This is a genomic window from Thauera sp. WB-2 (assembly GCF_027594845.1).
GTDB classification, from domain to species: Bacteria; Pseudomonadota; Gammaproteobacteria; order Burkholderiales; family Rhodocyclaceae; genus Thauera; species Thauera mechernichensis.
The window spans coordinates 3,699,506-3,755,973 of record NZ_CP088935.1 but is presented as its reverse complement, the minus strand read 5'-3'; the positions used below and the strand labels follow the sequence as shown (position 1 = coordinate 3,755,973).

General features: G+C 66.2%; 50 protein-coding genes and 1 tRNA gene (2 of these 51 running past the window's edge). 24 read left to right on the top strand and 27 right to left on the bottom strand.

The annotated features are described in order from the left end of the window. The 14 genes from LQF09_RS17140 to ybgC all read right to left on the bottom strand — a co-directional run. Positions 1 to 685 carry the 5' portion of a dienelactone hydrolase family protein gene (locus LQF09_RS17140; RefSeq protein ID WP_270068540.1) on the bottom strand. 206 nt of this gene lie to the left of the window's left edge, so only the first 685 of its 891 coding nucleotides appear in the window; it begins with the start codon at positions 683 to 685; its stop codon lies off the left edge, out of view. A gap of 196 nt (positions 686 to 881) precedes the next feature. Further along, complete coding sequence (gene infA, locus LQF09_RS17135) at positions 882 to 1,148, bottom strand: translation initiation factor IF-1 (RefSeq protein WP_002925671.1); 267 nt, start codon at positions 1,146 to 1,148, stop codon at positions 882 to 884. A 397-nt stretch (positions 1,149 to 1,545) separates the two neighbouring features. Continuing rightward, positions 1,546 to 1,992 carry a YaiI/YqxD family protein gene (locus LQF09_RS17130; RefSeq protein WP_002925673.1) on the bottom strand — a complete coding sequence of 149 codons (447 nt, stop codon included), beginning with the start codon at positions 1,990 to 1,992 and terminating at the stop codon, positions 1,546 to 1,548. A 62-nt stretch (positions 1,993 to 2,054) separates the two neighbouring features. Continuing rightward, positions 2,055 to 2,130 (bottom strand) — tRNA-Lys (locus LQF09_RS17125). An 88-nt stretch (positions 2,131 to 2,218) separates the two neighbouring features. After that, entirely contained in the window at positions 2,219 to 3,328 is a 1,110-nt protein-coding gene (locus LQF09_RS17120) for a YeeE/YedE family protein (RefSeq protein WP_002925675.1), read from the bottom strand. A 79-nt stretch (positions 3,329 to 3,407) separates the two neighbouring features. Next, positions 3,408 to 4,100, bottom strand: a complete 693-nt coding sequence (gene queC / locus LQF09_RS17115) for a 7-cyano-7-deazaguanine synthase QueC (RefSeq protein ID WP_002925677.1) — start codon at positions 4,098 to 4,100, stop codon at positions 3,408 to 3,410. Positions 4,101 to 4,144: 44 nt separating this feature from the next. Next, positions 4,145 to 4,816 (bottom strand): 7-carboxy-7-deazaguanine synthase QueE, encoded by a 672-nt coding sequence (gene queE, locus LQF09_RS17110; RefSeq protein WP_270068539.1) that lies wholly within the window; start codon positions 4,814 to 4,816, stop codon positions 4,145 to 4,147. A gap of 5 nt (positions 4,817 to 4,821) precedes the next feature. After that, on the bottom strand, positions 4,822 to 5,541 hold the full coding sequence (gene ybgF, locus LQF09_RS17105; RefSeq protein ID WP_002925682.1) for a tol-pal system protein YbgF: 720 nt from the start codon (positions 5,539 to 5,541) through the stop codon (positions 4,822 to 4,824). A 12-nt stretch (positions 5,542 to 5,553) separates the two neighbouring features. After that, positions 5,554 to 6,066, bottom strand: a complete 513-nt coding sequence (gene pal, locus LQF09_RS17100) for a peptidoglycan-associated lipoprotein Pal (protein WP_002925683.1) — start codon at positions 6,064 to 6,066, stop codon at positions 5,554 to 5,556. Positions 6,067 to 6,132: 66 nt separating this feature from the next. Then, positions 6,133 to 7,410: a Tol-Pal system beta propeller repeat protein TolB gene (tolB, locus tag LQF09_RS17095; RefSeq protein ID WP_002925684.1), complete on the bottom strand. Its 1,278-nt coding sequence runs from the start codon at positions 7,408 to 7,410 to the stop codon at positions 6,133 to 6,135. Positions 7,411 to 7,450: 40 nt separating this feature from the next. After that, positions 7,451 to 8,344, bottom strand: coding sequence for an energy transducer TonB (locus tag LQF09_RS17090; RefSeq protein WP_270068538.1), 894 nt, complete (start codon positions 8,342 to 8,344; stop codon positions 7,451 to 7,453). Then, positions 8,341 to 8,754 carry an ExbD/TolR family protein gene (locus LQF09_RS17085; protein ID WP_002940407.1) on the bottom strand — a complete coding sequence of 138 codons (414 nt, stop codon included), beginning with the start codon at positions 8,752 to 8,754 and terminating at the stop codon, positions 8,341 to 8,343. Before LQF09_RS17085 ends, LQF09_RS17090 begins: the two co-directional genes overlap by 4 nt. Positions 8,755 to 8,774: 20 nt before the next feature. Continuing rightward, on the bottom strand, positions 8,775 to 9,443 hold the full coding sequence (gene tolQ, locus LQF09_RS17080; protein WP_002925687.1) for a protein TolQ: 669 nt from the start codon (positions 9,441 to 9,443) through the stop codon (positions 8,775 to 8,777). Then, positions 9,440 to 9,898, bottom strand: coding sequence for a tol-pal system-associated acyl-CoA thioesterase (ybgC, locus tag LQF09_RS17075; RefSeq protein ID WP_232433219.1), 459 nt, complete (start codon positions 9,896 to 9,898; stop codon positions 9,440 to 9,442). Before ybgC ends, tolQ begins: the two co-directional genes overlap by 4 nt. A gap of 188 nt (positions 9,899 to 10,086) precedes the next feature. Between ybgC and LQF09_RS17070 the strand changes: the two genes are divergently transcribed. Genes LQF09_RS17070 through LQF09_RS17055 form a run of 4 tightly spaced genes read left to right on the top strand, consistent with a single transcriptional unit; the run spans position 10,087 to position 14,071 of the window. Next, complete coding sequence (locus LQF09_RS17070; protein ID WP_002925690.1) at positions 10,087 to 11,256, top strand: STAS domain-containing protein; 1,170 nt, start codon at positions 10,087 to 10,089, stop codon at positions 11,254 to 11,256. Between the two features lie 39 nt (positions 11,257 to 11,295). After that, positions 11,296 to 11,832, top strand: coding sequence for an ATP-dependent protease subunit HslV (gene hslV, locus LQF09_RS17065; RefSeq protein ID WP_002925693.1), 537 nt, complete (start codon positions 11,296 to 11,298; stop codon positions 11,830 to 11,832). Positions 11,833 to 11,842: 10 nt separating this feature from the next. Further along, positions 11,843 to 13,171, top strand: a complete 1,329-nt coding sequence (gene hslU / locus LQF09_RS17060; RefSeq protein ID WP_002925694.1) for an ATP-dependent protease ATPase subunit HslU — start codon at positions 11,843 to 11,845, stop codon at positions 13,169 to 13,171. A gap of 18 nt (positions 13,172 to 13,189) precedes the next feature. After that, entirely contained in the window at positions 13,190 to 14,071 is an 882-nt protein-coding gene (locus LQF09_RS17055) for an AEC family transporter (protein ID WP_002925696.1), read from the top strand. A 205-nt stretch (positions 14,072 to 14,276) separates the two neighbouring features. Here the strand turns inward: LQF09_RS17055 and LQF09_RS17050 are convergent, their stop codons facing one another. From LQF09_RS17050 to LQF09_RS17005, 10 genes are all read right to left on the bottom strand, one after another. Continuing rightward, a complete protein-coding gene (locus tag LQF09_RS17050; RefSeq protein ID WP_270068537.1) occupies positions 14,277 to 15,053 on the bottom strand; it encodes a slipin family protein in 777 nt (258 codons plus the stop codon). Next, entirely contained in the window at positions 15,050 to 16,594 is a 1,545-nt protein-coding gene (locus tag LQF09_RS17045; RefSeq protein WP_270068536.1) for an NfeD family protein, read from the bottom strand. Before LQF09_RS17045 ends, LQF09_RS17050 begins: the two co-directional genes overlap by 4 nt. A 172-nt stretch (positions 16,595 to 16,766) precedes the next feature. Then, complete coding sequence (locus tag LQF09_RS17040; RefSeq protein ID WP_270068535.1) at positions 16,767 to 17,171, bottom strand: RNA-binding S4 domain-containing protein; 405 nt, start codon at positions 17,169 to 17,171, stop codon at positions 16,767 to 16,769. A 155-nt stretch (positions 17,172 to 17,326) separates the two neighbouring features. Next, positions 17,327 to 18,262, bottom strand: a complete 936-nt coding sequence (locus LQF09_RS17035; protein ID WP_270068534.1) for a PEP-CTERM sorting domain-containing protein — start codon at positions 18,260 to 18,262, stop codon at positions 17,327 to 17,329. A 244-nt stretch (positions 18,263 to 18,506) separates the two neighbouring features. Beyond that, positions 18,507 to 19,787 (bottom strand): sulfate adenylyltransferase subunit CysN, encoded by a 1,281-nt coding sequence (cysN, locus tag LQF09_RS17030; protein WP_002925703.1) that lies wholly within the window; start codon positions 19,785 to 19,787, stop codon positions 18,507 to 18,509. Positions 19,788 to 19,825: 38 nt separating this feature from the next. Beyond that, positions 19,826 to 20,740, bottom strand: a complete 915-nt coding sequence (gene cysD / locus LQF09_RS17025) for a sulfate adenylyltransferase subunit CysD (RefSeq protein ID WP_270068533.1) — start codon at positions 20,738 to 20,740, stop codon at positions 19,826 to 19,828. 7 nt (positions 20,741 to 20,747) lie between these two features. Further along, positions 20,748 to 20,900 (bottom strand): hypothetical protein, encoded by a 153-nt coding sequence (locus tag LQF09_RS17020; RefSeq protein WP_002925707.1) that lies wholly within the window; start codon positions 20,898 to 20,900, stop codon positions 20,748 to 20,750. Positions 20,901 to 20,904: 4 nt separating this feature from the next. Beyond that, a complete protein-coding gene (locus LQF09_RS17015; RefSeq protein WP_002925716.1) occupies positions 20,905 to 21,675 on the bottom strand; it encodes a phosphoadenylyl-sulfate reductase in 771 nt (256 codons plus the stop codon). Then, positions 21,675 to 22,226 (bottom strand): DUF934 domain-containing protein, encoded by a 552-nt coding sequence (locus LQF09_RS17010; RefSeq protein WP_270068532.1) that lies wholly within the window; start codon positions 22,224 to 22,226, stop codon positions 21,675 to 21,677. The genes LQF09_RS17015 and LQF09_RS17010 overlap by 1 nt, the downstream gene beginning before the upstream one ends. Continuing rightward, entirely contained in the window at positions 22,219 to 23,907 is a 1,689-nt protein-coding gene (locus tag LQF09_RS17005; protein ID WP_270068531.1) for a nitrite/sulfite reductase, read from the bottom strand. The genes LQF09_RS17010 and LQF09_RS17005 overlap by 8 nt, the downstream gene beginning before the upstream one ends. A 127-nt stretch (positions 23,908 to 24,034) precedes the next feature. Between LQF09_RS17005 and cysB the strand changes: the two genes are divergently transcribed. Continuing rightward, a complete protein-coding gene (gene cysB, locus LQF09_RS17000) occupies positions 24,035 to 24,976 on the top strand; it encodes an HTH-type transcriptional regulator CysB (protein WP_002940427.1) in 942 nt (313 codons plus the stop codon). 20 nt (positions 24,977 to 24,996) lie between these two features. Here cysB and LQF09_RS16995 read toward each other — a convergent pair whose 3' ends face one another. After that, positions 24,997 to 26,007, bottom strand: a complete 1,011-nt coding sequence (locus LQF09_RS16995; protein ID WP_002925725.1) for an asparaginase — start codon at positions 26,005 to 26,007, stop codon at positions 24,997 to 24,999. Between the two features lie 189 nt (positions 26,008 to 26,196). Between LQF09_RS16995 and prsT the strand changes: the two genes are divergently transcribed. Beyond that, entirely contained in the window at positions 26,197 to 29,010 is a 2,814-nt protein-coding gene (prsT, locus tag LQF09_RS16990; RefSeq protein WP_270068530.1) for an XrtA/PEP-CTERM system TPR-repeat protein PrsT, read from the top strand. A 143-nt stretch (positions 29,011 to 29,153) separates the two neighbouring features. Further along, positions 29,154 to 29,897, top strand: coding sequence for an exosortase-dependent surface protein XDP1 (xdp1, locus tag LQF09_RS16985; protein WP_270068529.1), 744 nt, complete (start codon positions 29,154 to 29,156; stop codon positions 29,895 to 29,897). A 67-nt stretch (positions 29,898 to 29,964) separates the two neighbouring features. Here xdp1 and LQF09_RS16980 read toward each other — a convergent pair whose 3' ends face one another. Continuing rightward, positions 29,965 to 31,770: an ABCB family ABC transporter ATP-binding protein/permease gene (locus LQF09_RS16980; RefSeq protein WP_270068528.1), complete on the bottom strand. Its 1,806-nt coding sequence runs from the start codon at positions 31,768 to 31,770 to the stop codon at positions 29,965 to 29,967. Positions 31,771 to 32,179: 409 nt separating this feature from the next. Here LQF09_RS16980 and LQF09_RS16975 point away from each other — a divergent pair, with 409 nt between their 5' ends. The 17 genes from LQF09_RS16975 to nqrF all read left to right on the top strand — a co-directional run bounded on the left by LQF09_RS16975 (position 32,180) and on the right by nqrF (position 55,691). Beyond that, complete coding sequence (locus LQF09_RS16975) at positions 32,180 to 34,117, top strand: DUF1302 domain-containing protein (protein WP_270068527.1); 1,938 nt, start codon at positions 32,180 to 32,182, stop codon at positions 34,115 to 34,117. A 29-nt stretch (positions 34,118 to 34,146) separates the two neighbouring features. Further along, positions 34,147 to 35,478 carry a DUF1329 domain-containing protein gene (locus LQF09_RS16970; protein WP_270068526.1) on the top strand — a complete coding sequence of 444 codons (1,332 nt, stop codon included), beginning with the start codon at positions 34,147 to 34,149 and terminating at the stop codon, positions 35,476 to 35,478. A gap of 84 nt (positions 35,479 to 35,562) precedes the next feature. Then, positions 35,563 to 36,540: a WD40/YVTN/BNR-like repeat-containing protein gene (locus tag LQF09_RS16965; protein ID WP_270068525.1), complete on the top strand. Its 978-nt coding sequence runs from the start codon at positions 35,563 to 35,565 to the stop codon at positions 36,538 to 36,540. Continuing rightward, positions 36,540 to 38,879 carry an efflux RND transporter permease subunit gene (locus tag LQF09_RS16960; RefSeq protein ID WP_002925742.1) on the top strand — a complete coding sequence of 780 codons (2,340 nt, stop codon included), beginning with the start codon at positions 36,540 to 36,542 and terminating at the stop codon, positions 38,877 to 38,879. Before LQF09_RS16965 ends, LQF09_RS16960 begins: the two co-directional genes overlap by 1 nt. Positions 38,880 to 38,986: 107 nt before the next feature. After that, complete coding sequence (locus LQF09_RS16955; RefSeq protein WP_270068524.1) at positions 38,987 to 39,685, top strand: TetR/AcrR family transcriptional regulator; 699 nt, start codon at positions 38,987 to 38,989, stop codon at positions 39,683 to 39,685. A gap of 60 nt (positions 39,686 to 39,745) precedes the next feature. Then, positions 39,746 to 42,232 carry an acyl-CoA dehydrogenase gene (locus tag LQF09_RS16950; protein ID WP_270068523.1) on the top strand — a complete coding sequence of 829 codons (2,487 nt, stop codon included), beginning with the start codon at positions 39,746 to 39,748 and terminating at the stop codon, positions 42,230 to 42,232. Further along, entirely contained in the window at positions 42,229 to 43,509 is a 1,281-nt protein-coding gene (locus LQF09_RS16945) for an acetyl-CoA C-acetyltransferase (protein WP_002925746.1), read from the top strand. The genes LQF09_RS16950 and LQF09_RS16945 overlap by 4 nt, the downstream gene beginning before the upstream one ends. Further along, complete coding sequence (locus LQF09_RS16940) at positions 43,509 to 45,515, top strand: 3-hydroxyacyl-CoA dehydrogenase NAD-binding domain-containing protein (RefSeq protein WP_270068522.1); 2,007 nt, start codon at positions 43,509 to 43,511, stop codon at positions 45,513 to 45,515. The genes LQF09_RS16945 and LQF09_RS16940 overlap by 1 nt, the downstream gene beginning before the upstream one ends. A gap of 17 nt (positions 45,516 to 45,532) precedes the next feature. Beyond that, positions 45,533 to 45,940 (top strand): acyl-CoA thioesterase, encoded by a 408-nt coding sequence (locus tag LQF09_RS16935; RefSeq protein WP_002943131.1) that lies wholly within the window; start codon positions 45,533 to 45,535, stop codon positions 45,938 to 45,940. A gap of 85 nt (positions 45,941 to 46,025) precedes the next feature. Then, positions 46,026 to 48,407 (top strand): 3-hydroxyacyl-CoA dehydrogenase/enoyl-CoA hydratase family protein, encoded by a 2,382-nt coding sequence (locus LQF09_RS16930; RefSeq protein WP_270068521.1) that lies wholly within the window; start codon positions 46,026 to 46,028, stop codon positions 48,405 to 48,407. Between the two features lie 14 nt (positions 48,408 to 48,421). Further along, positions 48,422 to 49,621, top strand: coding sequence for an acetyl-CoA C-acyltransferase (locus LQF09_RS16925; protein WP_270068520.1), 1,200 nt, complete (start codon positions 48,422 to 48,424; stop codon positions 49,619 to 49,621). A gap of 207 nt (positions 49,622 to 49,828) precedes the next feature. Beyond that, positions 49,829 to 51,181, top strand: a complete 1,353-nt coding sequence (locus LQF09_RS16920) for a Na(+)-translocating NADH-quinone reductase subunit A (RefSeq protein WP_002943124.1) — start codon at positions 49,829 to 49,831, stop codon at positions 51,179 to 51,181. Positions 51,182 to 51,183: 2 nt separating this feature from the next. Then, the gene (locus tag LQF09_RS16915) at positions 51,184 to 52,398 is read left to right on the top strand and encodes an NADH:ubiquinone reductase (Na(+)-transporting) subunit B (protein ID WP_270068519.1); all 1,215 of its coding nucleotides are present in this window, start codon (positions 51,184 to 51,186) and stop codon (positions 52,396 to 52,398) included. Then, a complete protein-coding gene (locus tag LQF09_RS16910) occupies positions 52,388 to 53,176 on the top strand; it encodes a Na(+)-translocating NADH-quinone reductase subunit C (protein ID WP_002925760.1) in 789 nt (262 codons plus the stop codon). The genes LQF09_RS16915 and LQF09_RS16910 overlap by 11 nt, the downstream gene beginning before the upstream one ends. Before the next feature lie 2 nt (positions 53,177 to 53,178). Next, positions 53,179 to 53,844, top strand: coding sequence for an NADH:ubiquinone reductase (Na(+)-transporting) subunit D (locus LQF09_RS16905; RefSeq protein ID WP_002925763.1), 666 nt, complete (start codon positions 53,179 to 53,181; stop codon positions 53,842 to 53,844). Beyond that, positions 53,844 to 54,452 (top strand): NADH:ubiquinone reductase (Na(+)-transporting) subunit E, encoded by a 609-nt coding sequence (gene nqrE / locus LQF09_RS16900; RefSeq protein WP_002925764.1) that lies wholly within the window; start codon positions 53,844 to 53,846, stop codon positions 54,450 to 54,452. The genes LQF09_RS16905 and nqrE overlap by 1 nt, the downstream gene beginning before the upstream one ends. A gap of 15 nt (positions 54,453 to 54,467) precedes the next feature. Then, the gene (gene nqrF, locus LQF09_RS16895; protein ID WP_002925765.1) at positions 54,468 to 55,691 is read left to right on the top strand and encodes an NADH:ubiquinone reductase (Na(+)-transporting) subunit F; all 1,224 of its coding nucleotides are present in this window, start codon (positions 54,468 to 54,470) and stop codon (positions 55,689 to 55,691) included. Between the two features lie 74 nt (positions 55,692 to 55,765). On the opposite strand, the gene LQF09_RS16890 is transcribed toward nqrF, so the two are convergent. Further along, on the bottom strand, positions 55,766 to 56,468 hold the 3' portion of the coding sequence (locus tag LQF09_RS16890) for a YdcF family protein (protein ID WP_270068518.1). The gene runs 80 nt beyond the window's last position; 703 of the gene's 783 nt are visible here — the last part of the coding sequence; the start codon falls outside the window, past its right edge; the stop codon is at positions 55,766 to 55,768.

The window sequence follows — 56,468 nt, the reverse complement described above, 5'->3', positions numbered from 1 at the left end:
AGAGGCCCAGTACCGGTGCGTTCAACCTGTCGGCGACGTCGATCGGTTGCAGGGGAGTATTTGACGACGGGGTGCCGACCAGGCGGCCGTACCAGGCAATGCCCGCGCGAACGCGGGCGGTATGCGCCGCGTATAGCCAGGTGATGCGGCCGCCCCAGCAGAAGCCGGTGATCGCGATCTTTTCAGGGTCTCCGCCCTGAGCTGCAACAGCCCAGTCAGCGCAAGCGTCGAGGTCGGCCATGACCTGGGCGTCAGGGACCTTTGCGACGATCTCCTGGAGAATCTCGGCCACGCTCTCGAGCTTGCTCGGATCGCCCTGGCGGAAGAAGAGTTCGGGAGCGATGGCGAGGTAGCCCTGATGTGCAAGCCGGCGGCAGACGTCGCGGATGTGTTCGTGGACGCCGAAGATCTCCTGCACCACGAGCACGATCGGGAGCCTGCCTGTGGCCTCCGCCGGGCGGGCGAAGTAGATTGGAAGGCGGTCACCGTTGACGTCGATGGTTTGGTCGCCGGTCGTGAGCTTGCTGTCATCGGTGGTGATCAGCGTGCTTGCGTGCACTGGCTGTACCGCGAGCGCAAAGCCTGCCGCGGCAAGTGTGGTGACGAAGCCGCGGCGGTCGAGGCGGGCGGCTGGAAGCAGGCTGTCGAACTGCGGGTTGTCGTGTCGGGTGTCGGGCGTCGTCATGCTCTCGTCTCCTGAGTCCGGGGGGCGCTGTCAGGTGGGCGGCGGGGCAGGAGGCTCCGCGCTACGCAGCCTGGTGAAAGCAGACAACGCATCGGGCTGGCATGTTCCGCACGGTGGAGGGCATCTGCAGATGCAACAACGCCCGCTGCGGCCTTAAGGCGCGGAGCGGGCGTGTCGTGCGATGCGCTGTCGCGCTTCAGCGGCGACGGGGAGGCGGCGCAGCCGCTGCGCCGGCCGGCCGGCCGGGCAGGTGGCGGAAGGTGATGCGGCCCTTGGACAGGTCGTAGGGCGACATCTCGAGCGAGACGTTGTCGCCGGCGATGATGCGGATGTGGTGCTTGCGCATCTTGCCGCCGGAGTAGGCAATGAGGTTGTGGCCGTTGTCGAGGGTTACGCGGTAGCGGCCGTCGGGCAGCACCTCGGTAACGGATCCGTGCATTTCGATGAGTTCTTCTTTGGCCATGTTCGGGCTCCTTGTCGTTGTTCCGGCGCTGCACGGTGAGCAGGGTCGGGCTGTTTCGCCTCCGCCGGGAGCGAATCGGGGACCAGGGCGTAGCGCGCAGCGTGCGCAAGGGCCTGGAGAAATCGGCGCGATGTTCGGCGGACCGGTGGGTGGAACTCGCAGTGACGATCCTGCGCGCAGGGCGAAGTGATCTGGGCGAGTACGTGGCGTGGGGGCGGAGGCGTGTCGGCGGTGACGGGGGAAAGCCCCTGTCCGGACGCAAGCGTGCTGCTCCTGACCCATGAGTGCCGAATCAGGACCGCGAACTAAAGGACCGTGAGCGCAAATTCGGCGAAACGTCAATCGGAGACTATACGCGATTCGATGGGGGGCGTCCATCGTTCAGACGTCTGCTCCGTCAACGCCGTACTTGCAGCAGGCGATCGAGGCGGTTTGCGAATGCTTTGCTGTCGGCGCTGCTGAATGCTGCAGGCCCGCCGGTGTCGATGCCTGTGCTGCGCAGCGTATCCATGAAATTGCGCAGGTCCAGCAGCTCGCGGATGTTCTCGCGGCTGTAGCGCTCGCCGCGTGGCGAGAGCGCCTCGGCGTTTCGTTCCACCACGGCAGCGGCAAGTGGAATGTCGGCCGTGATCACGAGGTCGCCGGGTTCGACGTGCGCAGCGATGTACTTGTCCGCCTCGTCGAAGCCGCCCGGCACCTGCACCATGCGGATCAGCGGCGATGGGGGCGTGCGCAGGAACTGGTTGGCCACCAGGATCAGCGGTAGCCGGGTGCGTTCGGCGGCACGGAACAGGATGTCCTTGATGACGACAGGACAGGCGTCGGCATCGACCCAGATCTGCATGGAAACGCATCCTGTAGAAAAGGAAATGCCCCAGCCGTGGCTGAGGCATTTCCCCGTTTTCTTGGTAGGCCGTGCTGGATTCGAACCAGCGACCAACGGATTAAAAGTCCGCTGCTCTACCAGCTGAGCTAACGACCCGAAAAGCGAGGCGAAATTTTAGTTCGGCTGGCCTGTCGCGTCAATAGGGGCTCGCAGTTGTGGCGTTTGTCCCGGGGCGGCATGTGACTCAGGCTTCGCGCATCAGCAGCCAGTACTGGATCTTCAATGTGACGGCCGAGCCGGCGATGATGGCGATTGTGGTGAGCACCGAGCCCAGGGCGAGGGTGGACAGCCCGGTGATGCCCTGGCCGATCGTGCAGCCCATGGCCGTGACCCCTCCGAAACCCATGAGCAAGCCACCAGTCATGTGACGTACCAGGTCGCCGCTGTCGCGGAAGCTCTCGATGCGAAAGTCGCGACTCGCCAGTGCGTGGGCCGCCGAGCCGACGATTACGCCGAGTGCGCTGGCGATGCCGAAAGTCACCACGCGGCTGGTGTCGCTCCACAGCATCAGGAGCTCGAGCGTGTAAGCGAGGGGGGCTACGAAGGTCAACGATTCGGCACGCCCGCTGTTGGTGGCTATGAAGGCCTCCTCCAGCGTCTCCGGGTGTTCGGCGACATAGCCGAGATGGGCGGAGACATACCAGCCGGCCACCACCGTTGCGCCGACGACCACGCCGCCGACCAGGACGTCGCTGCGCCAGGCCTCCCGGTCGGCCAGCGCCCAAAGCAGCAGGCCGCCGCCTACCACCAGCGCGCCCACGAGCAAGGCTGAAGCGGGCGCCATGCCGGAAGCCGCGCTCAGGAATGCGGGGATATCCTGAGTGTGGGGCAGTACGGTGGACACGGTGTCGATGTGGCGTACCCGCCAGACGCCGAACAGGCCCCGCATTGTCATGTAGGCCCCGATGGCGAGGAATACGAAGACCACGATCGATTTGAGGTTGCCGCCACCGATGCGGATCAGCGTCTTGCTGCCGCAGCCCGACGCGAGGGTCATGCCGATGCCGAAAGCCAGGCCACCGACCAGATTCGACAGCCAGATCAGGCGATTGCCGGTGTAGAAGGACTTGCTGGCATCGAACAGGCCAAGGGCCTGCAGGGCCGTCGTGCCGAGGATGGCGATGGCGATGGCAAGTGCCCACATCCGCATTCGGCCCCAATCGCCCATATTGACGACATCCGATACCGCGCCCATGGTGCAGAAGTTCGTGCGGTTGGCGACGAAGCCGAACACCGCGCCGATGGCGAAGGCGAGCCAGACGATGGTCGAGGCGGAGACCAGGGGTTCTTCCATGATTTTGGCCAGGGGGCGAGGGGGAGGCCGAATTCTAACTGCAAAGCGCGATGTGGCCGGGTTGTCGCTGCGGGAGGCGTCAGTGCGCGTGTGCCTGATAGGGCGTGGGATCGGGTACGCCTGCAGCCTCGAAGCCTGCGGCACGCAGGCGGCAGGCTTCGCAGCGGCCGCAGGCCCGGCCACCGTCGTCGGCCTGATAGCAGGTTACGGTAAGGCCGTAATCAACCCCCAGTGCGATGCCGCGGCGGATGATGTCGGCCTTGGTGAGTTCGATCAGCGGGGCGTGGATGCGCAGTCGTGCGCCTTCGACGCCGACCTTGGTCGCCAGGTTGGCCATCGTCTCGAAGGCCTGGATGAATTCGGGGCGGCAATCGGGGTAGCCCGAGTAGTCCACTGCGTTGACGCCGACGAAGATGTCATTGGCGCCGAGTACCTCCGCCCAGGCGAGTGCGATGGACAGCATCACCGTGTTGCGGGCGGGGACATAGGTGACCGGGATGCCTGTGTTCTCCTCATCGACCGGCACGGCAATGCCCGGGTCGGTGAGCGCCGAGCCCCCGAACTGGCCCAGGTTGACCCGTGCCAGGCGGTGCTCGCGTGCGCCAAGCGCTTCGGCGACCCGTTTCGATGCGGTCAGCTCGGCCGCGTGGCGCTGGCCGTAGGCGACCGAGAGTGCGTAAGTCTCGAAGCCCATGTCACGGGCGATGGCAAGGCAGGTGGCCGAGTCGAGGCCACCTGAAAGCAGTACGACGGCGCGGGCGGTGGAGGTCATGGGCAATCCGGTTCGAGACGGGGTGGTCTGCGGGCGAGCAGTGCTCAGCGCCCGCGGGCGTCGTTCCACAGCACCTTATGGAGCTGGAGTTGGAAGCGCACGGGCAGGCGGTCGCGGACGATCCATTCGGCGAGCTCGGCCGGGTCGAGCTCACCCGCCACCGGGGACAGCAGCACGTTGCAGCGTTGGTCGAGTCGATGGCGTGCGATCTGCTCGCGCGCCCAGTCGTAGTCGCCTGTGTTGGCGAGCACGATCTTGAGCTCATCGTGTGCGGTGAGCTCGGCGAGGTTCTCGTAGCGGTTCTTGTCGACCTCGCCGGATCCGGGCGCCTTGAGATCCATGATGCGCGACACGCGCCGATCTACGCCGGCAATGTCGAGCGCGCCACTGGTCTCGAGCGAGACCTCGTGGCCGGCGTCACACAACGCTTCCAGCAGTGCCAGACAGCCCTTCTGGACGAGCGGTTCGCCGCCGGTCACACAGACATGGCGCAGGCCATGGCTAGCCACCTCGGCGAGGATGTCATCGAGCGCACGCGTGTGGCCACCGGTGAAGGCATAGGCGGTGTCGCACCAGGTGCAGCGCAGCGGACAGCCGGTGAGGCGGACGAACACGGTGGGCAGGCCCACTCGGCTCGATTCGCCTTGAACGGAGGCAAAGATTTCGGTGATGCGAAGGCGGACGGTCGCGGCCGTCCGCGTGGCTTGCTGCGACATTGCGCTCAGCGCGCGTTCAGGCGCTGGCGTGCGACCTGTGCGGCGTTGCTTTGCGGGTACCGTTCGACGAGCCCCTGCAGGGTGCGGCGGGTGGCGGCTGCATCGCCCAGTGCCTGTTGGCTATTGGCCAGGCCGAGCATGGCGTCGGGGGCGACGTCGTCGTTGGGCCACTTCTGCAGCACGGCATTGAAGTGCTTGGTCGCGGCGGCGACATCGCGCGCCTGGAGCGCAGCGTTGCCGGCCCAGAAATGGGCGCCTGCAGTGAAGCCGCCCGCGGGGTAGCGGGTCACGAAGGTTTCGAAGGCGGCGAGGGCGTCCTTCTGCTTGCCGTCCTTGAGCAGGCCGAGTGCGGCCTGGTAGTCGGCCGACTCTGCGGCAGGATCGCCGGAGGCGGCCACCCCGGGGGCGCCGCCGCCAGTCTCGATCTGGCGCAGACGTGCGTCCAGGTCGACGTAGAAATCCCTCTGCCGCTGCTTGAGCGTCTCGACCTCGTTCATCAGCAGTTCGATCTGGCCACGCAGGCGCGCCACTTCGGCGCGCAGTTGCTCGTTCTGCATGGCCAGTTCGAGCTGGCCGCGACCGGCGGTCTCGAGCTGGCCCTGAACATCCTGCCTGAGCTGGATGATCTGGTTGCGTGCCTCGGTGTCACCCCCGAAGAGTTGGGCGTGCGCCGGTGCTGCGGCGACGAGGGCAAGCGATGCTGCGAGCGGCAGAAGGCGTTTCATGACGTCTCTCTCTTAGAACTCGCCCGAGTAGAGCATGTCGCCGCGACGGTTCTCGGCGTAGCAGGTCTCGGTGCGGTCGTCGCAGCGCGGCTTCTCTTCACCCAGGCTGACCGATTCGATCTGCGCTTCGCGCGCGCCCAGCAGCATCAGCGCCTGCTTGACGACGTCGGCACGCTTCTGGCCCAGGGCGAGGTTGTACTCGCGGCTGCCGCGCTCGTCGGTGTTGCCCTGGACGAGCATGCGCATCTCGGGGTTCTGCACCAGGAAACGGGCGTGGGCTTCGATCAGCGGGCGACCTTCGGGCTTGATCACGTAGCTGTCGAAGTCGAAGAACACGCTGCGCTTGGACAGGATGTTGTTCGGATCGGTCAGCGCGGCGATGCCGCTGCCGCTCATGCCGGGGGCAGTGACGGTGGCCACGCCGGCGCCACGATCTTCAACCGATGCGCCGGCGGTGTCGGTGCCGGTGCTTGAGCACGCGGCAAGCGTCAGGGCGATGAGGGCGGGGAGGACGAGTTTCTTCATGGGTATAGCTCCAGTACTTGTGTTGAAGACAGCAGAGAGGATTGCGGCGTTTGCGCCGCGTTGTGTTTACCGGATCTGCGGGCCCCAGGCGGGCTCGCGGACATCCGCAGCCTGCACCGTCAGCCGCTGTCGGATGCGCCCGTCCGTCGACACCGCGGACAGCACGCCCCTGCCGCCGCTGTCGGTGGCGTAGAGGATCATGCGGCCGCTGGGTGCGAAGCTGGGCGATTCGTCGCGTGCCGAATCGGTGAGGATCGTGGTCTGCCGCGTGGCGAGGTCCTGCACGGCGACCTGGAAACGGCCGGCATTGCGGGTGATGAACGCGAGCAGCTTGCCGTCGAACGAGAGTCGCGGCGAGACGTTGTAGTTGCCGTCGAACGTGACGCGCTGTGCGCTGCCTCCGGCGGCCGGAATACGGTAGATCTGCGGGCTGCCGCCACGGTCGGACGTGAAGTAGATATGGCCGTCGCTGCCCCAGAAGGGCTCGGTGTCGATGCCCGAGGATTGCGCCAGGCGGCGTACGCCGGAGCCATCCGCATTGATCACATAGAGCTGGGACTGGCCATCCTTGGTCAGTACCACGGCAAGCTGGTTACCGTCGGGAGACCATGTCGGCGCCGAGTTCGAGCCCTTGAAGTTGGCGATGACCCGACGCTGGCCGGTGGCCAGCGTGTGCACATAGACGATCGGCTTCTTCTGCTCGAACGACACGTAGGCCAGGCTCTGGCCGTCGGGTGACCATGCCGGCGAGATGATCGGCTCGCGCGAGCGCAGCGCGGTTGCGGCGTTCATGCCGTCGGCGTCGGCGACCTGGAGTTCGAAGTTGGGGCCGGACTTGATGACGTAGGCCACGCGGGTGGCGAAATAGCCCGGCAGGCCGGTGAGTTTCTCGAACACGAAGTCGGCGATGCGATGGCCGACAATGCGGTTCTGGGCCGGGCTCATCGGTAGCGCCATGGCCCCCAGTTCGAGCTGCTTCTGGGCGTCGAAGAGGCGGAAGCGTACCTCGTAGCGGCCATCGGCCATCGGGATCAGGCTCCCGGTGAGGACGGCATCGGCGCCGCGCGCGCGCACTGCGGCGAGATCCGGCATCACCGACTCGGGCATCGGCAGCGGCCCCATGTCCACCAGGTTGAACAGGCCGCTGCGTTCGAGGTTGGCGCGCACGACGTCTGTGACGCTCTGCGGCAGCCGGCCTTCGTTCTCGAAGATCGGGATGATCACCGGAAAGCGCGTGGCGCCGGCTCCGGTGATCTCGATCGAGAGCTGGGCGTGCGCGCCCAGCGCGAGGCTGGACAGCGCGGCGGCGAGGAAGAGGCGGAAGGCGGTAAGCAGTTTCGTCATGGCGGGCGGACTCCAGCCGCGGATTATAGACAAGGCGGGCTCAATCGTCGGCCAGCGGGCGGAATTTCAGTTCGAGCGAGCGTTGGAACAGACTGCGGTTGTCGGGCAGAGGCAAGGGGCTCGAGCGCCGGATTGCGCGCTCGATGGCGTCGTCGAGCGCGGGTACGCCGGACGAGCGCTTCAGGCGCACGTTCAGCACCTCGCCGCTGGGCAGTTGGTCGACCTCGAATACCGCCTCGGGGTTTCCGATCAGGCCGGGCGGACGCAGGAGGTTGCCGCGCACCTTGGCCGCGATGGCTGCGCGGTAGCGATCCACATCGCCTGCTGCCGCCGCGCGTGCGCCTTCCTGGCGCAACAGGTTGTCCAGCTGCGCCTGCTCTGCACGCCGGGTTTCTTGCGCCAGGCGCTGGGCCATGTAGTCATCCTGCACCGGCTTGGGCTCCGGCTTGGGTTCCGGTTTTGGCTGAGGCTTCGGCTCGGGCTTGGGGGCGGGTTTCGGGGGCTCGGGCTTCGGTTGCGGCTTTGGCGGTTCAGGTTTGGGTTCCGGTTTTGGCTCGGGCTTCGGCGCGGGCTTGGGTTCCGGCTTGGGGGGCTCGGGCTTCTTCTCCGGCGCCTTGGTGGTGATCTCCGGCTTGGGGGCCGGTTGCGGCTTGGGCGGCTCAGGAGCCGGCTGAGGTTTGGGCGGCTCGGGAGCCGGCTGAGGCTTGGGAGGCTCAGGCTTCGGCGGCGCAGGCCGGGGCTGGGGAGCCGGCTGGGGCTTGGGCGCCGGCGCAGGAGCAGCGGCGAGTTGTACTTCAAGCGCGGCCGGCGGGCTGCTTTGCCAGCGCACGCCGAAGAACAGGAACAGCGCCAACCCGAGGTGGACGGCCACCGTCAGGGCCAGCGATGCCCACTTGCCCGGGAGCTCGCGAGTGCGGACGACGCGTTCGTTCATCGGCCGCTGGTGCCCGACTGGGTCTGCAGGCTGATCTTCTGCACGCCGGCGATGCGTGCGGTCTCGAGCACGTCGATCACCTGTTGGTAGTTCAGGCTGCGGTGAGCGGCAACGAGGAAGGTCTGCTCCGGGTTCTGGGCAAGCAGGTCGGCCAGTGTCGTTTGCAGACGTACTGCGGGTACGTCCTCAGGCTTGGCGCCGGCGGTGCGGATGATCGAGTAGGCGCCCTTGTCGTCCACCTGGATCACCACGGCCTCGCTCAGCGGTGCAGCCACCGGGGCTGCCGAGGGTACGTTGATGTTTCCGGTCTGGACCATGGGGGCGGTGACCATGAAGATCACCAGAAGGACCAGCATCACGTCGATGTAGGGCACGACGTTGATCTGGTTCATCAGGCGGCGTTGGCGCATGGCAGGTTGCTCCGGTCCGTTCAGCGCAGGTTGCGCTGCAGGATGTTGGAGAACTCTTCCATGAAGCTCTCGAAGCGGATGCCGAGGCGGTCGATGTCGTGCGCGAAGCGGTTGTAGGCGACGACCGCCGGGATCGCGGCGAACAGGCCGATCGCGGTGGCGACCAGAGCCTCAGCGATGCCGGGCGCCACCTGCGCGAGCGTGGCCGAGCCGACGCTGGCCAGGCCGCGGAAGGAGTTCATGATCCCCCAGACCGTACCGAGCAGGCCGATGTAGGGCGAAACCGAGCCCACCGAGGCGAGGAAGGCAAGGTGAGCTTCGAGGTCGTCCACCTCGCGCTGGTAGGTCGCGCGCATTGCACGGCGAGCGCCGTCGAGGGTGGCGCCGTGGTCGTGGCCCTTGGCGCGCAGCTTGGTAAACTCGCGGTATCCGGCCTCGAAGATGCGCTCCATGCCTTCGGCCTGGCCGCGGCTTGCCGAGTCGTAGAGCTTGTTGAGGTCGCCGCCGCTCCAGAAGTCGCGCTCGAAGTTGTCGGTGGCGATGCGTGCCTGGCGAATCTGGAAGCGCTTGCGGAAGATCCAGTACCACGACATGACCGACAGGCCGGCGAGCAGCGCCATGACGAGCTGCACCAGGATGCTGGCCTCGGCGATGAGGCTGATGATGGAAAGGTCTTGGGTGACGGTCATGCTTGGCTTTCGAGGAGAGCGTACAGGGGAGCCGGGATGGCGGTGGGTTTGTGGCGGTTTACGTCTACGCAGGCGACGATGACACTGCTCGAGAACAGAAGTTCACCGTCGCGCAGCGCTTGTTGCTCGAACTGGATGCTGGCACGGCGCAGTGTGCCGATGCGGCTGACGATCTGCAGCGTGTCGTCGAGCCTGGCCGAGCCGCGGTAGTCGGCCTGCAGCGAGCGCACCATGAAGGCAATGCCGCTCTCTTCGAGCAAGGCCTGTTGCCCGACGCCGAGCGCGCGCAGCCACTCCGTGCGGCCGCGCTCGCAGAATTTGAGATAGTTTGCGTAGTACACGACGCCCCCGGCGTCGGTGTCTTCGTAATAGACTCTGATGGGTAGGACATGGCTTGCCTGTGCCCGGGCTGGCGCGCTTGGGCTGCCGGGGCTGCAAGTGATATTCGGTTGCATTGCAGCATTCTAGCCGAGCCCGAGCGTACGGTGCGCGCCTGTTGCAAATGTTGGCGATTGTCGCCGCAGGTGCTGCTTAATAGTTGTTTGAAAAGCTTTTTTACCTAAATATTGTTTTTGCCGGTGACGCGTCGTTTGCACCCTTTCGGGCGTGGAGCGGGCGCTCCGGAAATGCAGGAAATCCGCACGTGGCTCTCTCCTTCTTCGGCAAGAAAGTGCCGTCCGTGACTCCTGTGCCAGAGGTCGAGCGGGCGCCGGCTGCGGTCGAGTTGCCGCCGCCGACGGAGCTGTCCGGCCTGGATTTTTCGGCAACAGATCACGGTCGCGCGCTCGGGCGCGCCGCAGGCCTGGTCGAAGTGCAGGAAGTGGGGGCGGGAATTGGTGCCGCCTACGAGGAGGCAGCGGTGCTCTACGCCAATGGCAGCGATGCCGAAGCGCTGGCTTTGCTCGAGGCCACCGTGGGCGATGAGCGCGCCAATGTCGGCGAGGGCATCTGGCTGATGCTGCTCGATCTCTATCGCCTGGGGGGGCACAAACAGCGCTTCGAGTCGAGTGTGCTCGACTACGCGACCCGCTTCGAGCGCTCGCCGCCTGCCTGGCTTGACCTGTCGGGTCGGCTGGTGCGTCCCGGGCAGCCTCTGCCGCCTCTGGTCAATCTCACGGGCCAGCTTGGCGCCCAGGCCGGCAAGCAGTTCGAGCAGGTGGCGGCGATCGCGCGCAGGGCGGGCGCCGTGCGTATCGACGTCGGCCGCGTCCGCGGTGTGGATGACGCGGGCTGTGGCGTGTGGCGGCGCCTGCTCGCCGAACTGGCCGCAGATCGGGTCAAGGTCACCCTGCTCAATGTGGCTGCGCTGGCAGACATCCTGGGGGGGCGTCTGGCGCCGGGCAAGGCCGAGGAGCGCGATACCTGGCTGATGATGCTCGAGTTGCTGCAGTACGCCGGGGACCAGGCACGCTTCGAGGACATCGCCGTCGACTACGCCGTGACCTTCGAGGAGTCGCCGCCGTCCTGGGAGTGCCGCGGCGCAGAGCCGCGTGCCGTATTGCCCCAGGCGGCCTCGGCGCCGGCGTCGGTCACCGATCCGGATGTGCTGGTGCTCGAAGGGGAGTTGAGCGGCGCGGCCAATGATGCGATCAAGCGGCTGGCAGCGTTTGCGACCGAGCGCCGGGTGCTCAAGGTCGATTGCGCGCGCCTGCGTCGAATCGACTTCGTCTGCGCCGGGACACTGTTCAACATTCTCGCCAACCTGCAGGCTCAGGGTACACTCGTCAGCCTGTTCGACGTCAACGCCATGGTCGGCGCGCTGCTGCGCGTCATGAGCGTGGATCAGGTTGCGCACGTCACCCTGCGTCAGTGATTACTTGAAACGCCGGCACTGCGCCGGCGAGGAATCGTCATGGAACAATATCGCGGCACTACCATCCTGTCGGTGCGGCGCGGCAATCGCGTCGCCCTCGGCGGGGACGGCCAGGTCACCCTGGGCAACATCGTCATCAAGGCCTCGGCGCGCAAGGTGCGTACGCTTTACAACGGCCAGATCCTCGCCGGTTTTGCAGGCGGCACGGCCGATGCCTTCACCCTGTTCGAACGCTTCGAGGCCAAGCTCGACAAGCACCAGGGCAACCTGCTGCGCAGCGCGGTCGAGCTCGCCAAGGACTGGCGTACGGACCGCATGCTGCGCCGTCTGGAGGCCATGCTGGCAGTGGCCGATCGCGATCATTCGCTGGTCATCACCGGCAACGGCGACGTGCTCGAGCCCGAGCAGGGCATCGTCGCCATCGGCAGCGGCGGCGCCTATGCGCAGTCGGCGGCGCGGGCCCTGATCGAGAACACCGAGCTCGACCCGAAGGAGGTCGTCTCCAAGGCGCTGTCGATTGCCGGCGACCTGTGCATCTACACCAATCACCACCACACCATCGAAGTGCTGGATTGAGAGCGAACGCATGACCCAGATGACCCCGCCGGAGATCGTCTCCGAACTCGACAAGCATATCGTCGGCCAGGACAAGGCCAAGAAGGCGGTCGCGATCGCGCTGCGCAACCGCTGGCGGCGCGCGCAGGTCGATGAGCCGCTGCGCAGCGAGATCACGCCCAAGAACATCCTCATGATCGGCCCCACGGGGGTCGGCAAGACCGAGATCGCCCGCCGCCTGGCGCGCCTGGCCAACGCGCCCTTCATCAAGATCGAGGCGACCAAGTTCACCGAGGTGGGCTATGTCGGGCGCGATGTCGACACCATCATCCGCGACCTCATGGAGATTGCCATCAAGGATGGCCGCGAGCGCGCGATGAAGCGTGTGCGCGACCGCGCCCTCGATGCCGCCGAGGATCGCGTGCTCGATGCCCTGCTGCCGCCGGCACGCCCGGTGGGCCTGGCCGAGGCCGAGCCGCAGGACTCCGCCACCCGGCAGAAATTCCGCAAGAAGCTGCGCGAGGGAGAACTCGACGACAAGGAGATCGAGATCGAGGTTGCCGCGCCCTCGATGCAGGCCGAGATCTTCGCCCCCCCTGGCATGGAGGAGCTTACCCAGCAGATCCAGGGCATGTTCCAGAACCTGGGCGGTGGCAAGAAGAAGCAGCGCAAGCTCAAGATCCGCGAGGCGCTGAAGCTGCTCGCCGACGAGGAGGCCGCGCGCATGGTCAATGACGAGGAGGTCAAGCTCGAGGCCGTGCGCGCTGTCGAGCAGAACGGCATCGTCTTCCTCGACGAGGTCGACAAGATCGCGGCGCGTACTGATGCGCATGGCGCCGACGTGTCCCGCCAGGGCGTGCAGCGCGACCTGCTGCCGTTGGTGGAGGGGACGACGATCTCGACCAAGTACGGCATGATCAAAACCGATCATGTCCTGTTCATCGCCAGCGGTGCGTTCCACCTGTCCAAGCCCAGCGACCTCATCCCCGAGCTGCAGGGCCGCTTCCCGATCCGCGTCGAGCTCGAGTCGCTGTCGGTGGAGGACTTCGAGCGCATCCTCACCAGCACCGACGCCTGCCTCACCCGCCAGTACGAAGCGCTGCTGGCCACCGATGGCGTGACGCTCAGCTTCACCGCCGATGGCATCCGCCGCCTCGCCGAGATCGCCTATCAGGTCAATGAGAAGACCGAGAACATCGGCGCCCGACGTTTGTACACCGTGATGGAGAAGCTGCTCGAGGAGGTCTCGTTCGAGGCCGGCAAGGGTACGCTCGATGCGGTCGTCGTCGATGCGCCGTATGTTGACGGCCGCCTCGACATGCTCGCACAGCGCGAGGATCTGGCGCGCTACGTGCTCTGATCCGCGTCCGTGCCCAGCATGCTGATCCGCATCGTCGAAATCCTCTTTCCGCTGTTCTCGATCACGGCGCTTGGCTACTTCGTCGGTCGCCGTGTCAAGCCCGACCTGTCGCAGGCCAACAAGCTCAACATGGACGTGTTCGTGCCCGCGCTGGTGTTCGCCGCGCTGGCCAACAAGGCCTTCGACATCAGCGCCTTCCTGCCGCTCATCGCCGCCTCGATCGTGATGGTGGTGGGCTCGGGGGTGGCGGCTTGGGTGCTGGCGCGCGTCACCGGCATGCAGCCCAAGACGCTGGTGCCGCCGATGATGTTCAACAACTGCGGCAACCTTGGCCTGCCGCTGGCCGTGCTCGCGTTCGGGGAGCTGGCGCTGGCGCCGATGGTGGTGATGTTCATGGTGTCGAACCTGCTTCACTTCTCCTTCGGTGCCTGGTTGCTGGATCACCGCGTGAGCGTGCTGACGGTGTGGCGTGTGCCGTCCGTGCTTGCCACTGCACTCGGCCTTGGTGTCAGCCTGACGCATTTCGAGGTCTGGCCGCCATTGCTGACCGCGATCCGGATGCTGGGCGAGATCGCAATCCCGCTCATGCTCTTTGGCCTTGGAGTGCGGCTTGCCAACGCACGCATCGGCGCGATCGGGGTGGGCGTGTTCGGTGCCGTGGCGCGGCCTCTGGTCGGGCTCGCGCTGTCGTGGATGGTGCTGCAGCTCATCGAACTGCCGCCTCGTGAGGCGGCGCTGGTGCTGGTGTTCGGTGCATTGCCGCCAGCGGTGCTCAACTTCATGTTTGCCGAGCGCTACAACCAGGAGCCGGACAAGGTCGCCTCGATGGTGCTGATCGGCAACGTGGCCGCGGTGGTTTTCCTGCCACTCGCGCTTGCGTTGGTGCTGGATTGGGCCTGAGCTCCGGGCCTGCAAAATCCATGGTGGCTGCTCTTTGAGTGCCTCCGGTGCAAGGGCGTACTCGCCCTCAATCCCGCGCGGCTGGTGCCGCTCCTGCAGCATCCTCTGTGCGCCATGCCCCCGCTGTAGGAGCGGCGCCAGCCGCGAGCATTGATCGCATGCCCGCCAAGCCTGATCGCCTTTAGCCCCTCGTGGCTGAGCTTGCTCAGCCCTGGGGCGGTCTTGCTGAGCCTGGCGCACCCATCAGCTTGCCCAGCAGGTCCACCGGCACCGGAAACACCAGCGTCGAGCTCTTGTCGCCTGCCACCTGGGTCAGCGTCTGCAGGTAGCGCAGCTGCATTGCGGCGGGGTCGCGGGACAGCATCTGCGCGGCCTCGAGCAGCGTTTCCGCGGCCTGCTTTTCACCCTCGGCGTGGATCACCTTGGCGCGCCGCTCGCGCTCGGCCTCGGCCTGGCGGGCGATGGCGCGCACCATGGTCTCGTTGAGATCCACATGCTTGATCTCGACGTTGGCCACCTTGATGCCCCATGCATCGGTCTGGGCGTCCAGGATCTGCTGTACATCGGTGTTGAGCTTCTCGCGCTCCGACAGCATCTCATCGAGCTCGTGCTTGCCGAGTACGGCGCGCAACGTGGTCTGGGCGAGCTGGCTGGTGGCGTTGAAGTAGTCCTCGACCTGGATGATGGCCTTCTGTGGGTCGACCACGCGGAAATACACCACCGCATTCACCTTGACCGAGACGTTGTCACGCGAGATGACGTCCTGCGAGGGTACGTCCATCGTCACCACGCGCAGATCCACCTTGACCATCTGCTGCAGGCCAGGAATCACGATCACCAGGCCCGGGCCCTTGACCCGCCAGAAGCGGCCGAGCATGAAAATGACGCCACGCTCGTACTCGCGCAGCACCTTGAGCGCGGCAATGACGAGGAAGAGCAGCAGCAGGATCAGCGGGCCGAGCCCGAGTTGAAGGTCGATCATGGCGGGAGGCTCCCTGGTTGGGGTTGGAACGGATCGGATTGGGCGGAGGCGGGGGTGACGTCGAGGATGAGCCCGTCCATCGCCACGACGCGGACGTGGCTGCCGGAGGCAAGTGGCTGCGCGCAGCGGGCCCGCCACGTCTCGCCGTGCACATGGATCCACCAGCCGCCACCTTCGGCCGCGGCGCCGACGGTGCCCAGTGCGCCGAGCATTTCCTCGCTGCCACTCACCACCGGGCGGCGGTGGCTGCGTGCGGCAAAGGTACCAATGGCGATGATGATGGCTGCGCTCGCCAGTGCCATGCCGATCACGAGCGCGAGGGGCAGGCCGAAGCCGGGCACGTCCGCATCCATCAGGAACACGCCGCCGACCACGAAAGCGATGATGCCGCCGACGCCGAGGACGCCGAAGCTGGGCAGGAAAGCCTCGGCCAGCATCAAGGCCGCGCCCACCGCCAGCAGCAACACGCCGGCCCAGTTCACCGGCAGGAGCTGGAATGCGTAGAGGGCGATCAGAAGCGAGATCGCACCCGCCACGCCGGGTACGCCGAAGCCGGGTGAGGTGAATTCGAAGAACAGTCCGTACATGCCGATCATCATCAGGATCAGCGCCACCTGCGGGTTGGCGAGCGCAGCCAGCACCCGGTTGCGCCAGTCGGGCTCCAGGCGTTCGAGCGCGATGCTGGCGGTGGCCAGCGTGCGTGTGCCGTCGAGAACGGCGACCTCGCGGCCGTCGAGCTGCTTGAGCAGTTCGGTGGTGTCGAAGGCGATGAGGTCGATCACACCCTGGGCGAGCGCTTCCTCCGCCGACAGGCTGGCCGCCTCGCGTACCGCGCGTTCGGCGAAATCCACATCACGCCCGCGTAGCTGTGCCAGGCTGCGGATGTAGGCGGTGGCGTCGGACATCGACTTGGCTGCCATGGCGTCGGTGGGCGTGGCGGCCTGCGGGCGTGTGGATGCCGCGGGCGGGGCTGGGGTGGGGGCGTCGGCGTCCCGGTCATCACCCGCCGTGCCCGCTTCCTTGCCGGAGGCTGGGGCCCGCTGCGCACGCTCCTCGGCTTCTGCTCCCGCCGCAGGCGAGTCCTCGCGCGGCGCGGTCCTGCCTGGTTGAGGGCCGCCCACGCCGATCGCCACCGGCGTGGCTGCCCCCAGGTTGGTGGCAGGCGCCATTGCCGCGATGTGGCTGGCGTAAAGGATGTAGGTGCCCGCGCTTGCTGCGCGTGCGCCCTCGGGGGCTACGAAGGTCGCCACCGGTACCGGTGAGGCGAGGATATCCTTGATGACCGTCCGCATCGAGCTGTCGAGCCCGCCCGGCGTATCGAGCTCGATCACCACCAGCTGCGCGCCAGTCGCGGCCGCACGCGCCAGACCCTTGTGGATGTAGTCCGCGCTCGCCGGGCCGATCGCGCCATCGACACGCAGTACCAGCGCAGCGCCGCCCTGCTGGGCGGTCAGCGTGCCTGCCAGTGTCATTGCCAGGGCAAGGACGACCAGCATAAGTCCGAACAGCCTGCGCGCATGTCCGCGTGCACTTGCACCCATCCTCGTGTCCTCCGTCGTCCAGTGCCGCGCGCTTGTGCGGTGGGCCGTGTCAGTCCGAGTGTAGATGGTCCGAACAAGTTCGCTCGATCAACGTCCTTGCACGGAGCATTTGCAGCGGGTGGCGACGCCGGCCTCGTTCGTGGCCAGCCGGCAGGGCAGGCTGCCGCAGGCTTCAGCGCGCGCCGAAACGGTCCATGCGCCGGCGGTCGCGCTTGGTGGGGCGGCCATGCAGGTCGGCTCCGGGGGCCGCTGCGACCGTGCGCAGCGCGCGGGCGCGCTCGCGGGCGGCGACGCTCTCGGCCGTCTCTTCGTAGAGCGTCTGCGCAACGGTGGCCGAGCCGCGTTTGTCCGCGATCGCCCGCACGATGACCGTGCGGATGTCCTCGCCGATGGTGATGTCGAGCCGGTCGCCAGCCTTCACGTCACGCGCGGGCTTCACCGCGATGCCGTTGAGCTTGACCTTGCCGCCCTCGACTGCCTCGGTCGCACCGGTACGATGCTTGAAGAAGCGAGCGGCCCACAGCCACTTGTCGAGGCGGGTCGTCGTAGGTGTGTCAGCCCGTTCGTCCAATGCCATGGGGGAGAGCATAAAGCACTTTGGGGGCAACGTCCGTTGCCCCCAAAGTGCAGAAACTGCGCTAATGCCCGTTATCACGAGATCGGGGCGGATGCTCCGTCGGGTCTTGGCCGCATGAAGGGGCAAGGGCCGCCGCCGCAGGCCTTGGACCCGAGTCAGGCCTTGCGACGCAGGCGAGCGAGCGCTGCGAGGCCTAGTCCGAGCAGGGCAAGCGAGCCAGGCTCGGGCACCGTGCCGCCGTTGTCTCCTCCGACTGTATCCTGCCGGTCGCCCATCACATAGGCGTACTCGATGATGGCCGAAGCGCCGCTGGCGAGATCACCGATGTTCCACGCCATCTGCAGGCCATAGTCGCCGATGTTGGTGGTCGGAGAGGTCGGGCCGTAGCCGGCAAGCACGTTATAGGGATTGTCGATATCGCAGCATCCCACGCTGATGCCCGTGTTCGAGGTGTAGCTGCTCAGGTTCAGCAGGCCGATCGTCAGCCCGGTGTTTGTACCTGCCGCAGACACTAGGTTCTCGGGCGCAAACAGCGAGTTGCCGCGGGTGTTGACTGTAGCGAAGGAGCCGAAACGATTGACGTCCGGATCCGGGTCGAGGTGGCGGCCGAAGACCAGGTTGGTCAGATCCTGCAGCGCGGTGATGACGGTCCTGATGAGGACGCGCTCGTCGCCGTTGTTGAAAAAGTAGCTGTTGGTGATGCTGAGCGAGCCTTCGAGGCCGCCCGTCCAACTGGCGGCATTGTCATAGCCGTTGGCCGCGGCGCCAGTGAGGAGCGTCGGCGAGGTGAAGCCGAAGTTGTCGATGCCGTAATTATTGTTGACGCGGAAGCCTGTCTCGAGGCTATTCACGGCGAAGGCTTCGCTCGGCGTACCCGGAGTGAGGTAGTCGTTGGCGACGCCATCCGGGGTGAAGTTGCCGGTGCCGCTTGGGTCGTGCCGGATTCCCGGTGGGGTGTTGCTGTTGCTACCGAGCGTACCGTAGTCGCTGATGCCGACCTGGACGTAGTTGCCGGTGAGGGTGATCGGTGCGGCTGTGGCTGCCGCGACGAGGCCAGCACTCAGGAGGCTGGCGAGCAGGAGTCGTTTCATTTCGTTGTCCCCGGGGCGTTGAGTAACGAGACTGTGAGTCTTGACGCAGTTTCCGACTTGCCGCTGGCAACGCGGAAACTGCGTACGCTCCCGATTAAGCACTTTTTGTGCCTGCTTGTAATGCAATGATTAAGTGAATGTTTTTATTTTGTGAAATCCGTTGTGTAAAAAAAATCGACGTTTTTCACCTTGCTGAGTGCGGCCACCGCTGGCCACCATGGTGGTTCAGAGCCACGCTCTCCGCTCAGCCGATCATCCCCGCGCCCACGGTGTTGTTGGTGCTTTCGTCGATGATGATGAAGGCGCCGGTTGCGCGGTTGTCGGCGTAGCGGTCGGCGACGATCGGCTGCGCGAGCTTGAGGCTGACGCGGGCGATGTCGTTCATGGCCAGGCCTGCGGTCTCCTCCTGCGCCAGGGTATTCACATCCAGCCGGTAGTCGATCCGGGCGACCTTGGCCTTCACCTCGCGCGTGGTGTGGCGAAGCAGGTAGGTGCGCGCGGGTGACAGCGGCGTCTCCGCCAGCCAGCACACGGTGGCGTCGATCTGCTTGACCGGCTCCGGCGCCTCGGCGGACTTGACGATGAGGTCGCCGCGCGAGATGTCGATCTCGTCCTCCAGCAGCAAGGTCACCGACTGCTCGTGGATCGCGCGCGGCAGGCGCTCGCCGCCAAGTTCGATCGCCTTCACCCGGCTGCTGGCGCCCGAGGGCAGTACCGTCACCGCATCGCCGACGGCGATCTCGCCCGACTCCACCCGGCCCATGAAGCCGCGGTAGTCGTGCAGCTCGGGGTTGGCGGAATCCTGCGGGCGGCACACGAACTGTACCGGGAAGCGGAAGTCCTCGGCCTGCTCGGTGTGGGCTGCGGGGGCGTTTTCGAGGACGTCGAGCAGGGTCGGGCCGTCGTACCAGGACAGGCGCTCGCCACGGTCGACGATCATGTCGCCCTCGAGTGCCGAGATCGGGATGAAGCGCAGGTCCTTGATGCCGAGCTTGGCTGCGAAGGCGAGGTATTCGGCCTTGATGCGCTCGAACACGGCCTGGTCGTAGTCGACCAGGTCCATCTTGTTGACCGCGACCACCAGGTGGGGGATGCCGACCAGGCTGGCGAGGTAGGAGTGGCGGCGGGTCTGGGTGAGCACACCCTTGCGGGCATCGATGAGGATGATGGCGAGGTTGGCGGTGGAGGCCGCGGTGACCATGTTGCGGGTGTACTGCTCGTGGCCGGGGGCGTCGGCGATGATGTACTTGCGCCGGCCGGTCGAGAAGTAGCGATAGGCGACGTCGATGGTGATGCCTTGCTCGCGCTCGGCCTGCAGCCCGTCGGTGAGCAGGGACAGGTCGACCGCGCTCATGCCACGCTTGGCCGAGGTCTTCTCGATGGCGTTCAGCGTGTCGGCGAGGATGGTCTTGGTGTCGAACAGCAGACGACCGATCAGGGTGCTCTTGCCGTCGTCGACGCTGCCGCAGGTGAGGAAGCGCAGCAGGCCGTTGTCGATCTCGGGCAGGTGTTCAAGGGCGGACATGGTCATGATTCCTTCAATTCTCTGTGTTCGGGCGCGGGTCAGAAGTAGCCTTCTTTCTTGCGCTGCTCCATCGACGCTTCCGAGGTCTGGTCGTCCATCCGCGTCGCGCCGCGCTCGGTGATCGTCGTCGTTGCCGTCTCGGCGAGGATCTTCTCGACCGTGTCGGCGTCGGACTCCACCGGCGCCGTGCAGGTGATGTCGCCGACGGTGCGGAAGCGCACCAGCACGTCCTCGACCACGTCGCCGTCCCTGGCCGGCGTCAGCTCGGTCACCGGCTGCAGCAGGCCGTTCTTGCGCACCACCGGGCGGGTGTGGGCGAAGTAGATCGACGGCAGCTCGAGCTGCTCGCGCTGGATGTACTGCCACACGTCGAGCTCGGTCCAGTTGCTGATCGGAAACGCCCGGATGTTCTCGCCCTTGTGCGAACGTGCGTTGTAGAGGTTCCACAGCTCGGGGCGCTGGTTCTTCGGGTCCCACTGACCGAACTCGTCGCGGAAGCTCATGATGCGCTCCTTGGCGCGCGCCTTCTCCTCGTCGCGGCGGGCGCCGCCGATGCAGGCGTCGAAGCCGAATTCCTCGATCGCCTCGAGCAGCGTCACCGACTGGTGCTTGTTGCGCGACTCGCCCGGGTGCTTGAGCACCACCGTGCCACGCGCCATCGAGTCCTCGACCGAGCGCACGATCAGGCGTTCGCCCAGCTGGGCGGCGCGCTTGTCGCGGAAGTCGGTCACTTCCTTGTAGTTGTGGCCGGTATCGATGTGCATCAGCGGGAAGGGGAAGCGACCGGGGCGGAACGCCTTCTCGGCCAGGCGCAGCAGGCAGATGGAGTCCTTGCCGCCGGAGAACAGCAGCACCGGGTTGGCGCACTGGCCTGCGACCTCGCGCAGGATGTGGATGGCTTCGGCCTCGAGCCAGTCGAGGTGGGACAGCGTCTGTTTGGTGAGCGTCGACATGATTTGGTTACCGTTGCGGATGCTTGATCGGGTGCGAGCGCAAGGCGCGCAGGGCGGCCTTGAGGCCGGCGCGCAGGGCGCCGAGGCGGTGTTGCAGGCTGCGGCGACCGGCGCCGACGACCGGCGCGTGCGGGGCCTGGGCGGGGTGCTTGCCGTTCATCGCTTCAGCCTTTCTTGACGTGGAGGCCGCACTCCTTGGAGGCGGGGTCTTCCCACCACCAGCGCCCGGCGCGCACGTCCTCGCCCACGGCGACGGCGCGCGTGCAGGGCGCACAGCCGATGCTGGGGTAGAACTGGTCGTGCAGCGCGTTGTAGGGCACCTCGTGAAGGCGAATGTAGGCCCAGACTTCCGTCTCGCTCCAGTCCGACAGCGGGTTGAGCTTGTCCAGGCCGTTGGCGCTGTCGAACTCGCGTACCGGCAGGCCCGTGCGGGTCACCGACTGGGCGGCGCGCAGGCCGGTGATCCAGGCCTTCTTGCCGGCGAGCGCGCGGCGCAGCGGCTCCATCTTGCGCACGCCGCAGCAGGCCTTGCGCAGCTCGACCGAGTCGTAGAAGGCGTTGATGCCCTGGCTGCGCACGAAGGTCTCGACTGCGCTCGCGTCCGGGAAATAGATCTTGAGCTTGGTGCCGTAGCGCTGCTCGACCTCGCCGATCAGGGTGTAGGTCTCGGCGGGCAGGCGGCCGGTGTCGAGCGAGAAGATCTCGATCGGCAGCGCGTTCGCCAGGATCAGGTCGGTCAGCACCATGTCCTCGGCGCCGAAGCTGTTGGCGAAGGCGAGCTCGCCGCCGGCACCGAACTCGGCCACCGCCTCGCGCAGAAAGGCCTGTGCTGCTGCGGCCTTGGCGCCTACGGTGGCGCGCAGCGCGTCGGTGAGCTCGGGGCGGGTCGCCGGGTTGGCGGCGGCCGGGCGCAACAGGGACACGCTGGCGTTCATCAGGCGGCTTCCTTGTGCAAAGGGGTGCGCGGCTGGCGGCGGAACAGCGGTTCCGGGCGATCGACCGCGCCCTGGTAGGGCTCGGAGAAGTCGCGCAGGCTGGTGAGCGCTGCCTCGAGCTGGGCGGCGCTGTACTTGCCTTCGCGCGGCTGCAGCACCGAGAAGCCGCAGCGCAGCAGGAAGAAGAACTGGTCGCGCAGCACGTCGCCGATCGCGCGCAATTCGCCGCCATAGCCATGGCGGGTGCGCAGCAGCGTGGCGATGGAGTAGCCGCGACCGTCGGCAAACTTGGGGAAGTCGACCGCAATCAGCGCCAGTGCGGACAGGTCGCCGGCGAGGACAGCCGGATCCTCGTTGCCGGCCAGCCATACGCCGAGCACGCCGGCTTCGGCCTGGGCGTGCAGTGCGTCGCGGCGCGCCAGCCACACCGCCAGCGGCACGATCACACGACCGGCGGGCAGGGCGACGGCAGCGGGGTCATCGCCCTCGGCCAGGCGCAGTACCGTCCATTCGTCGGCCTGAACGCGGCCACTCTTGATGATCTCAGACATGCGCGCTTTCTCCGGCTTGCTGGCGTGCGCTGCGTTCGGCATACACACGGATCTTGAAGGATTCCACCCCGATGCGGCGCACGGTGTCGATGAAGCGCTCGTCATCCTGGCGGTTGTCGATGTAGTTGTTGATCAGCGAGCTGATCACGTCGGGCATCTCGGCGGCGGCAAAGGAGGGGCCGATCACCTTGCCGAGCGCGGCCTGGTTGCCCTGTTCGCCGCCGACGGTCACCTGATAGAACTCGGCGCCGTTCTTGTCCACGCCGAGGATGCCGATGTGGCCGACGTGATGGTGGCCACAGGCGTTCATGCAGCCCGAAATGTTGATCTCCAGTTCGCCGATGTCGAACAGATGGTCGAGGTCGTCGAAACGGTCCTGGATGGCGTTGGCGATCGGGATCGACTTGGCGTTGGCGAGCGCACAGAAGTCACCCCCCGGGCAGGCGATGATGTCGGTGAGCAGGCCGATGTTGGGCGTTGCCAGGCCGATCGCACGGGCGTCCTGCCACAGTTGATGCAGGTCGGCCTCGCGCACGCTGGCGAGCACGATGTTCTGCTCGTGGGTGCTGCGCACCTCGCCGAAGGCGTAGCGGTCGGCGAGATCGGCAACGGCGTCGAACTGCTCGGCGGTGAGGTCGCCCGGTGCCACGCCATAGGGCTTGAGCGACAGCACCACGCTGGCGTAGCCCGCCACACGGTGTCCGCGCACGCTGCGCCGCGCCCAGGCGGCGAAGGCCTTGTCCGCGACGAGCTGTGCGCGGTAGCCGGCGTCCGCCTCCAGTGCGCTCAGCACCGGGTCGTTGAAGCGGCTGGCGACACGGTCGATCTCGGCCTGGGTCAGCGTCGACGGGCCGTCCTTGAGGTGGGCGAACTCTTCCTCGACCTGGCGTGCGAACTCGGTCACGCCGAGCGCCTTCACCAGGATCTTGATGCGTGCCTTGTAGGCGTTGTCGCGCCGGCCGTGCAGGTTGTAGACGCGCAGGACGGCCTCGCAGTAGTTGAGGATCTGCTGCCAGGGCACGAAGGCGGCGACTTCCTCGCCGATGATCGGCGTGCGTCCCAGGCCGCCTCCCACCAGCACGCGGAAGCCCAGCTCGCCGGCGGCGTTGCGTACGATGTCCAGCCCGATGTCGTGCACCTGGATCACGGCGCGGTCTTCACGTGCGCCGTTGACCGCGATCTTGAACTTGCGCGGCAGGAAGGCGAATTCGGGGTGGAAGGTGCTCCACTGGCGAAGGATCTCGCACCACGGCCGCGGGTCGACGTGTTCGTCGGGGGCGACACCGGCGAAGGGGTCGGAGGTGACGTTGCGGATGCAGTTGCCCGAGGTCTGGATGGCGTGCATCTGCACTTTTGCCAGCAGGTCGAGGATCTCGGGCACGTCTTCCAGGCGCGGCCAGTTGAACTGGATGTTCTGGCGCGTGGTGATGTGGCCGTAGCCGCGGTCGTAGGTGCGGGCGATATGGCCCAGGGTGCGCAGCTGCGTCGAGTTCAGGTTGCCATAGGGGACGGCGATGCGCAGCATCGGCGCGTGGCGCTGGATGTAGAGACCGTTCTGCAGGCGCAGGGGGCGGAACTCGTCCTCGCTGAGCTCCCCGGCCAGGTAGCGGCGGGTCTGGTCGGCGAACTGGGCGACGCGCTCATCGACGATGCGCTGGTCGTATTCGTCGTACTGGTACATGGCTGGACTCTCGATCTGGGGGTGCGGAGGGGCGTGTTCGTTGTGCGCTGCATCGTATCTTTGTCGTTTAGTTTCAAAAAGACATTTTGAGTTAGTATTCAAGAAGATTTGGTTATATAGGTGCGCGATGAACATCCAGCAGCTGCGCTATATCCAGGAAGTTGCCCGGCGCGGGCTCAACGTGTCCGATGCGGCCGACGCCTTGTTCACCTCGCAGCCCGGCGTGTCCAAGCAGATCCGCCTGCTCGAGTCCGAGCTGGGTATCGAGATCTTCGTGCGCCACGGCAAGCGCCTGGTCGATATCACCGAGCCGGGGCGGGCGGTGCTCGCCATTGCCGAGCGCGTGCTGCACGACCTCGGCAACCTTCAGCAGGTGGGCGAGGAGTTTGCCAACGAGGCCAGCGGTAGCCTGTCGATCGCCACCACCCACACGCAGGCGCGCTACGTGCTGCCCCGGGTGGTGCGCGACTTCATGCAGCGCTATCCGCAGGTCAGGCTGTCGCTGCACCAGGGCAATCCGCGCCAGGTGTGCGAGATGGTGCTCGACGGTACGGCCGACATCGCCATCGCCACTGAGGCCATCGCCGACTACGACGACCTCGTCATGCTGCCCTGCTACCAGTGGAACCGCTGCGTGGTGGCGACGCCGCGCCACCCGATCCTGCGCGAGTCGCCGCTCACCCTCGAGGCCATCGCGCGCTATCCGATCATCACCTATGACGACGCCTTCACCGGCCGCAGCCACATCAACAAGGCCTTCCTTGGGCGTGGGCTGAAGCCCAATGTGGTGCTCACGGCGATCGACTCGGATGTGATCAAGAAGTATGTCGAGCTCGACCTGGGTGTCGGCATCCTGGCGCGTATGGCCTATGACCCCGAAGAGGATCGCAAGCTCGGCATGGCGGACGCCTCGCATCTGTTCGAGTCGAGCACCACCCGCATTGGCCTGCGCAGGCGTGCGTGGCTGCGAGCGTACGTCTATGCCTTCATCGAAGGCTTCGCGCCGCACCTGACCCGACGCATGGTCGAGACCGCCGTGGCTGGCGGCGGGACCGATCCGGGGCTATGAACTGCGGCGCTGGCGCCGCATCAGCCGCGTTCGAACCAGCGCCGCAGGCGGGCGCCGCGCAGTCCTGCCGCCAGCCCCGCGATGAGGCGGACGCGCGCCTTGAGCGGATCGAGTCCGCCTGCGTTCAGCCAGTTGCCGGGCGTGCCGGCGCGCTGCGCGCTGACGCCGCCACCACAGCGGCTGGCCAGCACCACGGGCACTGCGCTGGGTAGTGCATCGAGCGCCGGTCTCCAGCTCTCGGGCAGGCTGGCATTGCCGGGCAGGCCCAGCACCAGACCGGCGCCGCCGGTGAGCAGGCTGGCGCGCGCCAGCGCGCGCGCGACGGCGGAGGCCAGCGCTGGCGAGCTCCCTGCACCTACGGTCAGGAGTTCGACCGGCGGCAGGGTGACGACCTCGGCGGGCAGGGCGACGCGGCTGTAGCGGTTGGGCGTGAGCGCCTGCAGCGCTGCGTCGCTGGCCAGTACGCTGAGCGACTCGGGCGTGCTGAAGGCATCCACCGCTGTCGGGTGGCGCTTGGCGAGACTGGCCGCGGGCAGGATGCGGTCGCCCAGCACGGCCAGCACGCCCGCGCGTGCCGCGGCCGGGCGACAGGCCAGTTCGACCGCCTGGTAGAGGTTGAGCGGCCCGTCCGCTGACAGCGCCGTCGCCGGCCGCATCGCGGCGGTCATCACCACCGGCTTGGCCGCATTCACCGTGATCTGGAGAAAGTAGGCGGTCTCTTCCAGGGTGTCGGTGCCGTGGGTGATCACGATCCCGTCCACCCCCGGGAGCGCAGCGAGCATCTGTACCCGGCGCGACAGCACCAGCCAGTGCTGCGGCGTCATGTCCTTGCTGTCGATATTGAACAGCTGCTCGAAGGTCAGCTCGGCCAGGCGTGCAAGCTGCGGCACCGCCGCCACCAGGGCCTCGGCGCCGAGCTGGCCGGCGGTGTAGCCATGGGTGTCGGTTGCCGAACTGGCGGTGCCGGCGATCGTGCCGCCGGTGGCGAGCAGGACGATACGGGGTCTGCGGGGGCTGAGGGCTGTGCTCAATGCAGTCTCGGCGCGAGTGGGGAACAGGCGCGATTCTACGGGATCGCAGACATCTGCAGGTTTGCGCACGGTGGTCGCTCGGATGTGGCCTGGCAACCTGCCCCTGAGGATGACGCAGTGCACGCTTGCCCCGGCAATGCGCTCGTATACTCGTGCCAGTTACGATTCACTTATCCGTCCCGGTCCCAGATGACACCCGCTCTCCGCCCGCTCGCCCGCTGTCTTGCCATCGCCCTTGCCCTCGCCCTGCCGCTGACGCCGGCCCATGCAGACCCGGCGGCGGCCAGTCGCTATTACGAGGATGGTCTCAAGCGCTTCGAGAAGGATGATGTTGCCGGTGCGGTGATCCAGCTCAAGAATGCGTTGCAGCAGGACCGCAACATGCTTGCGGCGCAGTTGCTGCTCGGCCGCGCCTACCTGATCCAGGGCGAACTCGGGCCGGCCGAGGTCGCCTTCAACGAAGCGCTGCGTCTGGGGGTCGATCCGGCCGAGGTCACGGTTCCGCTGGGCGAGATCTATCTGCTGCAAGGGCGCCACGCCGAGTTGCTCGAGCGTGTGCGTGCGGACCGCGTGATCGGTGAGGCCCAGGTGCGGGTGCTGAGCATGCGCGGCAGGGCGCTGGCGGCAACAGGCTCGTTCGCAGAGGCCCAGCGCAGCTTTGCCGAGGCGCGTACGCTCGATCCTGCGTCGCCGGCGCCGCTCATCGCCGAAGTGCCGGTCCTGATCGCGGCTGGCCGCGTCGATCAGGCGCGCGAGCTCGCCAATGCGGCGGTCGCGCTTGCGCCGGGCAGCGCGGCGGCCTTCAACATGCGTGCGTCGGTGGCGCACGCGACCGGCGCCCTGGCTGAGGCGCTGGCCGACTACAGCAGTGCGCTCGAACTCGATCCGAAACATGTGGATGCACGCATCGCACGTGCCGGCATCCAGATCGACCTCGGCAATGAAGCGGCGGCGGCCGAAGATCTCGCGCGCCTGGCGGTCGATGTGCCCACCGAGCCGCGCTCGAACTTCCTGCGTGCGCTGCTCGCGGGACGACGGGGCGATCGTCAGGCCGAGGCCGCACTGCTGACAGAGGTCGCGCGTGTCGTCGATACCTTGCCCGCCGAGTGGCTGGCGAGCCAGGAGCAGTTGCTGATGGCCGGTGGCCTCGCGCACTACTCGAGCGGCCAGCTCGAGAAGGCGCGCAAGTACCTCGAAGTGCTGGTCGCGCGCTATCCGCGCAACGCTGGCGCCCGCAAGCTGCTTGCTGCCGTGCATATGGATGGCGAGGACTACGCGCGCGCCCAGCTCTTGCTCGAGAGTGTGCTGCGCGACAGTCCGGCCGATGCGCAAGCCTTGTTCCTGATCGGACGTATCCATCTCGCACTCGGGCGCAATGCGCGCGCGGTGGAGGCGCTCGAGCGCGCTGTCGCCGGTGGCGAGCAGGGTGCAGGGGCGCTGGCTTCGCTCAGTCAAGGGCTGTTGCGCACCGGCGAGCGTGCGGCGGCGCTGGAAGCCCTCACACAGGCTTTCGACAAGCTGCCTGCTGACTTCGGCCTCGCTTCCGGGCTGGCCACGCTGCGCCTGCGCAGCGGCGATGTGGCGGGGGCGCTTGATGTCGCTGGTCGCCATGTCGCCGCAGGTGCGCAGGGGGCGGAGGCGCTGCACCTGCTCGGGCAGATGCAGGCGGCCAGCGGTGATGTGGTTGCGGCGCGCAAGTCCTTCGAGTCTGCCTTGTTGTCGCAAGGCGATTTCCTGCCTGCGCAGGTTGGCCTCTTGCGGCTGGATGTGCGTGCGGGCGCATTCGATCAGGCGCGGCGCGCGCTCGACCCCTTGTTGCGCAAGCATCGCCAAGACGCCGGGCTGATGTACGAGTATGTGCTGCTCGAGCGCAGGGCGGGGCGGCTGGCAGAGGCCGAGCGCTGGGCGGAGAAGGCGTTTGCCGAGGCAAGCGACAACCTTCAGTACGGCCTCACCCTGATCGAACTGCGCTCGGCGGCCGGTAACCGCGACGGCGCGCGTGAGGTGGCGCGAGCACTGGCCGCGCGGCGTGCGGGCGACCTGGTCGCGCTAGCGGCGCTCGCGCAGACCGAGATCGACGCCGGGGACAACCGCGCCGCTCAGCAGGTGCTGCGCGAGATGGTGCGCGCTGCCGGCTTCGATACCGCACACCTGGTACGCATCGGGTACATGCAACTGGCTGCGGCCGATCCTGTTGCCGCGCGCTACTCGGCCGACAAGGCGCTGCAAGGCCGGCCAGATGATCTCGACGCGCTCGTGCTTGCCGTAGAGGCGGCGGTCGCCGAGCGCAACATCGTGCTTGCAGCGGGCTACCTTGAGCGCGTGCTTGCAGCGCACCCGAACCATTTCGAGCGCTATCGCCTGGCTGGTGATCTCGCCCGCGAGCGGGGCGAGCATGCAGAGGCGGCGCGCCTGTTCCGTGAGGCGATGGCGCGTGCTCCATCCACGGCATTGCTGTACCGGCTTGCGGACGTCCATGTCCGTCAGGGTGAGCCGGCGCAGGCGCTTGCCCCGGTGCGCGCGCGCGTGCAGCAGGCGCCGGGCGATATCGCCGCGCGCGAGCTGCTGGCCGAGCTGCTGATGCGCAGCGGCCAGCTGCGCGAGGCCCGCGAAACCTATGAAGCCTTGGTTGCGGTGGGCCGTACCAGCGCTGCCGTGCGCAACAACCTCGCCATCGTGCTGCTGGAGCTGGGCGAAGGCGATCCGCTCGCCCATGCCAGCGAGGCGCTGCGCCTCGCGCCGGGCGACGCCGCGGTGATGGACACCATGGGGTGGGTCCTGGCCTCGCTGCAGCGCTACGAGGAATCGATGCGCTACCTGCGCGATGCCCGCCTGCGCGCGCCGAACAATGCCGAGATTCGCTGGCACCTGGCCTACGTGCTGGCGAAGATGGGGCGTCGGGGAGAGGCTGCGGATGAGCTGAAGGCTGCGCTTGCCATGCCGGGTGAGTTTTCCTGGCGCGGCGAGGCGCGGGCACTGCTTGCCGAACTGGGCGCAAAATAGTCGGAAGTTTTTACACTTGCTCGCGGCAAGGCCAAATGTTTTTGAGCATGTTATTGTTTTTAAAGAGATTGTTTTTTATGGCATGAAGTGTGCTTCAGTGTCGTGAAAGCAGTAGAAAAGAACTACGTGAGAAGGTAAAAAAGATGAATCACAAACAGCTCGCATGTGCGTTGGTGACTGCAGGCCTGGCCTTGGGTTCGGGCGCGGCAAGCGCCTCGACGACGTGGAATCTCAATACGTCGACCACCGTGCCCGCAATGAGCGCGTGGTACAACTTGAACGATGGAAAGCTCGGCTCCGGTGCGGTTACCAAGTGGGACGGCGGTGTCGGCGTGCAGCATCTCGGTGCAGACGGCAAAGCCGGTGGTAGCAGCGGCAACGCCGACGAAACGCTCTCAGCGCCTGAGCATGCGATGGATACGAACGGCCGCTTCGAGTCCCTGCTGCTCAATTTCGGGCCGCAGGAGGTCAAACTCGACAAGGTGAGCATTGGCTGGGTCCAGACCGACTCCGATTTCTTCCTGCTCGCCTACACTGGCGCCACGCCTTTCTCCGGTAGTCTCGCCAACAACACGTACGCGAATCTCTTGAGTAGCGGCTGGTCGCTGGTCGGCAACTATGCCAACGGCGCGTCCACCGGGACTTACAACACCGGCGCCTCGGTGTATTCGAGCTTCTGGCTCATCGGTGCCGGTGCGATCTCGGCTTCGGGCGTCACCAACGGTGACGGCAGGCACGACTACATCAAGATCGCATCAGTTGCAGGTGTCACCAAGATCCCGCCCCCGCCTCCGCCGCCGGGCGTCCCCGAACCCGGCTCGCTGGCCCTCGCCGGCTTGGGTCTGCTCGGCTTGGTCGCGACGCGCCGGCGCTGGAAGTCGGCCTGATCGGTCTGCAAGCATCAAACAAAAGAGGCGCCCGCGGGCGCCTCTTTTGTTTGGCGGTGCGCCGCGCTCAATCCTGTGCGGCGTCCTCCTGCTGCTGCAGCAGCCACATCTGCGCATAGGCGCCGCCCTTGGCGAGCAGCGGCGTATGGCGACCACGCTCGACGATGCGGCCCTTGTCGAGCACGATGATTTCGTCGGCGTCCATGATCGTCGACAGGCGGTGGGCGATCACCAGCGCGGTGCGGCCCTGCGCGGCGAGCTCGATCTGCGCCTGGATCGCCTTTTCGGTCCGCGAGTCGAGCGCGGAGGTGGCCTCGTCGAAGATCAGGATGGCGGGGTTCTTCAATAGCGCGCGCGCGATCGCCACGCGCTGCTTTTCGCCGCCGGACAGTTTCAGGCCGCGCTCGCCGACCCGCGTCTCGTAGCCGTCGGGCAGCTGGTGGATGAAGTCTTCCAGCTGTGCCGCACGTGCGGCGGCCTCGACCTCTTCGCGACTGGCGCCGGGACGGCCGTACTGGATGTTGTAGTACAGGGTGTCGTTGAACAGCACCGTGTCCTGCGGGACGATGCCGATCGCGGCGCGCAGGCTGTCCTGGCTGAGGTTGCGCAGGTCGTGGCCGTTGATGCGGATGGCGCCGCCCTGCACGTCGTAGAAGCGGTAGAGCAGGCGGGCGAGGGTGGACTTGCCCGAGCCCGAGTGCCCCACCACCGCCACCGTGTGCCCGGCCGGAATGCCGAAATCGACGTCGAACAGGATCGGCCGCTTGGCGTCGTAGGCGAAGCTCACGTTCTCGAAGCGCACGCTCGCCGGGCCCGCTGGCAGTGTGCGCGCGTCGGGCGCGTCCGCAATCTCGCGCTGGGTGTGCATGAGGCCGAACATGCGCTCGATATCGGTGAGCGCCTGGCGGATCTCGCGGTAGAGCACGCCGAGGAAGTTGAGCGGGATGTAGAGCTGGATCATGAAGGCATTCACCAGCACGATGTCGCCGATCGTCATCTCGCCGCTGGCCACCCGGATCGCCGCCTGCCACATCATCGCCGTCACCGCGACCGCGATGATCGCCGCCTGGCCGACGTTGAGCGCCGACAGCGAATACTGGTTGGTGACCTGGGCCTTGGTCCATTTCTGCAGCTGCTCGTCGTAGCGTCTGGCCTCGAATTCCTCGTTGTTGAAGTACTTCACTGTCTCGTAGTTGATCAGGCTGTCGATCGCGCGCGCGTTGGCGGCGGAGTCGAGCTCGTTGGCCTGGCGTCGCAGCGCGGTGCGCCAGTTGGTCACCTTCACGGTAAAGGTGATGTAGATCGTCAGCGCACTGAGCGTGATGAGCGCGAACACGGCGTCGTAGCTCACCAGCAGGATGCCGATCACCATGCCGATCTCGATCAGCGTGGGCAGGATGGAGTACAGCGTGTAGCTGATCAGTGAGCCGATCGAGCGTGTGCCGCGCTCGATGTCCCGCGTCAGCCCGCCCGTCTGGCGTTCCAGATGAAAGCGCAGCGACAGCGCGTGCAGATGGCGGAATACGCGCAGCGAAATCTCGCGCACCGCCTGCTGGGTCACGCGCGCGAACACCACCTCGCGCAACTCGGTGAGCAGCGAGGTCGAGAAGCGCAGCACGCCGTAGGCCAGCAGGAGCGTGGCCGGCACGACGATGAAGGCCTGCTCGGGCGTGATCGTGAGGCCGTCGATCAGGTGCTTGAAGACCAGCGGCACCGACACGTTGGCGCCCTTGGCGGCGACCAGGCAGGCGAGCGCGAACAGCACCCGGCCCTTGTAGGCCCAGATGAAGGGGATCAGGCTCTTGAGAGTCTGCCAGTCGCGGCGTTCGGTGGGTTCGGGGCCGGGCAGGGCGGCGGAGGGGGCGCGTCTCATCAGGGGGTCCAGTTCGGCTTGGGCGCAGGGCAAGGGCGGATGCCGGCAGCGGATTCTGTTGGCAGGGCCGGCCGGCGTCAAATCCGCAGCGGTTTGAGCGCCTGAGCAGATCGTGCCATGTGGAAAATTTCCTTCTCCCCGCTTGACTTGAGCGCAGGAGTTTGTAGTATTCAAACAAACGTTTGAATTAGAAAAATGGATGCGCCCATCAGCAGGTATCAATCGGTTGATGCGGTCTTTCCCCAAAGAGATAAGTGTTTATCCCGAGGAGACAGCGCGGTTGCCTCTGCGCATGCTCTGCCCTTGGGCGCCGCAAACGGCCGGATGCCGTCTGCGGATGCATTTGATTGCAGCACCCAGATACACCCGCCCGCTACAGAGTGCGGGGTTGCCACCGAGGAGGAGTCAAATGAGTCGGATCAAGCATCGAGCAGCATCGCATCGCCCCGCACTGGCACTGAGCACCCTGGCCTCAGCCGTCGTGCTCGCCTTCGCTGCGCCTGCCAGCGTGCACGCCTTCGAATTCACCAGCGCCAGCGGCGAGGTGACAGGCAGCTTCGATACCACCCTGTCGGTGGGTGGGCTGTGGCGGATGCAGAACCGCGAAGCCTCGCTGATCAGTATCGCCAACGGTGGCACTTCGCGTGACCCCAACTCTGACGACGGCAACCTCAAGTATGACAAGGGCGACATGGTCTCGCTGGCGTTCAAGGCCACGCACGACCTCGAGTTGAACTACCGGAATTTCGGCGCCTTCTTCCGCGGCACTTACTTTTACGACCATGCCTTCATGCACAAGGGCGGCATGACCAACGCCGCGCGCAGCGAGCTCGGCCGCGATGCGGAACTGCTCGACGCCTATGTGCGGGGCCGTTTCGACGTCGGTGGTCGTGCGCTCAATGTACGCGCCGGTCGCCAGGTGGTGAGCTGGGGTGAAAGTACCTTCATCCAGAACGGCATCAACATCCTGAACCCGGTCAATGTCAGCCGCCTGCGCGTGCCGGGCTCCGAGCTCAAGGAAGGCCTGACGCCGATCGGCATGCTTTGGGCATCGCAGGAGCTGACCGACAACGTCACCGCCGAGGTGGTGTGGATGGCGGAGTGGGAGAAGACCAAGATCGAGCCCGCGGGGACCTTCTTCAGTACGAATGATTTTGTGTCCGCGGGAGGGAAGTTTGCCTACACGGGCGCAGGGCGTCGTGATGACGGAAATGGTCAGGCGGGCATCTTTCCGCTCTCTCCGACAGCTCAGTTGATGGCACCACGGTCAAGTGATCGCACGCCGGGCAACGGAGGGGAGTACGGGATTGCACTCAGGGCGTTTCTCCCCGAGCTGAATCACACGGAGCTCGGTTTCTATCATGTGAATTATCACAGCCGGACGCCTTACGTATCCGGTTATCGCGGAGCAATCACGACTAATGGGACCGCCTTCCCGGGCTGCTCCGTCTTTGATATCTCCACATTCTTGCTGGGCGGGGGCAATGCGGGGAGTCTCAGCGCCGCGTGCAATTTTCCTCTCAACGATAGGAAGGCAGGTTCGTACTTCGTCGAGTATCCAAAAGACATCAAGCTTTTTGGCGTGAGCTTCAATACTGAGGGGCCCGCAGGTATTGCACTCCAGGGTGAATATTCCTATCGCAAGAATCAGCCGCTTCAACTGCCCTCACCAGAGTTGTTGCATGGTGCCCTTGGGTTGTCGAGTCCTTTGACATCTCTCAATCCCCTTGTTGCTAATGCTGTGCCCTATGGCACAGAGATCTCGGGGTACAGGCGGGTGAAAATGCATCAAGTGCAAGTGACTGGCACAAAGGCAATGCCGCGGATACTGGGCGCGGAGCAGGCTTTGATCCTCGGTGAGGTCGGGTACACGCGACTGCAGCTTCCATCTAACCTCAAGTTCGCCGCGCCGGGTTGTCATTTGCCCCAGCCTGGCGCGCACATCACCTCGTACGTAAGCTTCTTTGGGTCAACGAACTCTGATTGTTTCATGACCGAGAACTCGTGGGGCTACCGTTTGTTGGCTCGCCTTGATTATGCCAATGCTATTGGAGGGGCGACTCTTTCACCGCGAATTGCCTTCTCTCACGACGTTAGTGGGCGCAGCCCAACTTTCAACGAAGGGGCAAAAGCCATCACGCTTGGGCTCGGGATGAACTACCGACAGAACTGGCAGGCGGATATTGCCTACAGCGCATTCTTTGGTGGCAAGAAGATCTCGGGTGTGGACAATCCGGCGAGTGTCGGCCAGTCGCTTCCTCCTGGCCAAAGTGCGGCCTACGCCAGCCACACCAATCCCCTCTACGACCGCGACTTCCTGTCGATCAGCGTCAGCTATTCGTTCTGAGCACCATACCGGATCTGGAGACAAACGACATGTGCAAGACTTTCACGATTCTCGGCGTGGCGCTCGCGGTGGCGCTGTCCGCGCCGGCATTGGCCGACGCTTCACGACTGGGTAAGGACCTGACGCCGATGGGCGCGGAGCGGGCGGGCAACGCGGCGGGCACCATCCCCGCCTGGGACGGCGGCCTCGCCTCGGCGCCGGCCGGGCATCAGGCGGGCGGACACTATGCAGACCCCTTCGCCGCTGACAAGCCGCTATTCACCATCGATGCGGCCAACGTCGATCAGCACGCCGACAAGCTCACCCCGGGTCAGGTGGCGATGCTCAAGACCTACTCGACGTGGAAGATGAACGTCTACCCCACGCGGCGCAGCGCGGCCTTCCCGCAGGGGCACTACGACCAGACCATCGCCAATGCCAGTCGCGCCAAGCTGGTCGATGGTGGGCGCACGATCGAAGGCACGACCGGCGGCATCCCTTTCCCGATTCCGCAGGATGGCGCCGAGGCGATCTGGAACCACCTTGCACGCTACCGCGGCGAGTCCTACGCGATGAACTGGAGCCAGGCCGCGGTGACGCGACAGGGCACCTACACGCCGGTGCGCTTCGAGTACCAGTACGACTTCCACTATGGCAGCCTGAGCAAGTCGCCGGAGCAGATCGAGCAGGGCAAGCTGTTCAACTTCCTGCAGACGGTGACCGCACCCGCTCGCCTGGCGGGGCAGATCCTGCTCGTGCATGAGTTCCTCGACCGCCGCCAGGCGTGGACCTACAACCCGGGCCAGCGCCGTGTGCGCCTGGCACCGAACGTGGCCTACGACAACCCGGGCACGGCGGCCGATGGCCTGCGTACCAACGACGACTTCGACATGTACAACGGCGCCATCGACCGTTACGACTGGAAGCTGGTGGGCAAGAAGGAGATCTACGTCCCCTACAACGCCTACAAGCTGGTCGGCAACACGGTGAAGATGGCCGATGTGCTGCAGGCCGGGCACCTCAACCCGGAGCTGGCGCGTTACGAGCTGCACCGCGTGTGGGTGGTGGATGCCACGCTGAAGGACGGCACCAGCCACAGCTACAAGCGCCGCACCTTCTATCTCGACGAGGACTCGTGGTCGATTCTCGCCATCGACAAGTACGACGCCCGCGACCAGCTGTGGCGCGTCTCCGAGCTGCATACCATCAACTGGTTCGACATTCCGATGCTGTACCCCAGCCTCGAGGTGCACCACGACCTGCAGTCCGGCCGCTACATCGCCATGGGCCTGCGCAATGACGAGCCGCGCGTGTATAGCGTGATCGACGCCCGTCCGGCCGACTTCACGCCTTCGGGCCTGCGCGGCGTCGGTACGCGCTGATCCTGTAGATGAGGGCTCGGCCTTGCGCCTCCGGGGCGCGAGGCCGAGCCACTACCCGCATTTTCCTCCTTTCCCCAGGGTTCCATGAAACGCGCGATCGGCAACCTCTTCGTCGTCGTCGTACTGGCAGCGGTGGCGTTTGCGTTCTCCGAACGCAGCGATCCGCCGATGCCGGCGACGCAGACGCGTATCGACCACCTGCAGATGCTCGACCTTGCCGTGCGCGATGACGGTCGCCTGATCGCGGTCGGCGAGCGCGGCCACATCTTCGTGTCCGATGACCATGGCGGTGCGTGGCGCGCAGTGGCATCGCCGGCGGGTGCCACGCTGGTCGCGGTGCGCTTTGTGGATGCGCAGCGCGTTGTCGCTGTGGGTCACGACGCGGTGATCGTGCGCAGCGAGGATGGCGGCGAGCATTGGGTAAAGGTGCAGTCCGACCCCGAAGCCGAGGAGCCGCTGCTGGGCGCCTGGTTCGATGCCGATGGCCAAGGGATTGCGGTTGGCGCCTATGGGCGCCTGGAGCGTACGGCCGACGGCGGAGCAAGCTGGGCGCGTCAGGAGGTCGAGGCCAATGAGGACGGACTTCACCTGAACGCGGTGGTCCGCCTGGCTGGCGGGGACCTGCTGATCGCCGGCGAAGCCGGCCTGCTGCTGCGCTCGCGGGACGACGGCGACTCCTGGGAAGCGCTCGAGTCGCCTTACGCAGGTTCGTTCTTTGGTGCGCTGGCCTTGGCCGACGGCGGGGCGCTGGTGTTCGGCATGCGTGGCCATGTGTTCCGCTCGGATGATGGCGGCGACAGCTGGCAGGAGGTCGGTCCGGGTGTTCCCAGTTCGCTCTTCGGTGGCCGTGTGCTCGCTGATGGGCGTGTGGTACTGGCGGGCCAGGCGGGTGTCGTGCTGATCAGCGAGGATGGTGCGCACAGTTTCGTGCGAGTCGACAACGATGACCGCCGCACGCGCGCGGCGGTTGCCCAGGGCGAACAGCCGGATGCGCTGCTGCTGGTGGGTGAGGAGGGGGTGGAGCGCCTGTCGCTGGTGCCCGCTGCGGGAGGACGTTCCTGATGTTGAAGGCCTTTGTGGAGTTTCTCGGCCTGCTGCTGTTCCGCCGCCGGCGCGTCTTCCTCGGGCTGTTCGTGGTGATCACGCTGCTGCTCGGCGCCTCGGCCTCGCGCCTGCAGGTCGATGCGGGCTTCGAGAAGATGATCCCGCTCGAACACGAGTACATGCAGACCTTCATGGCCTACCGCAACACCTTCGGTGGTGCCAATCGCGTGCTCGTCGCCCTGCGCCAGCATGAGGGCGACATCTACAACGAGGCCTTCATGAGCAAGCTGAAGGCCGCCACGGACGAGGTCTTCTTCATTCCGGGGGTGGATCGCGCCACGGTGACCTCGCTGTTCACCCCCAACGTGCGCTTCATCGAGGTGGTGGAGGCCGGCTTCGCCGGCGGCAACGTCATCCCGGCCGACTTCGAGGGCACGCCGGAAGACCTCGAGACCGTGCGCGAGAATGTGCTCAAGTCGGGGCGTGTGGGGCGACTGGTGTCGAACGACCATCGCGCGGCGATGATCAGTGCAGAGCTGCTCGAGATCGACCCCAACACCGGTGCCCGCCTGGACTACCTGGCGGTGGCGAAGCAGCTTGAAGATCTGCGCACGCGTCATGCCGACGATGGCCTGGACGTGCACATCATCGGCTTCGCGAAGGCCGTGGGTGACATTACCGACGGTGCGCGCGGCGTGCTGATGTTCTTCGTGGTGGCGTTCCTGATCACCGCGGTGCTGCTGTATTTCTACTCCGGGTCGGCAAAGCTGGCCGCGCTCACGCTGTTGTGCGCGATGGTGCCGGTGGTGTGGCTGATGGGTCTGCTGCCGCTCATCGGCTTCGGCATCGATCCGATGTCGATCCTGGTGCCCTTCCTGATCTTTGCCATCGGCGTCAGTCACGCGGTGCAGATGACTCACGCCTGGCGCCTGGAGATCATGGAGGGGGCGGGACCGCTGACGGGAGCGCAGAACGCTTTCAGGCGCCTGTTCCTGCCCGGGTCGATGGCGCTTACCACGACGGTGGTCGGTTTTCTGGTGATCATGCGCATCGAGATCGACATGGTGCGCGAGCTTGCGCTCACCGCCGGCCTCGGTGTCGCCCTGATCCTGCTCACCAACATGTTGCTGTTGCCGCTGCTGCTGTCGTGGACGCGGCTCGACGCGGCGGAGATGCGACGCACAATGGGCGCAGAGTCGAAGGACCACTGGCTGTGGACGCGCCTGCGCACGCTGGCCGAACCCCGGCGCGCGACGGTGGTGCTGATGGTCACTGCGCTGCTGCTGGGCATCGCGACGTGGTTGTCGCGTGATCTGCGCACCGGCGATCTTGGCCACGGCATTCCTGAGCTGCACGAGGATGCGCGCTACAACCAGGATGCAGCCGCGATCGTCGAGTCGTTCTCGATCGGCGTCGATGTGCTGTCGGTCATCGTGCAGTCCAGGGGCGTCGATGGTGCCTGCACCAACTTCGACATCATGGACACGATCGACCGCTTCGAGACCACCATGCGCGGTGTGCATGGGGTGCAGAGCGTGGTTGGCCTGCCCGGCGTGGCGAAGACGGTCAATGCCGGCTGGAACGAGGGTAACCCGGCCTGGCGAGTGCTGTCGCGAAACCCCACGGTACTGGCGCAGTCGGTCACCCCGGTTGATACCAGCACCGGCCTGCTCAACACCGATTGCAGCGCGATGCAGGTGCTCATCTTTACCCGCGATCACGAGGGGGCGACGATTTCGCACGTCATCCGCGAGGTCAAGGCCTTCCGCGACGCCAACCGGGGCGAGCATCTCGACTTTCTGCTCGCCTCCGGCAACGTCGGCGTGATGGCGGCGACCAACGAGGCCGTCGATGCCGCCTCGGTAACCATCCTGGTGCTGGTGTTCGGGGTGATCAGCGTACTGTTCTTCCTCGAGTTCCGCTCCTGGCGCGCAACACTCTGCATCATCCTGCCGCTGATGATCGCCGCGGTGTTCTGCAATGCGCTGATGGCGCTGCTGGGCATCGGCCTGAAGGTGTCCACCTTGCCTGTCGTCGCGATTGCGGTCGGTATTGGCGTCGACTACGGGATCTACTTCTACGAACGCATGTCCGACCGCTTCCGCAAAGGCGATGCGTTGCCGGACGCCTTCTATCAGGCACTCTGCCAACGTGGCACCGCGGTGATGTTCACTGCCACCACGATGAGCGTAGGCGTGGGCACCTGGGTCTTCTCCGCGCTCAAGTTCCAGGCCGACATGGGGTTGCTGATGGCGTTCATGTTCATCGTGAACATGCTCGGTGCGCTGCTCCTGCTGCCGGCGCTTGCGGCCCTGCTGCTCAAGGCAGGGCCCGCGCAGGAAAAGAAGATTTCCTGAATCGACCCATCAATATTCTTGACACGGGCGGTAATCGCCGTAGAATTCAAACGAACGTTTGAATGAGTAAGCTTCGATCCATCCAGTGCTCGTTCAGGAGAATGATGATGAGCAGTCCTTCAGCGCGGTCGGGCCCCGAGACACGCGGTCGCATCCTTGATGCGGCCGAGGCGCTGTTTGTCGAGCATGGTCTGGATGCCACCTCGATGCGCATGATCACCGCTGAGGCGGGGGTCAACCTGGCCGCGGTCAACTACCACTTCGGCTCCAAGGACAGCCTGATCCACGAGGTTTTCAGGCGCCGCCTCGGCGAGCTCAACCAGTCCCGCCTCGCTGCCCTCGATCGTGCCGAGCAGCGCGCGCGAGCGAACGGGACACAGATCAAGCCGAGCCAGGTGCTGGAGGCCTTCTTCACCCCTTCGCTGGAGATGGCGACCGATACCGTGCATGGCGGCCGCACCTTCATGCAATTGCTCGGTCGGACCTATACCGAGCCGAACGCTTTCGTGCGCAAGTTCCTGGCCGAGGAGTATGCGCAGACCCTGCAGCGATTCCTGCAGGCGCTGTACGACTCGCTGCCCGGCGTGCCGCGCGAGGAGATCCTGTGGCGCTTCCATTTCATGATGGGGGCGACCTCGTACGCGATTGCCGGGACCGACGCCCTGCAGCTGTTTGCCGGGCGCTTCGACGACGAGGACCCCGCGCACATGCTGCCGCGCCTGATGTCCTTCCTGCTTGGCGGCTTGCGCGCACCGCTCCCCGACTTCGTCACTGGCGCGGAGTCTGCGGCGCGGGATGCCGAATGAATCTGCAGCTGCGCCTCGGCGCGGCGGCAACACCTGATTGATGTTGTTCTGGAGACAGAGATGACCTGGTTGCTACTGCTTTCCCTCCCTCCCTTGGCAGGTGCGCTCGCCTACGGGCGAGCGCCACTTTTTGCCTGGCTCTGGGCAGGGCTGGCCTGGCTTGCGGCGATGGGCTGGGCGGCCGGTTGGGCAGTGGGTTGGACCCTGCTCGCGATGGCGGTGCTGGCTGCCGTGCTGGGGGTGTTCATGCATGACGGCCTGCGGCGCCAGCGCGTGACCGCACCGATCCTGAAGGCCTTCCGCGGGGCCCTGCCCGCGATGTCACAGACCGAGCGCGACGCTCTCGAGGCCGGCACGGTGTGGTGGGAAGGCGAGCTCTTCGCCGGCCGCCCGGACTGGAACAAGCTCGGTGCCTACCCCTGGCCAAAGCTAAGCGCCGAGGAGCAGGCCTTCCTCGACAACGAGACCGAGGCGCTGTGCCGCCTCACCAACGACTGGGCGTGCACCCAGCAGCAGGACATGCCCGCCGAGGTCTGGCAGTACATCAAGGACAAGGGCTTTCTGGGCATGATCATCCCCAGGGAATATGGCGGCAAGGGCTTCTCGGCCTACGCTCACTCGCAGGTCATCACCAAGCTGTCGACGCGATCTTCGGCACCGGCGGTGACGGTGATGGTGCCCAATTCGCTCGGTCCGGCGGAGCTGCTGCTGCACTACGGCACGCCGGAGCAGAAGCAGCACTACCTGCCCGGCCTGGCCCGCGGCCGCGAGATCCCCGCCTTTGCGCTCACCAGCCCGTGGGCGGGCTCGGACGCAGCCTCCATCCCCGATGCGGGTGTGGTGTGCAAGGGCGAATGGAACGGCGAAGAGGTGCTGGGCATGCGCGTCTCCTTCGACAAGCGCTACATCACGCTCGCGCCGGTGTGCACCGTGTTCGGCCTCGCTTTCCGCCTCTATGACCCCGAGCGCCTGCTGGGGGGCGACGAGGATCTGGGCATTACCTGCGCGCTGGTGCCGCACGACCACCCGGGGGTGGACATCGGCAACCGCCACTTCCCGCTCAACGCGGTGTGGATGAACGGGCCGGTGCGCGGCAAGGACGTGTTCATGCCGCTCGACTTCATCATCGGCGGCCCGCGCATGGCGGGGCAGGGCTGGCGCATGCTCATGGAGTGCCTGGCGGCCGGGCGCAGCATTTCGCTGCCCGGTTCCAACACCGGCATGCAGAAGCTCACTGCGCGCGCTGTCGGCGCCTATGCCCGTGTGCGTTACCAGTTCAAGACCGCGATCGGCCGCTTCGAAGGCGTCGAGGAGGCGCTGACCCGGATCGGTGCCAACACCTACCTGTGCGATGCCGCGCGGGTGATGACGGCCGGTGCGATCGATCTTGGCGAGAAGCCCTCGGTGGTGTCGGCGATCGTTAAGTACCACGTTACCGAACGTGCACGCCAGGTCGTCAATGATGGCATGGACGTCATCGGCGGCAAGGGCATCTGCCTGGGGCCGCAGAACTTCCTCGGTCGCGCCTACCAGCAGATTCCGGTCGGCATCACGGTCGAGGGTGCGAACATCCTCACCCGCAGCCTGATCCTGTTCGGCCAGGGCGCGATCCGCTGCCACCCCTACGTGCTCGACGAGATGCACTCGGCGCAGAAGAACGACCTCGAGGCTTTCGACAAGGCGCTGTGGGGCCACGTCGGCTTCACGGTGTCCAATGCCGCGCGTGCGGTGGCGATGGGGCTGACCGGCTCGCACTTCGTCAAGGTGCCGGCCGACGTGGCGCCCGAGACGCGGCGCTACTACCAGCAGCTGACCCGCTTCTCGGCCGCCTTCGCCTTCATCTCGGACATCTCCATGGGCACCCTGGGTGGTGCGCTCAAGCGCAAGGAGAAGCTGTCGGCGCGCCTGGGCGACATCCTGTCGCTGATGTACCTGGCCACGGCGACCCTCAAGCGTTACGAGGCCGAGGGCCGACAGGCGGCGGATGCACCGCTGATGCACTGGGCGATCTGGGACTGCATGTTCCGCATCCAGCTCGCCTTCGAAGGCGTGATCGCCAATTTCCCGAACAAGCTCTTCGCCTTCCTGCTGCGTCGCTTGGTCGTGTTCCCGCTTGGTCGTCCCTATGTCGTGCCTTCGGACAAGCTCGGCCACCAGGTTGCAGCGCTGCTCATCGAGCCTTCGGCCACCCGCGACCGTCTCACCGCGGATGTCTACCTGCCGGAGGACATCGAGGAGCCGGTGGGCGCGCTCGAGGCGGCGCTCGCGGCGACGATCGCCGCCGAGCCGGTCGAGGCCAAGCTCAGGCAACTACAGCGCGATGGCCGCTTCGCCCCCGGGTTGATGACTGGCGGCGATGTCGACGAGGTGTGGCGCCGCGCACGCGAAGCCGGCGTGATCAGCGATGAGGAGTTCCGCCTCGTCGAGCGCCGCAACATGCTGCGCAACAAGGTGATCCGCGTCGATGACTTCCCTTATGACTTCGGCCTGCGCGCCGCGCTCGAGGAGGCGCCGCGCTCGGCGCCTGCGTTGAAGGTGGCTGCATGAGCCGGACGGTCTATGTCGTCGATGGTGCGCGTACGCCCTTCCTGAAGGCGAAGAACGCACCCGGCCCCTTCACCGCCGCCGACCTCGCCACCGCGGCGGGCAGTGCGCTGCTGGTGCGCCAGCCTTTCGCGCCCGACCAACTTGACGAGGTCATCCTGGGCTGCGCCAGCCCGTCGGCCGATGAGGTCAACATCGGCCGCGTGGTTGCGCTGCGCATGGGCTGCGGCAACGCAGTGCCAGGCTGGACGGTGATGCGCAACTGCGCCTCGGGCATGCAGGCGCTCGATTCCGCGCTCACCAACATCCGCAGCGGCCGCAGCGAGCTCGTTCTTGCCGGTGGTGTCGATGCGCTCTCGCATGCGCCGCTGCTGTTCTCGGACAAGATGGTGCGCTGGCTGGCGGGCTGGTATGCCGCCCGCAGCGTGGGCCAGAAGCTTGCCGCGCTGAAGTCGCTGCGCCTGGGATATCTCGCGCCGGTGATCGGCATCATGAAGGGGCTTACCGATCCGATCGTGGGCCAGCTGATGGGTCAGACAGCCGAGAACCTGGCTTGGAAGTTCGGCATCACCCGCGCCGACATGGATGCCTTCGCGGTCGAAAGCCACCGCCGCGTGTGTGCGGCGCAGGATGCCGGCCACCTGCGCGCCGAGATCGTGCCGCTGATCGATCGCGACGGCACCGTGTACTCGGCCGACGACGGCGTGCGGCGCGATTCGTCGATGGACAACCTCGCCCGCCTCAAGCCCTTCTTCGACAAGAAATATGGCCGCGTGACGCCGGGCAACAGCTCCCAGATCACCGATGGCGCTGCCTGGCTGGTGCTGGCCTCCGAGGAGGCGGTGACGCGCCATGGCCTGCAGCCGATCGGGCGCATCGTTGATAGCCAGTGGGCCGGCCTCGCGCCCGACCAGATGGGCCTGGGGCCGGTGCATGCGGCGATGCCGATCCTGCAGCGTCACGGCCTGGCGCCGCAGGCGCTGGATGCCTGGGAGATCAACGAGGCCTTTGCCGCCCAGGTGATCGCCTGCCTGCGTGCGCTGGCCGACGATGCCTACTGCCGCGAGCACTTCGGTGTCGACGCGCCCGGCGCCCCTGATGCCGCACACCTCAACCTCGATGGTGGCGCGGTGGCACTCGGACATCCGGTGGGCGCGAGCGGTGCGCGCATCGTCCTGCATCTGCTCCATGTGCTGCGCCGCAAGGGCGGCGGGCGTGGGCTGGCGTCGATCTGCATCGGCGGTGGCCAGGGCGGCGCCATGCTGGTGGAGACGGTTTGATGAGCGAGAACATGCAACACGACTGGAAACACTGGCGTCTGCGCCGGGAAGACGGCGGGCTGGCCTGGCTCGAGCTGGACAAGGCGGACGCGAGTACCAACGTGCTGTCGGCCGAGGTGATGACCGAGTTCGGCCGCGTGCTCGATGCCCTCGATGCGGCGCCGCCCAAGGCGCTCGTGATCGCATCAGCCAAGCCTGCGGGCTTCATCGCCGGTGCCGACATCGAGGAGTTTTCCCGCATTGCCTCGCCGGCCGCCGCGCGTGCGCTGGTCGAGCGCGGCTGGGGCTTGTTCAACCGCCTGGCTGCGGTGCGCTACCCCACGCTCGCGCTCATCCGCGGGCATTGCATGGGCGGCGGGCTCGAGCTCGCGCTGGCCTGCCGTTACCGGCTCGTGGTCGATGAGCCCGGCACGCGGCTCGCCCTGCCCGAGGTCATGCTCGGCATCGTCCCGGCCTGGGGCGGCATGCTGCGCCTGCCGCAGGCGGTGGGGCCGGCGACGGCGCTCGATCTCATGCTCACCGGCAAGGCGGTGGATGCGAGGAAGGCCAAGCGCATCGGGCTGGCCGACGACTGCGTGCCGGCGCGGGTGATGGAATCCGCGGCACGCATGATGGCACTGGCAGCGGCCCCGGCGCGCCGGCCGCCGCTGCAGGAGCGCTTGCTGCGCCTGGCGATGAACGGTCCGCTGCGTCGTGTCGTTGCCGACAAGGCGCGCAAGCAGGCGGCAGCCAAGGTCAGCCGCGAGCACTACCCGGCGCCCTTCGCCATCGTCGACATCTGGGAAAAGCATGGCGGCAACGCACTCGCCGTGCCTGCGGGCGATCCTGCTTCGCTCGAGGCCATTTTCGATTCGCCCACCGCCAAGAACCTGGTGCGGGTGTTCTTCCTGCAGGAGCGCTTGAAGGCCTTCGGCAAGGAGAGCGACTTCGCGCCCCGCCATGTGCATGTCGTCGGCGCAGGCGTGATGGGCGGAGACATCGCTGCGGTGTGTGCGCTGCGCGGCATGACGGTGACGCTGCAGGATCAGTCCGTCGAGCGCATCGCACCGGCCATCCAGCGTGCGGCCAGGCTCTTCGAGCGCCGCCACAAGGGCGATGCGCGTCAGGTGCGCTTCACCCTGGACCGCCTGATTGCCGATCCAGAAGGCCATGGCGCGGCGCGCGCCGACTTGATCATCGAGGCCATCTTCGAGGATCTGGCGGTCAAGCGCAGCCTGTTCGCCGAGCTCGAACGCCGCGCCCGGCCCGAGGCCGTTCTCGCGACCAACACCTCCAGCCTGCGTCTGGAGGATATCGCCAGTGCGTTGCAGGACCCGTCGCGACTGGTCGGCGTCCACTTCTTCAACCCGGTGCCGATGCTGCCGCTGGTCGAGGTGGTGGCAGGTGAGGCCACCGCGGCCGAGGTGCTGCGCCGTGCGACCGGTTTCGTGCGCCGCATCGACAAGCTGCCGCTGCCCGTGAAGAGCGCGCCGGGCTTCCTCGTCAATGCGGTGCTCGGGCCTTACATGCTTGAGGCCCTGCGCTGCGTCGAGGAGGGCATTGCGCCCGAGACGGTGGACGCCGCGCTCACGGCCTTCGGCATGCCGATGGGGCCGGTCGAACTGGTTGATACCGTCGGCCTGGATATAGCGGTTGCTGCCGGCAAGGCGCTCGCCGGCAGCGGGGCGGAGCCACCCGCGCGCCTGCTGAAGCTGGTTGCTGCGGGCAAGCTTGGACGCAAGTCGGGCGAGGGCTACTACCGCTGGCAGGATGGCAAGGTCGTCAAGACGGCTGCCGAGGGCGGCAAGCGCGCTGGCGCGCCCGCGCCTGCGGTGCCTGCGGGCCTGGCCGAGCGCGTGCTCGCACCGCTGCTCGCGGCGACCGAGCGCTGCGTGCGCGAGGGGGTAGTGGGCGATACGGATCTCGCCGATGCGGGTGTCATTTTCGGGACGGGTTTCGCGCCGCACACCGGCGGCCCGCTCAACCTGCTCGCCACGCGCGGGAAAGCGTCGGCCTTGCCTGGCTGACCATGGAGGAAAGACTGATGTCACAGACCACGAACGCACCTTGCGCGCTGCCCGAACACAAGCAGCCCGCGCTGCGTGTGATGCCGATGCCGGCAGACCTCAATCCCGCCGGTGACGTGTTCGGCGGTTGGATCATGTCCATGGTGGACATCGCCGGTGCGATCCCCGCGCGTCGGCGCGCACGCAGCCGGGTGGCCACGGTGGCGGTGAACTCATTCACGTTCAAGCAGCCGGTTTCGGTGGGCGACCTGGTCAGCTTCTACGCCGAGATCGTGTCGGTTGGCGTGAGCTCGGTGACAGTGGATGTGGAGGTTTACGCCGAGCGCGACCCGGAGAATCCGGTAGTGGTGAAGGTTACCGAGGCGCGTCTGACCTATGTCGCGCTCGATGACCGTGGCCGCAAGCGCCCGATCCCGCCCGAGTGAGCGGCTGCGGGGCCCCGTTTTGCTGGTCGCGCGACACGCGTGCGGCCGGTCCGATGCATTGAATGGACTCTTCAGGGAGGTGGAAGTGAGCAGACTGATTATTCGCAAGGTCGCCGTGCTCGGCGCCGGTGTGATGGGGGCGCAGATCGCTGCCCACTGCGCCAACGCCGATGTGCCGGTGATCCTGTTCGATCTGCCGGCGAAGGAAGGTGACGCCAATGGGGTGGTCGCCAAGGCGATCGCGGGCATGAAGAAGCTTGATCCGGCGCCGTTCGCGGCCAAGGACCGGGTCCGTCATGTCGAGGCCGCCAACTACGGCAGCGACCTTGCACGGCTTGGCGAGTGCGACCTCGTCATCGAGGCCATCGCCGAGAAGATGGAGTGGAAGCTGGATCTGTACGCCAAGGTGGCGCCGCATCTGAAGGCCGGGGCGATCTTCGCCTCGAACACCTCGGGCCTGTCGATCGAGGCGCTGGCGGCGGGCATGCCGGCAGAGCGCCGCAGCCAGTTCTGCGGCATCCACTTCTTCAACCCCCCGCGCTACATGCCGCTGGTGGAGCTCATCCCGACGGCAGCCACTGAACCGGCGCTGGTGGACGGCCTGGAGGGCTGGCTCACCACCCGCCTGGGCAAGAGCATCGTGCGCGCCAAGGACACGCCCAACTTCGTCGCCAACCGCGTCGGTGTGTTCTCCATCCTCGCGGTCCTGCACCATACGCAGCGCCTCGGCCTGGCCTTCGACGAGGTCGACCTGCTCACCGGGCCGCGCATCGGTCGTCCCAAGAGCGCCACCTTCCGCACCGGCGACGTAGTTGGGCTGGACACGCTGGCACATGTCGTGGGCACCATGCAGGCGACACTGCCCGATGACCCGTGGAGCGCGCACTTCCGCACGCCCGATTGGCTGCAGGCGCTGATCGCCCGCGGCGCGCTCGGGCAGAAGACCAAGTGCGGTATCTACCGCAAGCAGGGCAAGCAGATCCAGGTGCTCGACCTGCAGCTGCAGGACTATCGCGACAGCGGCGGTGAGGTGTTCCCTGAGGTCGAGGCGATCCTCAAGCTGAAGAACCCGGCGGAGAAGTTCGCCCAGCTTGCAGCGCACCCGCACCCCCAGGCGCAGTTCCTGTGGTCGATCTTCCGTGACGTGTTCCATTACTGCGCGGTTCACCTGGGCGACATCGCCGACAACGCACGTGACATCGACCTCGCCATGCGCTGGGGCTTCGGTTGGGCGCAGGGGCCGTTCGAGACCTGGCAGGCCGCAGGCTGGCAGGCGGTGGCCGAGATGATCCGCGACGACATCGCCCATGGCCGTGCAATGGCCGCGGTGCCGCTGCCGGCCTGGGTGTTCGAGCGCGAGGACGTGCATGCACCAGCTGGCTCCTACAGCGCTGCCGAGAACTCGCTGAAGGCCCGCGCAGCACTGCCGGTGTACCAGCGTCAGCTCTACCCCGATCGCGTGCTCGGCGAGGCGCCCGACGACCGCGGCGAAACGCTGTGGGAAAACGCCGGTGTGCGCTTGTGGCGGCGGGCGGATCAGGATGCGCGTATCGGCATCGTGTCGATCACCTCGAAGATGCATGCGATCGGCGACGAGGTCATGGACGGCTTGCTCGAGGCGGTCGCGCGTGCCGAGTGCGAGCTCGACGGCCTGGTGATCTGGCAGCCGGCGCCGTTCGCGGTCGGCGCCAACCTGCAACAGGTCGGCGAGGCCTGCCGTGCGGGCGAGTTCGACCTGCTGGAGAAGATGGTGGCCAAGTTCCAGCGCACCTCGATGGCGATCAAGCATGCCCAGGTGCCGGTGGTGGCGGCTGTGCAGGGCATGGCGCTCGGTGGTGGCTGCGAGTTCGTCATGCATGCGGCGCATCGCGTGTTCGCGCTCGAAAGCTACGTAGGACTGGTCGAGGCGGGCGTGGGCCTCATTCCGGCGGGCGGCGGCTGCAAGGAATTCGCCTTGCAGGCGCACGCCATGGCCCAGCGCGCGGCAGGCGGCGACGTGTTCCCCTACATCCAGAACGCCTTCCAGACCATCGCCATGGCGACGGTCGCCAAGAGCGCGCTGGAAGCGGTACAGCTGGGCTTCGGCCGCGGCAGCGACGACGTGCTGTTCAACGCCAACGAGATCCTGTTTGCCGCGATCCGGCGTGCGCGGGCGATGGCGGAGTCTGCCTGGCGCCCGGCGTTGCTCGATCCCCAGGTCACCGTGGCAGGGCGCAATGGCGTTGCCACCTGCGAGATGATGCTGATCAACATGGCGGAAGGCGGTTTCATCTCGGCGCACGACTATCGTGTCGCGCGTGCAGCGGCCACTGCGCTGTGCGGCGGCGAGGTGGACTCGGGCAGCCGGGTCAGCGAGCAGTGGATTCTGGATGTCGAGCGTGCCCAGTTCGTCGAGCTGCTCAAGACCGAGAAGACCCAGCAGCGCATCGCGCACATGCTCGAGACCGGCAAGCCCCTGCGTAACTGATTGAGGACATGAGAATGAGCAAGCAGATTCAGGACGCCTACGTCGTCGCCGCGGTGCGTACGCCGGTGGCCAAGCGCAATGGCGCCTTCCGCCACGTGCGCCCCGACGACATGCTGGCAACGGTGCTGCGCGCGCTGGTGGCCAAGGTGCCCAACCTCGATGCCAGCCAGATCGGTGACGTCGTCACCGGCTGCGCGATGCCCGAGGCCGAGCAGGGCATGAACGTGGCGCGCATCGGCGCGCTGTTGGCCGGCCTGCCCGATGCGGTGCCGGGGATTACCATCAACCGCTTCTGCGCCTCCGGCCTGCAGGCGGTGGCCGACGCTGCCAGCCGCATCCGCCTCGGCGAGGCGGACGTGATGATCGCCGCCGGCACCGAGAGCATGAGCGCGATGCCGCAGATCATGGGCAACAAGGTCAGCCTCAATCCGGACATCTTCGCACGCGACGAAAATCTCGCCATTGCCTACGGCATGGGTCTGACTGCGGAGAAGGTTGCCCAGCAGTGGCAGGTGAGCCGTGAGGACCAGGACGCTTTCGCGGTCGAGTCGCACCGGCGCGCGTGCGCGGCGATTGCGGCAGGGCACTTTGCCGACGAGATCGCGCCCTATGCCGTGCGTGCGCATGTGCCGGGCGAGGCGGGTACGGTGCGCTTGGTCGAGCGTGTGCTCGAGAACGACGAAGGGCCGCGCGCCGACGCTAGCCTCGAGCGACTTGCCAAGCTGCGTCCGGTGTTTGCAGCGCGTGGCTCGGTGACCGCTGGCAACAGCTCCCAGATGTCGGACGGCGCGGGGGCCGTGCTGCTGATGAGCGAGGCTGCGGTCAAGCGCTACGACGTCAAACCGATTGCACGCTTCGCCGGTTATGCGGTCGCCGGCGTGCCGCCCCAGGTGATGGGCATCGGCCCCGTCGAGGCCATCCCGCGCGCGCTCGCCCTGGCCGGTGTCAGCCTTGGCGACATCGCCTGGACCGAGCTCAACGAGGCTTTTGCCGCCCAGGCGCTGGCCGTGATGCGTCAGCTCGATATGGACCCGGCAAGGGTCAATCCGCTCGGTGGGGCGATCGCGCTCGGTCATCCCCTGGGCGCCACCGGAGCGATCCGCACCGCGACGCTGATGTCGGCGATGCAGCGCGATCCGGCGTTGCGCTACGGCATGATCAGCATGTGCATTGGCACGGGTATGGGGGCCGCGGGGGTGTTCGAACGCGTGTAATGCCCATTCCGACCGGGCCGGTTCGCGTTGTGGAAACTACGGATTGGTAGCAAGTTGTTGATCGTTCGGCGTGATCGGGCGGTAACAATCTTTTATAATCCGTGCGTTTGTAGACGCGGGACCGGCCCGACGTCGCTGGGCTGAGGGGCCCGGTGACGGCCAGACGGCGGTCTCGTCCATTCCCACGAGTCTTTGGGCGAGAGGCGCATGATAAGAATCAAACGCGGTCTGGACCTGCCCATCACCGGCGCACCTGCGCAGCGTATCGAGGACGGTCGTCCCGTGCGCAGCGTGGCCGTCATCGGCTTCGACTACCACGGTATGAAGCCGACCATGGCGGTTCAGGTCGGCGACCGGGTGAAGCTGGGGCAGGTCCTTTTTTCCGACAAGAAGACGCCAGGCGTGGTGTTTACCGCGCCCGGTGCCGGCACGATCAGTGCGATTCATCGCGGTGAGCAGCGTGTGCTGCAATCGGTGGTGATCGATCTGGAGGGCGAGGACGCTGCCGACAGCGCCGTCGAGTTCGCACGCTACAGCGATGCGCAGATCGATGCCCTCGACGACGCCAAGGTGCGCGAAAGCCTGATCGAATCCGGTTTGTGGACCGCACTGCGCACGCGTCCGTACAGCAAGGTGCCGGCGATCGACGCCAAGCCGCGGTCGATCTTCGTCACCGCCATCGACACCCACCCGCTCGCGGCCGACCCCACCGTGGTCATCGCCGAGTACAAGGAAGACTTCGCGCGCGGCCTGCGCGTGCTGGCGCGCATCGCCCGCGTTGTCGTCTGTCATGCCGAGGGCACGCAGGTGCCTGGCGTGGGCCAGGGCGGCATCACTGGCGAGACTTTCGACGGCCCGCACCCTGCAGGGCTGGCGGGCACGCACATCCATTTCATCGATCCGGTCAGTGCGCACAAGAGCGTGTGGTACCTCAACTACCAGGACGTGATCGCGATCGGCAAGCTGTTCGCCACCGGCCGGCTGTGGACCGAGCGTGTGATCGCGCTAGGCGGGCCGATGGTTTCGAACCCGCGCCTGGTGCGTACGCGCCTGGGTGCCAGCCTGGATGAACTCACTGCTGGCGAGGTCAAGGTCGGCAAGAAAGTGCGCGTGATTTCCGGCTCGGTGTTCGGTGGTCGCACTTCGCGCGGCGCCTGTGCCTACCTCGGCCGCTATCACCTGCAGGCCTCCTGCCTGGAGGAAGGTACGCAGCGCGAGATGCTGCACTACCTGCGCGCCGGTGCGGAGAAGCATTCGGTGCTCAACCTCTACATATCCAAACTGTCGGCGGGCAAGCTGTTCGACTTCACGACTTCGACCAACGGCAGTCCGCGCGCGATGGTGCCGGTCGGCAACTACGAAGAGGTGATGCCGCTCGACGTACTGCCCACTCAGCTGTTGCGTGCGCTCATCGTCGGTGACACCGATACGGCGCAGAAGCTCGGCGCGCTGGAGCTCGACGAGGAAGATCTCGCGCTGTGCACCTATGTGTGCGCGGGCAAGTACGAATACGGTCCCATCCTGCGGGATAACCTCACACGCATCGAGAAGGAGGGTTGAGAATGGGTCTGCGCTCCTGGCTCGACAGCATCGAGCATCATTTCGAAAAGGGCGGCAAGTACGAGAAGTTCTACGCCTTGTACGAAGCCATCGACACCGGCTTGTTCAAGCCCGGCAGTGTCACCCGCACCACCGCTCACGTGCGCGACGGTCTAGACCTCAAGCGCATGATGATCACGGTGTGGCTGTGCACCTTTCCGGCCATGTTCTTCGGCATGTGGAACGTCGGCTATCAGGCCAACACCATCCTTGCGGCCAACGCCGAACTGATGGCGGCCCAGGAGGGCTGGCGCTTCGCGCTGCTGGGCGGCATTGCCGGCTTCGATCCTGGCAGCCTGTGGGCCAATTTCCTGCATGGCGCGGCCTACTTCCTGCCGATCTACCTCACCACCTTCATCGTCGGCGGCTTCTGGGAGGTGCTGTTCGCCTCCATCCGCAAGCACGAGGTCAACGAGGGCTTCTTCGTCACCTCGGTGCTGTTCGCGCTGATCTGTCCGCCCGACATGCCGCTCTGGCAGGTCGCGCTCGGCATCAGCTTCGGCGTGGTGGTCGGCAAGGAGGTCTTCGGCGGTACGGGCAAGAACTTCCTCAATCCGGCGCTGACCGGTCGTGCCTTCCTGTACTTCGCCTACCCGGCGCAGATGTCGGGTGATGCGGTATGGACGGCGGTCGATGGCTACACCGGCGCAACCATGCTGTCCTTCGGCGCCTCGGGCGGCGTCGAGGCCATCATGGCGGGCGGCATCACCTGGTGGGATGCCTTCCTCGGCACGGTGCATGGCTCGATCGGCGAGACCAGCACGCTGGCGATCCTGCTCGGCGGTGCGGTGCTGCTGATCATGAAGATCGCGGCGTGGCGCATCGTGCTCGGCGTTTTCCTGGGCATGGTGGCGATGAGTCTGCTGTTCAACGCCATCGGCTCCGAAACCAACCCGATGTTTGCCATGCCCTGGTACTGGCACCTGGTGGTTGGCGGTTTCGCCTTCGGCATGATCTTCATGGCCACCGACCCGGTGTCGGCATCGATGACCAACACCGGCAAGTGGATCTTCGGTGCGCTGATCGGCGTCATGACCGTGCTCATCCGCGTGGTGAATCCGGCCTTCCCGGAAGGCATCATGCTGGCCATCCTGTTCGGCAACCTTTTCGCGCCGCTGATCGACCACTTCGTGGTGGCGGCCAACATCAAGCGGAGGCTCGCGCGCGATGTCCAATAAGGAATCCACATCCCGTACCCTGAAGGTGGCGCTGGCGGTCAGTCTCGTCAGCTCCGTCTTCGTGGCCGGGGCAGCGGTGTCGCTCAAGCCGCTGCAGACCCAGAATCGCCTGCTCGACAAGCAGCGCAGCATCGCCGCGATCGCTGGCATGGGCGGGCGGGAATTGCCCGCCGCCCAGGTGCGTGCGCTGTTCGGCGAGACCATCAAGGCACGCCTGGTCAACCTCGAGACCGGCGAGTTCGCCGACGACTTCGACGCCGTTACTTTCGACCCGCTCAAGGCGGCCAAGGACCCGCAGCAGTCCGTGCGCCTGTCCAAGGCGGAGGACGTGGCCTCGATCAAGCGTCGCGAGCGCTTCACGACGGTCTACATGATCGAGGATGCACAGGGCGGCATCGAGACCCTGATCCTGCCGATCCGCGGCTATGGCCTGTGGTCGACCCTGCACGGTTTCATGGCGCTCAAGGGCGACCTGAACACGGTGGTCGGCCTTGGTTTTCACCAGCATGCGGAGACGCCGGGCCTGGGCGGCGAGGTGGACAACCCGCGCTGGCGCAACCAGTGGGCGGGCAAGCGTCTGTTCGATGACCAAGGGCAGCTGGCAGTCGAGATCGTCAAGGGCACGGTCGATCCGCAGGCGAGCATGGCGGCCTATCAGGTCGACGGCCTGGCAGGTGCGACGCTGACCAGCAACGGCGTCAACAACCTGCTCCATTTCTGGCTGGGTGAGCAGGGCTTCGGCCCCTTCCTCGCCAAGCTGCGTTCGAAGGAGGCGTGATCATGGCCAAGCTCACTCCAAAGGAAGTCCTGCTCAATCCGGTCTTCAACAACAACCCGATCGCACTGCAGATGCTGGGCATCTGTTCTGCGCTGGCGGTGACGACCAATCTCAACACTGCGCTTGTGATGTCGATCGCGCTCACCCTGGTGACCGGTTTTTCCAACCTGTTCGTGTCGCTGATCCGGGCGCAGATCCCGAGCTCGATCCGCATGATCGTGCAGGTGGTGATCATCGCCTCGCTGGTGATCGTGGTGGACCAGACGCTGAAGGCCTTTGCCTACAGCCTGTCCAAGCAGCTGTCGGTGTTCGTCGGCCTGATCATCACCAACTGTATCGTGATGGGACGTGCCGAGGGTTTCGCGATGCAGAACCCGCCGATGCTGTCCTTCCTCGACGGTATCGGCAACGGCCTGGGCTACAGCATGGTGCTGATCGCGGTGGGTTTCGTGCGCGAACTGTTCGGTGCAGGCAAGCTGTTCGGTGTCACCATCCTGCAGCCGGTGACCGAGGGCGGGTGGTATCAGCCCAATGGCCTGCTGCTGCTGCCGCCTTCGGCCTTCTTCCTGATCGGCTTCCTGATCTGGGGGCTGCGCGAGTGGAAGCGTGACCAGGTCGAGCACAACCAGTTCAAGATGGCACACCAGGTGCGCAAGGAGGCCTTCTGATGGAACACTACCTGAGCCTCTTCGTCCGTGCCGTGTTCATCGAGAACATGGCGCTCGCCTTCTTCCTGGGGATGTGCACCTTCATCGCCATCTCCAAGAAGGTCGAGACCGCGATCGGTCTGGGTGTCGCAGTGGTCGTGGTGCAGACCATCACCGTGCCGCTCAACAACCTCGTCTATCACACCTTCCTCGCCGACGGCGCGCTGGCCTGGGCCGGTATGCCGGATGTGGACCTGTCCTTCATCGGCCTGCTGTCCTTCATCGGCATCATCGCGGCGACGGTGCAGATCCTCGAGATGCTGCTCGACAAGTTCGTGCCCAGCCTCTACAACGCGCTGGGCGTGTTCCTGCCGCTGATCACGGTCAACTGCGCGATCATGGGCGGGGTGCTGTTCATGGTCGAGCGCGACTACAACTTCAGCGAGTCGGTGGTGTACGGGCTGGGCTCGGGCTTCTCCTGGGGCCTGGCGATCGCGCTGCTGGCAGCCATCCGCGAGAAGCTGAAGTACAGCGACGTGCCGGATGGCCTGCAGGGCCTGGGCATCACCTTCATCACCATCGGTCTGATGTCCCTGGGCTTCATGTCCTTCTCGGGCGTGCAGCTGTAAGGAGGCAATGAAAAGATGAATCCGGAAATCGTACTGGGCATCGGCATGTTCACCGCTACGGTGCTGCTGTTGGCGGTGGTCATCCTGTTTGCCCGTTCAAAGCTCGTCGCCAGCGGCGACGTTACCATCGACATCAACGGCGAGAAGAAGATCACCGTGCCGGCCGGCGGCAAGCTGCTGCAGACCCTGGCCGAGAGCGGTCTCTTCCTGCCTTCGGCCTGCGGCGGCGGCGGTACCTGCGCGCAGTGCAAGTGCATCGTCAAGGAAGGCGGCGGTTCGATGCTGCCCACCGAGGAGTCGCACTTCACCAAGCGCGACGCGCGCGAGGGCTGGCGCCTGTCGTGCCAGACTGCGGTCAAGCAGGACATGAAGGTCGAGGTTCCCGAGGAAGTGTTCGGCGTGAAGAAGTGGGAGTGCACGGTCGAGTCCAACCCGAACGTCGCGACCTTCATCAAGGAGCTCACCCTGCGCCTGCCCGAAGGCGAGGACGTACACTTCCGCGCCGGCGGTTACGTGCAGCTCGAGTGCCCGCCGCACGTCGTCAGCTACAAGGACTTCGACATTCAGGACGAGTACCGCGGCGACTGGGACAAGTTCAACCTGTGGCGTTACGTGTCCAAGGTCGATGAGACGACCATCCGCGCCTACTCGATGGCGAACTACCCGGACGAGAAGGGCGTGGTGAAGTTCAACATCCGCGTCGCATCGCCCCCGCCGGGTCGTGACGACATCCCGCCGGGCAAGATGTCGTCGTGGGTGTTCAACCTCAAGAAGGGCGACAAGGTCACGGTGTACGGGCCCTTCGGCGAGTTCTTCGCGCGCGAGACCGATCATGAGATGGTCTTCATCGGTGGTGGCGCTGGCATGGCGCCGATGCGCTCGCACATCTTCGATCAGCTCAAGCGACTCAGCAGCCAGCGCAAGATCAGCTTCTGGTACGGCGCGCGCTCGATGCGCGAGGCCTTCTACGTCGAGGAGTTCGACAAGCTCGCCGCCGAAAACCCCAACTTCAAGTGGCACCTGGCGCTGTCCGACCCGCTTCCCGAGGACAACTGGACGGGCTACACCGGCTTCATCCACAACGTGCTGTACGAGAACTACCTCAAGGACCACCCGGCGCCCGAGGACTGCGAGTTCTACATGTGCGGCCCACCGATGATGAACGCCGCAGTGATCAAGATGCTGCTCGACCTTGGCGTGGAGCGCGAGAACATCATGCTCGACGACTTCGGCGGCTGATCCGCGTCTTCGCTTCAAGAACAACCGGTGCCGGCGATTGCCCGCACCGGTTTTTTTCGTCCTGGCGCTGGACTTCAGCGACTCCAGCGGTAGGCGAGCCCGCCGAGCAGTTCATGGAGTGCGAACCAGCCTGCATAGGCCGTGTTCTGGCTGGGCAGCAGGGGCAAGGCCTGATCGGCGCCTGCATCGTCCTCGCCGCCCCCGAGCCAGGCGGTGGGGGCCGGGATGACCGCCAGGCCTGCAGCCTCGAACTCCGCCTGTGCCCGCTTCATGTGCATCGCGTGGGTTACGAGCAGCACGGCGTCGATGTCCGCCGCACCCAGATGCACGGCGGAGAAGCGGGCATTCTCGCGTGTGTCGCGCGCCGCTGTCTCCACCCAGCGCGCCTCCAGCCCGAAGTCTTCGCGCAGGGCTGCCTGCATGAGCTGCGCTTCGGGTGTCTCGTCGCGGACCGTGCCGCCTGTGACGAGAATCGGCAGTCCGGTTTCGCGCGCCAGCCGCGCACCGTAACGCAGGCGCTCGAGCGCAAGGTGATTGACCGTCTCGCCGCCGAACTCGGGTGCGTGGCTGCGCCGGCCTGCACCAAGGATCACGATCGCCTGCGCCCGCCGGGCTGCATCCGCCTCGAGGGCTTGTGCATGTTCGACCTGGCGTACCAGCCAGCTCACGCTTGGTGGGCTTATCAGCAACAGGTTCAGCGCCACGCCGGACCACACCAGGGCGTTGCCGAGGCGGCGCCAGCGCATGCCCAGCAGCAGGCCGAGCACGATTGGCAGC

What these genes read in the sequence shown, in the direction of transcription:
- pal (WP_002925683.1), bottom strand. Translation starts at nt 6,066, where the DNA reads ATGAAGAAACTCGTCCTCCCCGCCCTCATCGCCCTGACGCTTGCCGCG.
- LQF09_RS17090 (WP_270068538.1), bottom strand. Translation starts at nt 8,344, where the DNA reads ATGAACGAACGCGTCGTCCGCACTCGCGAGCTCCCGGGCAAGTGGGCA.
- LQF09_RS16955 (WP_270068524.1), top strand. Translation starts at nt 38,987, where the DNA reads ATGAGCAGTCCTTCAGCGCGGTCGGGCCCCGAGACACGCGGTCGCATC.
- LQF09_RS16910 (WP_002925760.1), top strand. Translation starts at nt 52,388, where the DNA reads ATGTCCAATAAGGAATCCACATCCCGTACCCTGAAGGTGGCGCTGGCG.
- LQF09_RS16970 (WP_270068526.1), top strand. Translation starts at nt 34,147, where the DNA reads ATGTGCAAGACTTTCACGATTCTCGGCGTGGCGCTCGCGGTGGCGCTG.
- LQF09_RS16925 (WP_270068520.1), top strand. Translation starts at nt 48,422, where the DNA reads ATGAGCAAGCAGATTCAGGACGCCTACGTCGTCGCCGCGGTGCGTACG.
- LQF09_RS17120 (WP_002925675.1), bottom strand. Translation starts at nt 3,328, where the DNA reads ATGGAAGAACCCCTGGTCTCCGCCTCGACCATCGTCTGGCTCGCCTTC.
- cysB (WP_002940427.1), top strand. Translation starts at nt 24,035, where the DNA reads ATGAACATCCAGCAGCTGCGCTATATCCAGGAAGTTGCCCGGCGCGGG.
- cysD (WP_270068533.1), bottom strand. Translation starts at nt 20,740, where the DNA reads ATGTCGACGCTCACCAAACAGACGCTGTCCCACCTCGACTGGCTCGAG.
- LQF09_RS17005 (WP_270068531.1), bottom strand. Translation starts at nt 23,907, where the DNA reads ATGTACCAGTACGACGAATACGACCAGCGCATCGTCGATGAGCGCGTC.
- queE (WP_270068539.1), bottom strand. Translation starts at nt 4,816, where the DNA reads ATGTCGCAGCAAGCCACGCGGACGGCCGCGACCGTCCGCCTTCGCATC.
- LQF09_RS17010 (WP_270068532.1), bottom strand. Translation starts at nt 22,226, where the DNA reads ATGTCTGAGATCATCAAGAGTGGCCGCGTTCAGGCCGACGAATGGACG.
- nqrF (WP_002925765.1), top strand. Translation starts at nt 54,468, where the DNA reads ATGAATCCGGAAATCGTACTGGGCATCGGCATGTTCACCGCTACGGTG.
- LQF09_RS16945 (WP_002925746.1), top strand. Translation starts at nt 42,229, where the DNA reads ATGAGCCGGACGGTCTATGTCGTCGATGGTGCGCGTACGCCCTTCCTG.
- LQF09_RS17130 (WP_002925673.1), bottom strand. Translation starts at nt 1,992, where the DNA reads ATGCAGATCTGGGTCGATGCCGACGCCTGTCCTGTCGTCATCAAGGAC.
- LQF09_RS16935 (WP_002943131.1), top strand. Translation starts at nt 45,533, where the DNA reads ATGTCACAGACCACGAACGCACCTTGCGCGCTGCCCGAACACAAGCAG.
- LQF09_RS16960 (WP_002925742.1), top strand. Translation starts at nt 36,540, where the DNA reads ATGTTGAAGGCCTTTGTGGAGTTTCTCGGCCTGCTGCTGTTCCGCCGC.
- LQF09_RS17015 (WP_002925716.1), bottom strand. Translation starts at nt 21,675, where the DNA reads ATGAACGCCAGCGTGTCCCTGTTGCGCCCGGCCGCCGCCAACCCGGCG.
- LQF09_RS17050 (WP_270068537.1), bottom strand. Translation starts at nt 15,053, where the DNA reads ATGATCGACCTTCAACTCGGGCTCGGCCCGCTGATCCTGCTGCTGCTC.
- LQF09_RS17055 (WP_002925696.1), top strand. Translation starts at nt 13,190, where the DNA reads ATGCTGATCCGCATCGTCGAAATCCTCTTTCCGCTGTTCTCGATCACG.
- LQF09_RS17020 (WP_002925707.1), bottom strand. Translation starts at nt 20,900, where the DNA reads ATGAACGGCAAGCACCCCGCCCAGGCCCCGCACGCGCCGGTCGTCGGC.
- prsT (WP_270068530.1), top strand. Translation starts at nt 26,197, where the DNA reads ATGACACCCGCTCTCCGCCCGCTCGCCCGCTGTCTTGCCATCGCCCTT.
- LQF09_RS16950 (WP_270068523.1), top strand. Translation starts at nt 39,746, where the DNA reads ATGACCTGGTTGCTACTGCTTTCCCTCCCTCCCTTGGCAGGTGCGCTC.
- tolQ (WP_002925687.1), bottom strand. Translation starts at nt 9,443, where the DNA reads ATGACCGTCACCCAAGACCTTTCCATCATCAGCCTCATCGCCGAGGCC.
- infA (WP_002925671.1), bottom strand. Translation starts at nt 1,148, where the DNA reads ATGGCCAAAGAAGAACTCATCGAAATGCACGGATCCGTTACCGAGGTG.
- ybgC (WP_232433219.1), bottom strand. Translation starts at nt 9,898, where the DNA reads ATGCAACCGAATATCACTTGCAGCCCCGGCAGCCCAAGCGCGCCAGCC.
- LQF09_RS17040 (WP_270068535.1), bottom strand. Translation starts at nt 17,171, where the DNA reads ATGGCATTGGACGAACGGGCTGACACACCTACGACGACCCGCCTCGAC.
- hslU (WP_002925694.1), top strand. Translation starts at nt 11,843, where the DNA reads ATGACCCAGATGACCCCGCCGGAGATCGTCTCCGAACTCGACAAGCAT.
- LQF09_RS16915 (WP_270068519.1), top strand. Translation starts at nt 51,184, where the DNA reads ATGGGTCTGCGCTCCTGGCTCGACAGCATCGAGCATCATTTCGAAAAG.
- LQF09_RS16905 (WP_002925763.1), top strand. Translation starts at nt 53,179, where the DNA reads ATGGCCAAGCTCACTCCAAAGGAAGTCCTGCTCAATCCGGTCTTCAAC.
- LQF09_RS16975 (WP_270068527.1), top strand. Translation starts at nt 32,180, where the DNA reads ATGAGTCGGATCAAGCATCGAGCAGCATCGCATCGCCCCGCACTGGCA.
- tolB (WP_002925684.1), bottom strand. Translation starts at nt 7,410, where the DNA reads ATGACGAAACTGCTTACCGCCTTCCGCCTCTTCCTCGCCGCCGCGCTG.
- nqrE (WP_002925764.1), top strand. Translation starts at nt 53,844, where the DNA reads ATGGAACACTACCTGAGCCTCTTCGTCCGTGCCGTGTTCATCGAGAAC.
- LQF09_RS17035 (WP_270068534.1), bottom strand. Translation starts at nt 18,262, where the DNA reads ATGAAACGACTCCTGCTCGCCAGCCTCCTGAGTGCTGGCCTCGTCGCG.
- cysN (WP_002925703.1), bottom strand. Translation starts at nt 19,787, where the DNA reads ATGTCCGCCCTTGAACACCTGCCCGAGATCGACAACGGCCTGCTGCGC.
- hslV (WP_002925693.1), top strand. Translation starts at nt 11,296, where the DNA reads ATGGAACAATATCGCGGCACTACCATCCTGTCGGTGCGGCGCGGCAAT.
- LQF09_RS17085 (WP_002940407.1), bottom strand. Translation starts at nt 8,754, where the DNA reads ATGCGCCAACGCCGCCTGATGAACCAGATCAACGTCGTGCCCTACATC.
- LQF09_RS16940 (WP_270068522.1), top strand. Translation starts at nt 43,509, where the DNA reads ATGAGCGAGAACATGCAACACGACTGGAAACACTGGCGTCTGCGCCGG.
- LQF09_RS17045 (WP_270068536.1), bottom strand. Translation starts at nt 16,594, where the DNA reads ATGGGTGCAAGTGCACGCGGACATGCGCGCAGGCTGTTCGGACTTATG.
- LQF09_RS16980 (WP_270068528.1), bottom strand. Translation starts at nt 31,770, where the DNA reads ATGAGACGCGCCCCCTCCGCCGCCCTGCCCGGCCCCGAACCCACCGAA.
- LQF09_RS16965 (WP_270068525.1), top strand. Translation starts at nt 35,563, where the DNA reads ATGAAACGCGCGATCGGCAACCTCTTCGTCGTCGTCGTACTGGCAGCG.
- ybgF (WP_002925682.1), bottom strand. Translation starts at nt 5,541, where the DNA reads ATGAAACGCCTTCTGCCGCTCGCAGCATCGCTTGCCCTCGTCGCCGCA.
- LQF09_RS16920 (WP_002943124.1), top strand. Translation starts at nt 49,829, where the DNA reads ATGATAAGAATCAAACGCGGTCTGGACCTGCCCATCACCGGCGCACCT.
- xdp1 (WP_270068529.1), top strand. Translation starts at nt 29,154, where the DNA reads ATGAATCACAAACAGCTCGCATGTGCGTTGGTGACTGCAGGCCTGGCC.
- queC (WP_002925677.1), bottom strand. Translation starts at nt 4,100, where the DNA reads ATGACCTCCACCGCCCGCGCCGTCGTACTGCTTTCAGGTGGCCTCGAC.